The sequence below is a fragment of the Pseudoalteromonas sp. HM-SA03 genome (assembly GCF_002289345.1).
GTDB lineage: Bacteria > Pseudomonadota > Gammaproteobacteria > Enterobacterales > Alteromonadaceae > Pseudoalteromonas.
The window spans coordinates 57,942-115,612 of sequence record NZ_NSDG01000087.1 but is presented as its reverse complement, the minus strand read 5'-3'; the positions used below and the strand labels follow the sequence as shown (position 1 = coordinate 115,612).

Here is a 57,671-nt window from a genome sequence, read left to right as displayed (position 1 = left end):
CACAGCAACAGCCTGAAGTGTTGATTATGATGTCAGGGCATGCTTCTAAGTCAAAAGGAGAGTTATTGCTCTCGCTGGCCGAAGATCAGCCTTTTAAACTGACTAACTTTAGCACTCGTGGCAAATCAGAAGATGAGATCCGAGCCGCTTGGCAAAATGCTAAGCTGATTTTACTGGATGGTATTAACCCTATGCTGTCACAGTATATGTTTGCAGATTACACATCATATTTGACAGATTATCCAGAGGTTCCTGTGATCTCTTTAGGGGATCTTGAAAACATGAAAATGAATCAAGGGTTATCCCCGTCGCAGCATACAACATTGGGCGCATACTACAATAATGCAGGTAGCCAAAACTACCGTAACATGATGTTGTACATATCGGCTAAGGTGTTTGGGTTATCGAGTGAAGTGCCAGATCCGGTAAAGGTAGTACCAAATGTCGGTCTATATCATCCTGATTTTAAATCTAGTGTTACAGCTGATCAAAGCGAATTCTTTAACTGGTTGGATGTTGAAGACAATCAGCCGGTTATCGCGATTGCTATTCACCGCTCTGTAATTGACTACGAGCAACAGCAAGTCGTGGATGCCTTAATCCATGGATTACAAAAGAAAGGAGCAAAGGCGCTCGCCTTTTTCTTTGAAGGTAATGACGAGTCATTGACTTACCCAGAGCTATTAACGGATGAGAATGGGGCGAGAGTTGATTTGCTCATTAATTACCGCTCACTTCACTACGTAGAAAAGCGTCGTGCTGAGTTTGCTCAAATTGGGGTGCCAGTTATTCATGCAATGAATTACACCGAAGGTGATGAAGCTGCTTTTAACCAAGATCATGCTGGCATTTCTCCTTCGTTAACGCCATTTTTCTTAGTAATGCCTGAGGATACAGGGAGTGTAGATCCGAGCATCATCGCTGCGAATGATAAAGGTGTGAAGGTGGTAATGCAGGCGCAGCTTGATGCGCTGGTTGAGCGGGCATTTTATCACGCGAATTTAGCGCATATTAAAAATCGTGAGAAAAAAATCGCGACATTTATCTGGAATTACCCTCCCGGAGAAAAAAATATAGGTGCTGCATTTTTAGATGTTCCAAGCTCAATTGTGAATATTGCCGATGCAATGAAAGCCAAGGGTTACGATGTGAAGCAAGCTCATCCAGAGCAAATTATTGAGCAAGCTGGCAAACTTTTACGTCCTTATTATCGTGGAGAAGATGCTGAAGCACTGGTTGATGTTGGTCTTGCTGATTATATGCCTTTATCCACTTATCAGCGTTGGTTTGACTCTTTGCCACAACACGTTACAGCGCCAATTGTGGAAAAATTTGGCAAGCCAAGCGAAAGTACCATGGTGCGTGAACACAACGGTGAACCTATGTTTGTTATTCCACGGATGGACTTAGGCAACATGATAATTTTGCCTCAAGGGGTTCGCGGCAGTAACGCAAAAGAGCATTCAGCAGCCTATCACAGCACAAAGTCCGTTATTAACCATGGTTATTTGGCAATGTATTTGTATGCTAGAGAGACGTTTGGTGCGGACGCGGTAATTCACTTAGGCACGCACGGCTCACAAGAGTGGTTAAGTGGTAAAGAGCGCGGATTATCTGTGTATGATGCGCCGAATTTGGCAATTGGGAACATTCCGGTGTTCTATCCATATATTATTGATAATGTTGGTGAAGCGATGCAAGCTAAGCGTCGAGGCCGAGCGACTATGATAAGTCATCTTACTCCAGGGTTTGCCAAAGCAGGGCTTTATACGGACGTTGCTGAACTTAGTGAGCTTATTACAAATTATCTGATGCTTGCTGAAGGCTTGACGCGTGAGAATACACGGGCAGAAATCATTACCCTCGCAACTAAGTTGAATATGCTGAAAGACTTAGGACTTGACGAAAAAGCTTTATCTCAAGCGTTCGATGCACATATTAGTAAGTTGCAAGATCATCTTAATACCTTAGCGCAGATGAGCCAACCTTTAGGGATCCATATTTTTGGCGAACTACCGGAAGAGGCGCATCTATACAGCACAATCTTACAAATGCTTGGGGACGACTTTACTCACCTTGCGGGTGAGTATGAACGTGAGCATGGTTTAGCTTTCGCAAAAGAGCAACAAATTGATGAGCGTAACGTTGTAAAGCTTGAAGCACTTGAGGGTTTTCAGTTATTGCAGAGCGTGTTGGGTGGGCAACAACAACTAGAGTTACCTGACACCCTTAAAGGACCAATTGACTTAGCAAAGACCTATTGGGATAACTTCCATCAAATCGCTGAACTAGAGGGCTTACTGAATGGATTATCAGGACAATACATACCTGTAAGTCACGGTGGTGATCCTATTCGCAATCCTGCAGCTGTGCCCACAGGTCGTAATCTGCTTGGTTTTAATCCCGCAAAAGTACCATCAAAAGAAGCCTATGAAGCAGGAGTTAACATGCTAGAGCAAACTGTTGCTGATTATCAGGCAAAACATGGGCGATATCCTCAAAAGCTCGCATTTTCTCTTTGGTCCCTAGAGACTATGCGCCATCAAGGGGCGTTAGAAGCACAAATTTTACACGCGATGGGTATAAAGCCTAAATGGAACCCACAGGGTAATATTATTGGTACGGAAGTGATCCCATATTCTGAATTGGGGCGTCCGCGAATTGATGTGGTGATATCGGCAACAGGCCTTTATCGCGACGCATTTCCTAACGTGATGCTGTGGTTGGCCGAAGCCATTGATAAAGTGGCGAAGATGAAAGAAGAAAACAACTTTGTTTATCGCCACGCTAGCAATTTAAAACAGCAGCTTATAGAGGAAGGAAAATCTGAGGATGATGCTGATTACCTTTCATCGGTACGGATCTTTTCGAATGAAACAGGTGCTTATGGTACTGGCTTGGCGGGAATGAGCCTTGCTTCAGATACGTGGGACGATGACAGTAAGCTTGCAAATCTTTACTTAGACCGGATGGGGTTCGGTTATGGCAAAGATGAATCTCGCTGGAGTGAGAATCTTTCAGAAACAGGACTCTATGCCAAGGTGTTATCGGGTACAGATGGCGTTGTATTTTCTCGTTCGACTAATCTATATGCTTTGATGACTAATGATGATCCATTTCAATATTTTGGTGGAATTGGTTTAGCTGTTCGCAGTCTGGACGGTAAAACTCCAAAGATGTATGTAGCGAACTTACGTCGAAAAGGACATGAGAAAACCCAAACATTAGATCAGTTTGTGAGCAATGAAATGCGCAGTCGGTATTTCCATCCTCGCTGGATACAGGCAATGCAAGACGCGGGGTATGCTGGGGCAACGGCAATACTTGATCGAATGAACAACATGTGGGGTTGGGAAGTGATGACACCCGAAGCGGTCAGGGACGATCAATGGCAAGAGTTTTTCGACGTGTATGTTGATGATAAGTATGACATGAAGATGCGAGAGTTCTTTGATCAGCATAATGCCGAGGCGTTAGCACAGATCCTTGAACGTATGCTTGAAGCGGTTAGAAAAGGGTATTGGAAAGCCTCTCCTGAGACATTGAAAAAGATGCTAGATACTTACACCCAAATTGCAAATCAACATGATGTAGTGACTGATAATAAAAAGTTCACTGAGTATGTTGAACAACAAAATGCGGGGTTTGGTTTAGTACCCTTGATGCCTGGGCAAGCTGTGCCTAACGTTGATATGACAGCAAGTAAAGCCAATATGGAGCAAGTGACTGGTCAAAAGTTAGAACAAGTCGCTCAAGGCAAAGAAGTTGAAACTGATTATACCTTGTGGTGGCTACTGGCAGGAATTTTCTTTGCGGGTATGCTGCAGCCCTTGATTCGACCTATGTTGACTTCTAAAACATACACTTGATAGCGCTACAAATAAGGCAATATTTGTAAACACCAGTAGAAACACAGCAAGCCGAGATGGGCTTGTTGTGTTCTCACTGTACTTTACCTATTTGCAATAAACTTACTTGTTTTGACTGGTATGGTGGGCTATTAAATGTGAATTATTTTCGAATGTAAAAAAATATAAAACCAAATTAAATTTAAAATTATATTAAAAGCAATGTGTTGTGAGTTCCATTCCTCGTTTTTAAATTCTCTTCCGAAAGTTTATTACTATAGTTATAAGAATTAGTTATATTTTATAGCTGATAAAATAATAAAAATCATTATCATTCGCAATCTCGTTGTTTTAAGTGTAAGTGAAAATGATTCGTTTTGTTGTTTCTTTTGTTTCTTCAGTAATTATCTTCCCCGGTTATGCAGCCAATACGGACTCTAAATCCATTGAAGTGATAGAAATTGTTGCAAACAAAGCTGAAAAATCGTTGTTAGAACTTTCCGGTAGTGCGGCTGTACTAAGTGATGATGATATTGAACAGCTTGTAGCAACACAGTTGAGCGATTTGTTTAAAACGGAGCCAGGTGTAGCGATCACAGGTTATAGCGGTCGCCCTCAAAATATTACCATTCGTGGTATGTCAGGTAATCGTGTATTGGTATTGCAAAATGGCAGCAGAGCTGCGGATGGTTATGGCGCAAGTGACATCAACGATCTGGTCGGGCGATTTAATTTTGATTTGGAAGACGTTAAATCTATTGAAGTAGCAAAGGGACCTGCCTCAACGTTTTTTGGGGCAGGTGCACTAGCTGGTGTGGTTAAAGTGAATACCAAACAAGCAAGTGATTATCTAAGAAGTGAAGATAACTATTTAGCAATTAAGAGTTTGTACAACGGTACCAACTCGGAGGTTAAAAACACACTCACTGCTGCAACTGGATTTATTGGGTTACCTGTTTTACTAAAAGTCAGTGACTGGCGTGCTGAAGAGCAGCAAAACTTTCCCGAGTCACGCGCTCCGCTAGACGTTAAAGGTCAAAGCGCAAAATTTAGTAGTCAGTACGAATCAGGTTTGGGCCTTTTTACATATGATTTTAGCTGGCTGACACAGCAGACAGAAAACAAAATTAAACCGGAAACCGTGCCCCAACATGACGGTGCGTGGCAAGTTGAATCTCAAAAACAACGTGAACTCCAACAAACTCATAGCCACAGCGTTAAATGGCAATCTGTGAATTCATCTCTCATCTTTGATGATGCGCTTGGACAAATGTTCTGGCGCAAAACACAACACGAAAACGACACTGAACAACTAATCAGCCGTCAATTTTTTGAGGTTCAGACTCGATATAGGCAGCTGCTTTCGGAAGACCGTTTTTCTCAGACCAGTTTTGGTAGCGTATTAGATTTTGCTAAGTTTTTTAGCAATCATGAGCTGATGTATGGCATTAGTGCAGAACAGGTTGAGCATGAGCGTCCTAAAGTCGATACCGTGATTGAGAATGGTAGACGGAAAGTGACGATTGACGCACCGTTTAATGCAGCTAAAACAGTGATACTTGGTGCTTATGTTGGTGACGACTGGCAGATTAATAGTAATTTTAGAGCGTTAATTGGTTTGCGTTACGACCATAATGCACTATCTGCTGAAGGTGACGAAGACACGAGCTCAAATGAAGTCACAGCTAGCGCACAAATCAGATATGAAAATAGTTATGGTTTTAATGCTTACGGAGCATATGCACAGGGCTACCGAGCTGCACCATACGATAAAGTATATGGCAATATTCCTCATTTATTTGCCTTTCCTCCGTTTGAAATTGTTGCCAATACTCAGTTGAGAGCGGAAACCAGTGATAGCTTGGAACTAGGGTTTTCGCAAACAATTGATAAATTGCATTTTGCCAGCAGTATTTATTACACCCGCTACGACGATTTTATCGATTGGGTGAACATCCGTTTAAGATTAAACGATGGAGTAATGGAGCGCCAGTTTGTCAATATCGATGAAGCGTATACGTTCGGTGCAGAAGCAGAGGTAACTTATCAATTAGAGTCACTAATGTTTGGCGCAAATATTGGCTGGATGAACGGAAAGAATAAAGACAAGCAAGAATACCTAAGAAATCTTATTCCGCTTGAATATACATTTTATGCCAATTATGAGTTCAGTGACTTTTTAATCAATCTGCAATGGTATGGACAAAGTCAGATGACTGACTTACCTACGTGCCTAGACCCATTTTTAAGTGTAGAAATACCTTGTCAGTCAACAGGAAGTTGGCACAGCCTAGACTTATCCGTAAGTTACACACTATCAAAAAATTGGAAATTCAATACCGCGATAAATAATGTGCTAGATAAGCATTATACCCGATATCAAGATGTTGCTGGTCAATCCAATTCCGACTTCGACTATTCACAACCAGGTAGAAACTTTAGAGCATCTATCCAGTATAAATTTTAAAGGGTGACCATCTTGAAAAAACCATTATTACTATTGCTACTGTGGCACCTAGGTGCGACCGCGGCAGAGCTTCAGTTTGTTACTGGTCGTGCTATTAATTCACAACAAGCTGAACAGTTACTTGAAACCAAGTTAGCAAGAAAATATCAATTTTCTTACCGTCGTAAAGGTCAGTTTGGTAATTATTATAGCTTTATGCCTACTTATGACGCTTTGCCAATATTTAATATCGTGGATAGTGTTGCAACGGATCAACAAGGACTAGCATTTCGGTTGTATGTCTCTCATTTTTCGACGTTAAACTTGGATGAGGGCACGGTTTCTGTTGCTCCTTCTATTGAGCAGGTTGGTGCATTAATTGATAAACAAGTTGACCATTTTTCGATAGAAGAAATTAAGCGAGGGTGGTGGCTTGAGCAGCAAGGTTTAAGATTTGTTTGGAACGTATTAGTAAGTGAAACCTTGCAAGGTGAAATCGTTACTCAGCATTATTTTATTGATGCTGATGCCACTAAAATCCTTGGTCAACGCGGCGCTATTCCTGCCTACCAAAGTGAAGTTGAGCCTGAATACTCAGGTCGAATCAAGCAGTCATGGTTATTTGATCCAGACCCAAAAACTAGCTTAATGAGTGAAGACATTGAGCAACAGTTTACACCGCAGACTGAATTTGCGGATGCAGCATTTAGACTTGTTGAGCTTAGAGATTTAACGCTAATTGGCAACCAGCTAGCACTGACGGGGCCTTATGCTCGAGTAACTGACTTTGCAGAACCACACGAAGTTGTGGAAATGTTGCCTGTAGCTGGTGTAGCAAAAAATCATCATAGCTCTGCCAGCTTTTTACAACAAATGGCCTATTTTCACGTCGATTCTGCTCAGCGTCATTTGCAGGAATTGGGTTTTACTGGCGATAAGTTGATCCACTATGCGCCGATCACCATTGATGCACAAGGTTCTTATAATGACCAGTCGGCATATTCATTTCATCAAAAACGGATTTTATTAGGAGTTGGGGGGCATGCTGACGCGCAGGATGCTGATGTAATATGGCATGAATATGGACACAGTGTTACTAACTTCATCAATCCCTATGACGACGGTGCGGATAGCGGTGCAATTGGGGAAGGGTATGCCGATTTTCTCGCCGCAAGTCATAGTTACCGAGATCCGCAAGGCTACGAGTTTGAGCCGGATGTTATGTTTAACTGGGATGCTCGTTTTGGACAACGTAGACCAAGAACGTTAAATGATAGTAAAGCTAGGTATAATCCAAATTATCACTACCCAGCCCATATTCATGTTGCAGGTTCCCTTGGTGATCAGCTTTGGTCCACACCATTATTTCAATCCTTCAAAGAAGCTGAAGCGCATTATGGTGTGAAAGGCATGAATGACATGGAGAAGATTGTTATTGAAGCTATGTTTGGCCTAGGGGCGGGGATCACTATGCCCAATTTAGCGCTGTCTACACTTGATATGGCAAAGCGCTTGTACCCCAATGAACACTATGCTGATATTTTACAACGGCATTTTAGTCATCATAACTTGTTGCCAAAATTATTGGTCATTGAACAAGCCAAGGTCATTGATACTCTCACCTCAGATCCCTCTGTGGTTGTGAATATCAAAAATATCAGCCCTTACTCGCTTAAAGATATCCAGTTCGCGTCGACTGAGGACTCAACAATAAAAATCGCAACTCAACAGGTTGGCGATATTAAGGCTGGAGATTCGATAACACACACTTTTTCCATCACCTTCGATGATGCGTTTGAATTGAGCTGTGGGAAGAGTGCTTCTGTTCCTGTACTGGAGAAATATTCAACAGGGATCCCAGTATTAAATCAAAGCCTACAGCAACTAGAAGTTACCTTAGGCCAGCCAAATCTATTTGTTGTAAAAGGTGAGGGAGGCATACTTAAAGACGCAACCGGAGAGCCTAGTGGAGTTGTGCACAGTAAGGGGATCACCAACTTTTACCTTGATGTAGAGCAGCAATCTCTGCAGGTTAGTGATGACCTTAAATTTGAATTACAGCTTGAACACAATGACTTGAGCCAAGTAAGTATAAAGTTAATTAGCCCTGCGGGTGTTGCCGTAGTCATTTGGGATCAAAGCTACTACCCACATTCAAAATTTGAATTTAGTCTGCCTTCTGATGTTGCAAACGTAGATTTCTCGCTACTTGAAGGTCANACGGCCAGTGGCAGCTTCAGGTTGTAGATCACAAGCCTGATTTCTCCGAACTAATTAATACGCCTACGCTTAAAGCTTGGCAGCTTTCACAAGTTACCGATTATCACTGTCATTCTGCGTCTGACGATAAAGCACATACAGATGACCAAGATAATCATCTAGAAAAAATAAATGACAACACGAGTGGCAGCCTGTATTGGCTAAATATTGGTTTAATTTTAATTGGGCTTAGGCGACTCAAAATACACACTAGGAGTAAACATGACATTTAAATTGAAACCGCTTGCGCTTGCGCTTTCGGTGGTGGGTCTCAGTGCTTGCGGTGGGGGGAGTGGTGACACTAAAGCAAATACTGAAAATGAGACAACGGTAGACCCAATTAGTTATTCGGTTTCGATCAGCGTTGATAACGCAGTAACCGGTACTTTATGCGCAGATAGCAATGAAAACTTAGTGTGTGACAGTGTCGAGGTGCAAACTTCAATTACAGATGGAACCGCAACATTAACAAGTGAAGATGTTGCAATCCTTAACCAGAGCTACATTGTGACAGAAGGCAATGTGATGATACTCAGTGCGCCAGCTGCAGTTGCGAATGACGCTAGTATCGTAATGACACCTGCAACGACTCTGGTTAGCGCGAATATGATACAAGGCATCAGTAGAGAGCAAGCAATTGAGGCTGTTGTTTCTGCACTTAACGATGGCTTATCACTGTCTTTGTCAGCGGATACTTTATTGACAGCGCAAAGCGCAGACTTAGCAAACTTCAATACTGAATTTGTAAAATTGTGGCAGGCTGCGCAACAGCAAAGTGAAAATAAGGGGGCTATTCTTGCGGGCTTTGCGATTCAACTTGCAGATATTATTACCGCGATAAAAAACAATAGTCATTTTAATCAGCTAGATAGTTTTGTTGCGAATGCATTAAATTGGTCTGTAGGGTTCCCTATGACTGACACTGGGGTAACTGCATTCGCTAACCTAGATGGCTTTTACAATACCGCTTCTGTTGCGGACTTTCCAGGTCAAGACGCAGATTATGGTCTTGATCTTACACAAAATAATGATGCGGATGGTGCTGCGGGTTTTAGTTATGTAAAACTCAGTAGTACAGGTGAAATGCTTGCAGCTGATGCTGAACAATGGAGCTGTGTAAAAGACTTACAAACAGGGCTAATTTGGGAAGTAAAAGATGCAAACGCAGGTATTCGCCACAAAGACACGTTGTTTGCATTTAAACCTAGCGACCGCGAATCGATTTTTCCTGCTGAAGTGGCTGAAGCCAGTTGTGATAATGCAGAAGGTGTATGCACAGTATCGCAATATGAAAGTTACATAAACAATCTAAACAACGGTGTCGGGTTGTGTGGACACTCTGGCTGGAAGTTACCTAAATTCAACGAGCTGTATAGCTTAGTGCACTTTGCGAGCACAGATAAGAATGACGGCGATGTTTTACTTGGAGTAGACGTTAATTACTTCCCAGAAACACATGCCGGAGATATATGGACAGCAACGCCATCGATAGAATGGCACACTTCTATGTACTATGCCTCTCACATGTGGGCGCTTGGGTTTAACGGTGATTATATTGGTGCAACGACTTCTTATGCATACTGTGATAGTGCACAAAAATGCGAATATCCAAGTGTATTACCTGTGAGGCTTGTAACTTTAGGAGCAGCAAAATGAGATATTTATTAGTCACTTTGTCTTTATCAATGTGCTTTACTGTACAGGCTATTGAGCAAGCGTGTTCACAAACTATCGAGCGCTCTTCACCTAGCGTAGGTTTTATCGATAATAAAGATGGTACCGTAACTGATAGAGCAACACAGCTTACTTGGATGCGCTGTAGTATTGGGCAAACTTTTAATGCACAAACTTCAAGTTGTGATGGAATGCCAACCGCTATGTACTGGCAAGATGCCCTTAAAACCGCAGAAAAGATCCGGACTTCTCCAAGTCATGCAATTTATCAATACGCGGGTATTAAGAATTGGCGTTTGCCTAATATCAAGGAGCTTAACTCAATCCGTGAAGTTGCCTGTGTCAACCCTGCAGTAAACCAAACGGTTTTTCCTAATATTTTTGCTATCGCTGAAGCAGAAGGTGGGTATGCATATGTTTGGTCAGCTACGCCTTTAGCGTCTGAAGCTGGGGTAATGTATTTGGACTTAAATGGTGGCAGTTTAGCGTCTACCTTTGGCTTGGAAGACTATGAGAGACAAATTTTACTCGTAGCCGACAAAGTGACAGAGTAGACTTCAGTACTTGTCGTTTGGTGTTGTTTGGTTTTTGTTCTTGGAATGTCCTAGTCTCGGTGCTTGGCTTGCTGCGAGTAGGCTAGACGCAAAGGTTGAGCAGCAAAGAGCGACAAGATGAGCTCTTCATTTTCACTATGTTACCGTCATGCTGAGATAGATTAACGAGGCGCAACTGCTAAGTAAACTGGTGCAAAAAGCTTGAAAGAGCAACAGACCTCAATATGATAAACCAATGCGTCAAGAGTACTTATATCTAGGTTGAATAAGACTATTGATGCATTGGTATCAAGCTTAGTGTAGGTTAATACCAATTGAATTAATTCTCTAATCAATTTGAAGGGTGAAATAGCATATTAGCTTCGTTAAAAATTTCTCATTTAGAACAACTAAATAGCAAAATTTTTGCCTTGCCTATATGGATATAGGTACCTTAGCGGTAGCAGGACGCGAGAGCGGTGCTACTAAAGCTATTTCCCCGCTTCAAGATAGATCATTTACTTAATACAACTGGTATAAATCGTTTTAAAACGGTTCAATCATCCACTTTGCGGATAACTGGTCCGGTTCGCCATGGCGATTTAACTCAGGTTGGTTTTGCGCTTGGTTAAACCAAATATATTGCTGCCAAAATTGATTTTTGATATTCCAAACACCACCTTGATAAATCAATGCGTAGAGTGCTTGCTTAGGAGAGTCTACGAGTTTGAGATAGCCTGCGCTGTTACTGCTGTAACTTAAAAACAGTGAAGGGGCCTGAGTGGCTCTAAAATAGTGCTGACCCTGTGTATTGGTTATCTGAATTAAATCGAGAGGCTCAGTTGGGCTAAAGGTAATTCGGCTGTCATTGTTCAGGGAGTGTACTGCTAAATACTGATTATTTACGGGCGATTTTATCGTGATTTGTGTGCCCGTATCTGCACTTAACTGCGGATATGTCCAGCCGCTTGGTGGCGTTTGCCAGGTTAGAGATTTCCAGCGCCAATTGTAGGGAATATCTAAGTGTGGGTCGTTAAGATCGTCAAAACCAGGTTCGGCCTCGATATTAAAAAGACATTGGTTTCGCTCTGCATCTAGCTGTGCAACACGCTCTGTTTGGCTAATTGTGCCTACATTTAGCTCCGTCATACAAGCTTCAAGCGACTTCCCTTTTCCTGACTCATTAGGGGCCAGTACATAAGTATGGTCACGTTTACTTTCGTCCTCATACCAAGCCTGCATAGCGGCCTCGTCAAACGACAACCAGTTTTGTACTAGTCGCTGTGCTTCTTGCTCGGCTACGCTACGTCTTTGTGCTTTTGGTATTGCCATTGTGCGAATAAACGCAGCCCAGAGATCTTTACTGGCCTCCAGCGCGACAATCGCAACTGGTTTCATGCTACTAATACGATAAGACTGCCAGCCAGACTCTAAGCGTGTATTCTCCTGCCAAATCACATCGCCACTGGTGAAGTTAAGCACATCTTTGGTATCGTGCGAATGCTGCTCGGCACCTTCAGAGCAAAGGTAAGCTTTTACTTGCCAAACCTTTTCGTAGTTATCTTGTGGGAGCCTTACCGTATGTTCTGAACTAAATGAGTCTTGAAATAGGTGAACGGCACGGCCAAACAAAAAGTAATTATGATCTACTTCCGTAAGGGCGGCGTGGCCACCACCATCCCATACTTTGAGGCGTTTTTCCTCAGCCATGGCTGCATCAATAAAATGTTGAACAAAACGTTTTTGCGCGCGATAAGCTGCATCTACACCACCTTGGCCTGCAATATCATCATAGCGGCGCATAAAGTGATCTAGCTGAATGTCAGCTGGTTCTTGCGAGACTGCGCTAAAACAGTTTGGGCCGGTAGGATCGGTACTGGCGTTGGTGACGTTAAATCCAGCAATATCAACCCAACGCTCACCGACGATAGCTGAATTGACACTGTCGTATCTTGGTTCATAGAGCGGGTTGTTGTTTAACTGGGATTGGAGTCGAGTAACTTCATCTTGTGCGGTATGTAGTGCGATGTTCTTTGCCAGACCATAGCGCCAAACGTGTCTGGGGTCGTTGGGATCTGGTTCGATAATATGTTCGGCATCCAGCACCTCAAGTGCTGCGGTGCGGGTTAACCATTCATGTCCCATGGGCATGATCCCCTGTCCACCAAATTGGGTGAACGCTTGAACTGTGCTGCTTAATGCAAGTCCTAGTGCAAATGTAAGAGGCTTTATTTTCATATCTACTCCTTGAAAATTAAAAGCAAAAAATAGTGTTTTTACTCAATTGAGGGGCAAGGATTATAGTTTGTAAAATAAATGTTTCAATTGGTTTTTGTTTGTAATTGAAGTGTTTTCTTACTATCAGATTGGCTTTTTGAACGTTAGTTTGCTACCTGCTTTTAAAATAATTTTATTTAATATCAAGTTGTTACTGACTATTTTGTAGATGTTTTATGTTCTATAACGTAGTGAAATATGGATCTTCTCATGCTAGTACTCGGGCTAAATTACTTCGCTTTTATCCATTTTAACGAAAGTGAACGTATGTTTAAAAACCCTTTATTAACAAGTGTGTTGTTTTGTTGTGGAATTAGAACTTGTTTTTAGTCGTGTATGTTTTCAAACTGTCGCAAATATGTGCTGCTCAGTGATCAGCATTAGCAACTGCTTATGAGCAAGTTGTTAATGCTGATTTCATATCGTCTACAGCAAACTTAAAATGTGTTTGGCGTTTTGTCGGGCAAGACAGCCCTTGACGGGATCGGTTGAAAACGTTTTAGCCGATATCTTCATAGGCTTCCCTTCATGAAGTACATCACCGCTATAGACCTTAACTCGACAGGTCGTTTTGTGTTGCTCTTCTGAATAAACAAGCTCCACTTTTTCGGCCTTCATGATTAAGTTTTTGTAGGGGTATCCCGCATCAGTAAATACTTTTTCAGTTTGTACCTGCTCGGATGTTGATGCGAGTGCTGCTAGAGGAAATGCAAGAATAATTGCGTATTTCATGATAAAGACTCCTTCCGTCTCTGATTTCACTGCTAAGTATTGTGTGCATTCATAAAACTGACAAACTAGAAATTCTGACCTATAGTTAAGTTTTAATTAAGTAAGATGGCGAATGAAATCACCTCCACTCAAAGGACTTNCGGCGGCGGAATTAGGCAGTTTTAAGCAGGCGGCGGAAGCCTTATTTGTGACTCAAGCCGCTGTGAGTCAACAGATAAGAACCCTTGAGCAACAGCTTGGTTGTATGTTATTTGAACGACAAACAAGAAAGGTATTGCTAACTCAGCAAGGACAAGACTTGTTGCCGTACTTACACAAAGCCTTTGGGCAAATGGAAATGGGCTTGTCGACGTTAAAATCAGATCCTAACCCAAACACCATTAACCTGTCGGTTTTGCCTTCATTTGCTACTTGTTGGTTGTTGCCAAGGTTGGCGAGCTTCAACAAAGCATTACCAGACTACCAGCTACGTATTGATCCAACCGAGCAACTCGCCGATTTTAACCACGACGATATTGATATTGGGATCCGCTTTGGATTTGGTAACTATCCGGGACTGAAAAGCGAGCTCATCGCGGAGGATGAGTTAGTCCTTGCCTACCGTCCTGGATTAATTGACCCAAATAAACCGTTGCGAGAACAGCTATCTAAACTCAATTTTATCTATGATGAAGGCCGGGATAATGAGCATGCGTGGCTTGAACTAAACAAACAACTGGATTTGAGTGGTCATACATTCAGTAATCTCAAAATTGATAATGCGGCGTTGGTACAGCAAGCAACGGTGGCAGGGCAGGGGTTTTCTTTGTTACGTCGACGTTTAGTGAATCAATCTTTAGCGCTAGGCCAATTAGAAATCTATCCCGACTTTGCATGGTTATGTGAATATCGGTATTACTTGGTCGCACCAGAGCGCCATTTTGAGTGGCCTAAATTAAAGGCGTTTCGAGATTGGATTGTGGCTGAGCTTAGCGCATGTTGAAATAGCGATTTTTTATATGTTCTTGGTTAACTTTAGCTTGGCCCATAAGGCGGCGAGTTGAGTACTGCAAAAAATAAAGCGGATAGGATAAACAGGCCAAGCCACTGTTATATACGCACCAGTGGCTAGGCTGAGTTATAAGCAGCTATTTTAGGTCAAATCGGTCTGCATTCATTACTTTGGTCCATACCTCAACAAAGTCACGGACAAACTTCTCTTTGTTATCATCTTGTGCGTACACTTCAGCGTAAGCGCGCAAAATAGAATTAGAACCAAAGACGAGATCAACGCGAGTCGCGGTCCATTTTACCGTGTCCGTATCACGTGTTTTTATCTCATATAGGTTCTCTCCACTTGGCTCCCAGCGATATGCCATATCGGTCAAGTTGACGAAAAAGTCATTACTCAAAGTGCCAACGTTATCGGTAAATACGCCATGCGATGTTTGCCCGTGATTGGTGCCTAGCACGCGCATTCCGCCGATCAGTATGGTCATTTCCTTGGCTGTGAGTCCCATCAGTTGGGCTCTATCAAGTAGCATTTCTTCTGGTTTTACGCTGTAGTGCTGTTTTTGCCAATTACGAAAACCGTCATGTACAGGCTCTAATACATCAAATGACTCAATGTCGGTTTGCTCGTCTGTGGCGTCACCTCGCCCAGCGATAAAAGGCACTTGGATTGATACACCAGCATTTTTAGCTGCTTGTTCAACGGCAGCGCAGCCACCCAATACGATTAGATCAGCCATGCTTACGGAAGGCGTAAAATTACTTTGCACGGTTTCTAATGCGGCGAGTACTTTCGCTAAACGCTCTGGCTCATTTCCAAGCCAACCTTTTTGCGGGGCTAGTCGGATCCTCGCACCATTTGCCCCCCCTCTAAAATCGGAATATCTAAACGTTCTTGCACTATCCCACGCGGTGGCTACTAATTCTGAAAGCGTCACATTGGTTGCTAGAATTTGTTGCTTGAGGGCGCTAATTTCACTGTCGTTTAGGGTGTAGTTAACGCTGGGGACGGGGTCTTGCCAAAGTAGATCTTCGTTAGGGACTTCAGGGCCAAGATAACGACTTTTAGGGCCAAGGTCACGGTGGGTGAGTTTAAACCACGCTCTTGCAAAAACATCGTTAAAATAGTCAGGATCGGCATAAAACTTCTCTGAAATTTTGCGATAAGCAGGGTCCATTTTCAGCGCCATATCGGCATCTGTCATCATCGGCATGCAGCGTTTGGATGCGTCTTCAGCATCAACCGGCTTATCTTCTTCTTTTATATTAATAGGCTGCCATTGCCATGCACCCGCAGGACTTTTAGTTTGCTCCCATTCGTACGTGAACAGCAAGTAGAAGTAGCCATTGTCCCATTGAGCTGGGTTAGTCGTCCAAGCGCCTTCAATACCACTGGTTACTGCATCAGAACCAATGCCTCGCGAGCTGTGATTCATCCAGCCAAAACCTTGTTCATGCAAGTCCGCGCCTTCGGGCTCTGGGCCTAACTCGTCGGCATTACCATTTCCGTGCGCTTTACCCACAGTGTGTCCACCTGCGGTTAGCGCAACCGTTTCTTCATCGTTCATTGCCATTCGAGCAAAGGTAACACGCATATCTTCAGCTGTTTTTAACGGATCTGGATTACCATCTACGCCCTCAGGATTAACGTAGATAAGACCCATCATCACAGCGGCAAGCGGGTTTTCTAAATCGCGTTCACCGCTATAGCGGCTGTTTGAATTATTGGAGGGAGCCAGCCACTCTTTTTCGCTGCCCCAGTAGGTGTCTTTTTCTGGATGCCAGATATCTTCTCGGCCACCGGCAAAGCCAAAGGTTTTGAATCCCATTGACTCATAAGCAATGTTGCCCGCCAGCACGATTAAATCGGCCCACGAAATACGATTGCCATATTTCTTTTTAATAGGCCAAAGTAAACGCCGCGCTTTATCTAAGTTTCCGTTGTCCGGCCAACTGTTTAGCGGAGCAAAGCGCTGATTACCCGTGTTTGCGCCACCGCGACCATCCGCAACACGATAACTGCCTGCAGCATGCCATGCCATTCTGATCATTAACCCTCCATAGTGTCCCCAATCTGCGGGCCACCATGGCTGTGAGTCTGTCATAAGTTGCTCGAGATCTTTCTTCAGGGCGGGGTAATCGAGGCTGTTAAATGCGCTTTTGTAATCAAAATTGGCATCCATCGGATCGGTCTTCGTATCGTGCTGATGCAATATGTCTAAGTTCAGGCTATTTGGCCACCACTGGTGCTCGCTATGCTCTGACGACGTATTTGCACCATGTGCAAAAGGACAAATCGACGGTGTGTTTTGCTTCTTATCCATGGGAGATCCTTGTTTGTTCGATGACGGAAGATTGCTAGGGCCTGTTTATCTTTTAAGTTTGTTTTTGCAGCAGTTTGATTGATATGTACATCGGGCAAGTTGTACGCCGTGAGCAAAACACGCTCTGAGGAACAAAAATCAAACAGTAAAGGTCAACAGGCCCTAGATAAAGGTAGTCCCGATAAGTGCTTTTTACCAGATTTCGGTGGCCTTAAAGGCCAATATTGAATACCAAGAGAGTGGTGACATTTGTGACTCTCAGGGTAGTGAACACGCCAAATCTGACTGATTACATGATTTTTAATTAGATGCTTGAATATTCAATAAAAGTAAATAAATATTGCGTAAATCGTCTGGAATTGTTTGTTGGAACGGTTTAATTGTGTTATCAGTATAAAAAGGCGCAATAAATAACCTATTTCATTCCCTGTAGTGATAATAAGAAACTTTCTATCGTCAGCGTCTACTTATAATTTGGAACGTTACAAAGGAAACCGTTATGACAATAACAAAACAAAAAACGACTTTGGCGTTGGCAATCGCCAGCTTGTGTGGTTCGGGCGCTATGGTGTGGACGGCCCCAGTGTTTGCCGAGGAAGCTGCGTCGGAACCCGTTGAAAAGATTATGGTGACGGGGTCGCGTATCGCGAGGGCAAACCTAAGTAAACCCGGTGCGGTAACCACAATATCGAGAGCGGATATCGAGCAAACCGGGTTTAAAAATATTGGTGATATGCTGCAAAATCTAACAGTTTCTGCCAGTGCTCCTAATGCTTCCCAAAATGAAAATACGTCGGGTGTGACAAACTTTGACTTGCGTGGTTTAGGCGCACAGCGCACGTTGGTTTTGCTAAATGGCCGCCGCTTACCAAACGGGGGAAATGGCGCGGATGCTGCAGTTGATCTGAGTGCTATCCCTACTGCGATTATTGAACGTGTTGAAATTTTATTGGACGGTGCGTCTTCTATTTACGGCTCTGATGCGGTGTCTGGTGTCGTCAACATTATTACTCGCCAAACGAGCGATATTTTTGAGGTCAGTGGCTCCATTGGCCAATCTGCTGAAGGCGATGCTGATACAACCTCTTTGGAACTCGTAACAGGCATTGTTGGTGATAAAGGGCGCTTTATGGTGAGTGCCAGCTACGATGAAAAACAAGAAGTGTATGCCGGTGACAGAGATTTTAGTCGTTATGATTTAACCCTCAATCCCGATGGCAGTTACGGTCAAGGCGGTAGCTCCGCAATGCCTTGGAGTAACCTGAAAGTCACGGATGAGAACGGCAAGGAAATATTTGTTACCCGAGGCCCTGAATATGGCGAGTGGCGTGAAACTATCTCCGATGCGTCACTTGCGCAAAATGACTTATATAACTACCAAGAACCAAGCTTGCTGCAAACGCCTTTTGAACGCTATAGCATGAGTGCGTTTGGGGAATATGATCTTGGCAATTTGAAGTTTTCGGATGACGTGGTATTCAATTTCGAGGCGCTTTATTCACATCGAAAATCCACAACCAATGGTGCGCCTCAGCCACTCGTTCCAGTTTGGGGTGGGTATTTAGATTTTACCTACTCTCCTGATAACTACTACAACCAGCAATTCGGTCCGAAAGACAAAGATGGTAATCCTTATGCCATCAATGATTGGCGTCGAAGAATGGTAGAAACCAATGGCCGTATGAACCATGTAGAAAACAGCCAGTACCGTATTGTGATGGCGCTCTCTGGTGATTTTAATGCAGATTGGAGCTGGGAGTTGGCCTACAATTTTGGTCGCAACTCAAACAAACGACTAAAAACTGGCATATTCAATTGGCCTGCGGCTAAAAATGCGGTTGGGCCTACTCACTTTGATGATCAGGGCGTGCTGCGTTGTGGTGCAACACCGGATGCGCTAATTGAGGGTTGTGTGCCGCTTAATATCTTTGGTCAACCTGGTACCGACTCCGAAATTTCCGAGGACATGCTAAATTACCTCTCTGGTGATTGGCCGGGGATCCAACAAGGTCATAACCAGATTAAAATCGCCAGCGCGAATGTAAGTGGCGTAGTGGCGAGTTTGCCTGCGGGCGACCTTGGTGTGTCTTTTGGCATCGAAAATCAAAAGGTTGAGGCGCGCAATCAAACAGATGCCGTTTCAATTAATGTTTTAGTCACGGATGGGTTAGGTAGACCAACTGGCGGCGAATACTCGCTCAATGAAGCCTACCTTGAAGCCGTTGTACCGCTATTATCAGATCATGATTGGGCGGAGAGTCTAGAATTAAACCTCGCGACTCGATATTCAGACTTTGATACGTTTGGCTCGACCACCAATTCAAAAGTCGGCGTATTTTGGGCGTTGAATGAGCAGTTGAGTTTTAGAGGGACTTGGTCACAAGCATTTAGAGCGCCTAATGTGGTGGAACTTTATAAAGGAAGTTTACCTGGTTTTGAAAATGGCGACGATCCTTGTGCCGTAGCAAATCCAAACCAAAACTGTGTTAGCACAGGCGTTCCCGCTGATGGTAGTTACCGAGAAACGATCGGACAGATCAGAACCAATACTGGCGGTAACACCGAACTTGACCCAGAAACCGCGACGAGCAAAACACTTGGGGTGATTTATCAGCCGAGCTGGCTTACTAACGGTTCAATCACCTTAGATTTTTATGACATCCAATTAAAAGATGCCATTGGCAACATTAGCGCGGTGACTAAATTGAGTGAATGTATGAATAATGGTTTGTACTGCGACTCTGTACATCGTGTTCAATCTGGAGAGTTTCAGGGGGTGATCACCGGCATCGATGTATTTAATGAAAACCTCAATGCGTTAAACCGTCAGGGGGTAGACGCGGAAGTTCGCTTTGACATCGGGCAGTTTTCACTTGGTGATTTGAGTACCGCGTTAAACTGGTCATTTGTGAGTAAACATGAAGTCATTGAACCGGGCCTTGCAACCAAAGATAGAGCCGGACAGCGCGTTAATGGCCAGATGGCGGTGCCTGAGCACAGAGTTAACTTTGCACTTAATTGGCAGCATGACGACTTTAGCGCAAGTTGGCAAAGTTACTACATCGGTTCGATGTTAGAAGAAGTATCGGTTAAACAAGGCGACCAAATCGTTAACTTTACCAATACGGTTGATAGCACGCTGACACATAATGCTCAAGTAACCTACCATTTTGATTCTGTTGATACTCAAATTACGCTGGGCGTTAACAACCTATTGGATGAAGCGCCACCTTTTGCGACGGGTAATGGAAATAACGCAGATCCCATTCATTCGTCTTTATATCTGGGTCGTGAGTACTACCTAAGATTTAAGACTGAGTTTTAACTTCACATTGTTTCCCTGTGAGAGTAAGGCAAAGCGGGCTATGTAAGCCCGCTTTTTTAGTTCGCAGTTTGGTGCGAAGTTTGTTCTGGCGAAGTTGCACTTGTGGTTTGCACAGCGGCGTTTATCCGTGACACTGCCTTCCAACAGATCAAGGCCATTAGTGCTATTAGTCCAATCACAATCGCGAAGTCTACTTTAGTTTGTAGCGGCAATAAACTGTATTGGTTACCGAAGTAGACCAAGTTCATCACTAAACTTAAACAATAGCAAATCCCACTTAGTCCTAATAACACCTTGCTAAAGGACAAAATATCTTTGGCAAATTGGCTACTTATCAGGGCGAAGAAAAAGGCTATAAACATAGAAGACTTGACGGTTTCTAATTTGTCGGCATGCGTCGCAGGAAGCAAAGTGGTTAATGTAAAGCCAACAGCAACGGCCAAAATTACTCCAATAAAGCTGCCGCTAGTCAGTCTTTTGACAAACATTAGGCTTTTAGGGCTTTGCTTTTTCTGCTTGGCTCGTTTGTCAATCCACATCAAATTGCCAGTAACAATTAAGTAGGCGGTTGCAAGACCAAGGCATAAAAACGCCAGTCGCATGCCATATCCTGCAAAATCACCAAAGTGGAGGCTTGCAATGGTAGATAGTCCCGCTCGTACCGCATTATCATAGTTGTTTTCTGTGAGGTAAATTTGCGAACTGTCACTTAGCTTATATTGAACTTCTTTAATATTTGAGAACGCATCGTTGCTTTTTGCTGTAAAGCCTACCACGGCATTCTTGTCTCCAAAATGGCTAATTTTAACCATAGTGAAGGTTACATCTCCAAGTTTAGCCTGTGCTTGAGCTCTTAGTTGATCGATGCCTTGCATCGACTGTGCTTCGTTTATTGCCTCAATTTTTGGCTCGTTAAATCCAGCCGCTTGCAGTAATGCAGTTTGGTTACCGCCATAGAGCAGCACGGCGTATGAAATTTGATAAATAATAACGAGGTTGAAAACAAGCCCTGTAAAGGCATACATAATGTGAAAAGGCAGACCCATTGTGCCAATCAGGTTATGAGCATCTAACCATTTGTCTTTTTTACCTTCGGCGCGATATTGAAAGAAGTTTTTAGCAATTTTGCGCCAATGGATCACAACACCACTTAGTATAGCAACGAAGAAAAATAACGTAATGACACCAACGAAGTAGAGCCCAGGCCTGCCTAGCCCTAAATCGAAGTGAAGTTCAAAAAGCAAAGTCGAAAACTCGAATGTGTCAGCATTGACGAGCACCTCACCAGATTGTGGTGAGACCAACAGGTGTTGATCTTGGTGATCTTCTCCGGTGATCGGGTGGGGCTGGTCTAAGTGGGTTGCGAAATATACTTCAATAAACGGGTTATGCGGCGTAGGCTCTCGCATAAAAAAACCATGATCGGTATCAACATCATATTGTTGTTGAATAGAGTTTATGGCTTTATCATAGGAAATTGTAGTTATTGACTCGCTTGATTGTACAGCCAGAGGTGCACGTTCCCAGCCCCGAATATTATCTCTAAATAAGCTAAGCGAGCCTGTGATAAAAACGATGAATAATATCGTTGAAATAATGAGTCCAATCCAGGCATGTGCTTCGGTTAATGATTTTAGTGTTTGATTTTTCATTATTTATCTCATTAACAGTAATGCTGTATTTAATAGCAGTGAAGGGATAAAAATGGCAAATAGTGGCTTGCAAGCGGCTTTGGCACTTGGAAATCCGTAGCCCCAAACGATAATGCCCGCCCAAATAGGAAAGGCCAAGATCAGACCCAGCATGAGTTTTGCCGATTCAGAAAATGGTAATAGCAAATTGAGATTTAGCACCAAAGAAATAGACAGCAATAATCCCAACGAAAACCCAAGTAAGGTTTTAGGCCACATAACTTATTCCCCCTACAAATAGAGATAACAAGAAGACCAATGTTGAAATGAGATAGAAGCGTTTAATTGGATATCCACTTAACAAAGTCACTGAAACTAAGCTAAACATCAAGATAACAAGTGCTGCTAACATTGCAGAGACCAAAGGGTACTGCAATGTTAAAATAACAAGGCCTGACAAATTTAGTAGAATGGCTACAGGGTATGCCGCGAGTTTACTAATAGGTGTAGCCAAAAATCGTTGTTTTGGACTTGCCAAATAGAGCAATACGGCGGCAAACCAAAACGGTATAATTGAGAAAAAGCTCATGATGGTGATAATCATTATTGTTTGCAATTGATTGTAATGATTATAGGGATATTCTTCAAGGCTTGAGTAATAATTGTCTCAAATTAGAGAAGTGAGTGACACGGTATTAGCAGGGTTACACTGCGAAACTGTAGAAATTCGCGGTTTATTCCCTGCTATTAAATATTTTCAGCTAAGTGTAAACGTACCTTGCATAATCGCGAAATGGCCCGGGAAAGAGCAGAAGAATTTGTAACTTTCACCTTGCTTTAACTGCTCGGTAGAGAAGGTCACTGTGGTTTGCTCGCCACCGCCAATCACCTTTGATACGGCTAAAACGCGGCTGTCGTTTGGTTTTATATAGCTATTATTTGCACCTGCCGACATACCATCGGTCGCAACAGCTTGAACATCTGCAGCTTTGCTTAACACCCAGTTGTGGCCCATGGTAGTGGCTGGCAATTTGCCCGTATGCTTTAACGTGACTGAAATTTCTTTACAGCTAGATGACGCACTGAGTGATTTTTTAGAAAACTGCATCATGTCGTTGGCTTCGATACTGAGTTCACATTCATTTGCTAATGCGGCATGAGAAAAAAGAAAGGCACCGAGGCTAAGCAATGTGAAGGAAAGAGAGGTTTTCATATTAACTCCTTAATTAAAAATCATTCTCATTATTATCTTTGCGGACGTGAATGTAAATGGATGCAGATCAATAAAACGGGTCTATGCTTGAGATGACTCTAATTAAAAAGTGATTTCAAAGATGAAAAAATACTGGCTGCTGCCATTGTTGTTTGCTCCACTATTTGTCAATGCGGCGACATCTTCTACCGTCACATTGGCTTCCGATTATTTATTTAACGGCGTAAGTCAAACTAAGGAAGACGAAGCGCTGCAAGTCAGTTTAGATTGGTTTGGAAAAAGTGGTTGGTATGCTGGAGGCTGGGTGTCTCAAGTAGATTTTGGTGATGGTACGGATTTAGAAGGAGATCTGTATGGTGGCTACAAATTTACGCTAACTGAAAAATTAAAGCTTGATGTTGGCCTCTCCCAATATACCTATCATGGTGATGATGTGAGTGCTGATTACAATTATGCAGAAGCCTTTGCAAAGTTTAATTATGGCCAGACAAATTTAGACTTTTGGTATGCATGGGATTACTTTGGAACAGGGGCTGCTCACGGGATAGTGATGCTCACGCATAGTATCCCAATTACAGATCGGTGGTTACTGACGCTCGGGGTTGATCATTCAATGAGCTTTGATAGTGATAAATACGAATGGGAGTCGGGTGATGATGACTATACCCACTGGCATCTAACTGGAACTTACTCGATTAGTACTTGGTCTTTTTCATTGGGTTATGAAAGCAATGACATTGATTCTTATGCAGATTCTACATTTGTGGCGTCAATCTCAAAAACATTTAACTTCTAAATTTACCTTTTATTAACTTTTGTGTTGATTTTAGTTGCGAATTGTACTTTTATATAGCTATATGATTGATGCTCCATAACTTTTTATAGGAGTAAGCAATTGATGAGGTAATAGTGATAAAAGCTATGGAGTCGCAATGATGAAGGGTACGATAAAACTAACAGCACTCTCTTTGGCGGTATTTTCTCGGTTTAGCTTTTCAAGCCCGCTAGAATTTGCCGGTGGTGCAGACATGTCTAAGTTAGTCGAGGCAGAGCACATATTGCCAAATCTCAATGACTATACAACAAACCTTGTGACCGTAAAAGGAGTGGTCACTCATGTTTGCAGAAAGTTAGGTTGCTGGATGACGCTGCGAGTAGCAAATGGCCTAGACGTAAATATCGAAGTTGAGCAAGGCGATATGGTATTTCCACTTGCTGCGATTGGCCGTGAAGCCCATGTGACCGGGCGCTTCGAAGCGCTAAACCAGCGCGCTTTGGCTTGCGTGAGTAAAGCAGACGATGAAACGGCACTTATGCGTTTGGGATTTAATCCAACGGCCGTAACCATTTCGCATTTAGTACAGCAGATAAAACACAGCTAGGCTCCCAAACGTGGTGACATAGAGGTTCTTAAAGCGAAACGCCAGTATTACCGCGACCGTTGCGGCGACCAAATAGGGATTGCTTGGCGTGATGGCAAGTTGCTTGTCCTGAATAAATACAATGGGTACCCAAATGGCAGTCAGTACGCAAGGGGCGCTAAAACTTAAAAAGCGTTGTAGTTTAGGGCCGATAGTAAAAGGCAGTTGTTTTGCCAAAAATAAATACCGAGTTGCAAACGTGACACAAGCCATGGCTAAAATAGTGGTGATCATACACGCTCCTTTTTACTTTGTAGCACATATCCTACCGACATTCCGAGCAGTGCTGAGGCGATTAAACCAAATTCAAAATGGATCAGTTTGAACACTAAGATAGTTACGGCCGACGTTAAACAAGCGCATAACACGGGTAATGCGTTAATGCTCGGGACCACTAAAGCAATAAATATTGCCGCAATCGCGAAGTCTAAGCCAAGGTTGGTCAAGTCAGGTAAAAACTGACCTGCGACAATACCAATGAGCGTCCACAGATTCCATGCAACATAAAAGCTACCACCTGCGACGAGCGCATACACGAGCCGAAGTTTGCCTTGATAGGCACGGTGGTGATGGGAAAACGCAAACAATTCGTCAGTGAGAAAAAACGCAATGGGGCCACGCCATTTAAGGGGCTTATCTATCATTTTGTTGCGGATCGCAAGGCCATAGAGTAAATGTCTCGCGCTAATAATAAAGGTAGTCGCAAGCAAGGTGATAAGCGCGGTGTCTTTGGCAATAAGCTCTATCGCCACTAACTGCGCCGAGCCTGCAAAAACTAATAACGACATTAACTGTGCTTCGAGCGGTGTAAAGCCATTTTGCACGGCAAGGGAACCACACAATATTCCCCAAGGAAGTACGGCGAGATTTAATGGCAACATATCCCAAAAGCCTTTGCATACTGCGACTTTCATATTAACAAGCCTTGCTATATTGACTGGGAGTGATCCCCATATTCTTTTTAAAATGACGGTTGAAATGGCTTTGGTCATAAAAGCCTACACTTAATGCTGCATGGGAAACACTTTTGCCACTACGCAGTAATGCCTTGGCATGATTAAGCCGGTGTTGTATTTGAAAGGCATGGGGAGTGAGGCCGGTGTGGGCCTTAAACACACGAATAAAGTAAAAGGGACTCATGCCGACAAGGCTCGCTAAGGAGTCGAGTGATACATCTTCAAATAAATTATCCAAAAGAAAATGGCGTGCAGTGGTAATTCGTTGCTTCACCGAAGGGGTTTTTGTATCGAATGTGACTTTGCCTTGCTTATTGCTTAAATAAGATAGCAGAGTAATAAGCTGAGACTGCTTTTCAAGCACGCTGGTATCACATTCTAAGACGTTAAAAGTGGTGTCCATGAGTGCCGCAAGCGCTCGGTCGTGTACCACTGCATCATGGAAAAAAGGAGCTATTGCCTTGCCATCACCAAGAAACTGATTAAATAGTTCAGGCGTTGGGTAGAGTGAACGGTATGAAGACTTATCTTTTGACGCCTTTCTGCAATCGTGCACCTGCTCTGCATTAATCAAAATGACACTATGCTGACTAGCTAAGTGTTCACCGCCGCTGCGGTAGAATCGCTGTGCACCACTATCCACTAAGGCAAGCGTATAGCCGCTGTGGCTATGTCTACCAAAGTCTTCCTGCTTATCAATGTTGTGTAGTACTTCTAGGCCACCGAGTTCACGATGAAAACTAAACTTTGAGTGTTGCATAATTCTCTCCCCCATTGATGAAAAGCGTATCTGTCTTCACTCAAAAAGTCTTGTACAAAATTGCACAATGCCACAAACAATAACCGGGTTAACAACGCCTAATGCCAAGTTTCTTTTTTAAGCACGTTAACAAGGCGGTGATTGATTAAGCATTGGCCATCGATTACTTTAAGCTCGTCTTCATACACACCGTTAAATACGGTGATTGGGGCATCTGATTGAGATTTTGGCTGCTGATAAAGAACAAAGTAGCTTTTAGCACTAAACTTATTTGCCTCGATAGGTTGAATATCGGCACTGGTTATCATGTGCATACTTTTTGTTGTTTTTATGGCTTGTTGCTGCCTTATTGTTATTTCTTCAGCACCAGTAATATTGATATTGAGTGCTGGGATACTAAATGTTGCATCCTGTGTAAAAACACTTTTGTATGCTTGCGTTGAACCCGAATCTCGATATTTTATGTAATTGTGTAGTGTCGCTTCACAGAGGCGCTGGTTACTGCTTGGCTTGGTGGTCATGCAACCACTCATAACACCTGCCGCTGCAACTAAAAGGAAATATGATTTCATAACGTGACCCTAATTTTTTCTCAACCTGAGGTTTGGATAAGGAATGAGCTGATTCATTGTTTTTAACTCACGTAAAATTATTCCCGTGTCTAGCCAGAGAGTTTTGGGGATAACACCGCTTCCGCGTCCTGCTCTCGCTAAGGTACCTACATCCTGTAGGCAAGACGAATTTACGCACCAATAGCTGGCTATTGGAAGTGAATTCAACGCAGTTAGCGCTAAAACTGGCTGCTAGAAAGGCATTAATTATCCGAAGCTCAGGTTCGATAATCTCAGTGAATTTAACCGTATTGTCAACCAAGCTAAAGCGTATGATTTATCTTGACGTAACGATTGCGTAAACATGTAAAGCCCCTTTACAGCTTTTTCTGCTGCGGTTTTATTAGATGCTACTGATCTGTTAAGTGTGTATTTATAGCATGCAGATTTTCACCTTATGACAATTTAATATTGACGAATAAATTAACTTAGTTTACTTTTGTGAAAGCGCTTACATTTTGCGTGTGTTTTTTTAACTCCATTTGTAAGCGCTTACATTTGTTGCTAGGAACGCGCTGAGTAGTCTTCCAGCGTATAGCTAAATAACCTGCTCTGAGAAACGATAAGTTAATCGACAGCTTATCTAAGCCTCAGGTTAAATAATAAAGTTCTTAGCATTCAACCATTTGACAACGACGTTTTGCATCGGGGTAACTGATGAAAATTGCAGCAAGAAAATTAACAAGGCTATGTACCGCAATCTCTGTGGCTATCATAGCGGGATGTGGCGGAAGCGCCGAGACAGAAACTAATTATAAATCCGTTGATACCACAGCGCCGGTTTCAGACTGGATGCTAGTGTGGAGCGATGAATTTGATAGCGATGCGATAGATACATCTAAGTGGACGCACGAGGTAAATTGCGACGGCGGTGGCAACAATGAAAAACAGTGTTACACCGACAGTGAACAGAACGCGTTTATTGCCGATGGCATGCTGAATATTGTCGTTACCCCTGCGCAAGCAGGCGCACAACTGCCGTATACCTCAGCAAGATTGAACACCAAATATAAAGCTGACTTTAAGTATGGCAGATTCGAAATGCGGGCCAAGCTACCAAGCGGGCAAGGCAGTTGGCCCGCGTTTTGGATGTTGCCTACGGATGAGGTTTACGGTGGCTGGCCCAAGTCTGGCGAAATAGACATTATGGAAGCGTTAAACCTCAAGGTCGCTAGTGAAGATGGCTCGGTTGAATCTAACGTGCATGGCACGCTTCATTACGGCCGTGATTGGCCTAATAATGTTCACACCGGTAAAGCATACGCCATACCTGATGGTGTAAATCCAGCCGATGACTTCCATACCTATGTTGTGGAGTGGCAAGAGGGAGAGATTCGTTGGTACGTTGATGGTTATCTCTATGCCACGCAACGTCAATCGGAGGTTCGTTACAACTCAAAGCAAGAAGCGGTTGGTTTAAAACACCGTGGATGGTTTGCTGAATACTACGAGCAAGGCTCTGGCGAGCTGGTTACTCATTGGGATAGTGCGCCTTTTGATCAACAGTTTCACCTTATCTTAAATCTTGCCGTTGGCGGTGATTGGCCTGAAAACGTTAATAATAAAGGTATCGACTCGGACGCCTTTGTGAACGGACAATCGTTTGTGGTTGACTATGTCAGAGTGTATGAATGCGGCTCTAACCCTGAAACGGGCAAAGGATGTGAAACGGTGCGCCCAGGCTACGACGACCTTGAGAATGCGTTAGTCGAAGGCGAAGCACCTATTCCGTCGCCACCTTCTTCGGGTACCGCTAAAAACCTAACCATCTTTGATGATAATTTTAACGTTAACTGGCCAGCTTGGGATTGTTGTGGTGGCTCTACGCCTGCATTGGTTGCAGACGAAAGCCGTGGCAATGTTGTTGAGTTTGTGGTCGGTGAGACGCCAACCGTAAATGGCTTTACCAGTCGTGCCGAATTTATCACAGATCCAAGCGGTAAAGCCTCGCCATTTGATGCAACGAGTATGCTAGAAGCGGGCTATATTCGGTTCGATATGCAAGTGACGCAAATGCCTTCAGACCCAAGCGCAGCATGGAAATTTAAAGTTGAAAGCCAAGGTGCTTCTAGCGCTGCTGAACTCGATCTTTTTGCAAGCGTTGAAGGACAATCACCAGCCGCAGGCTCGTGGCAAACTTATACCTTCCCACTACAGCAGTTGGCTGATGCAGGACTTGATGTGTCAGCTATTGATGTAGTGATGCTCTTCCCTGCATGGGGAGCTGGTAATGGTGCTATCTATCGTGTTGATAAGGTTGAGATTGCACAGGATACAAACTTACCTTCGTTGACCTTATTTGAAAATGCCATTAACGCTGAGTGGCCGCTTTGGGATTGTTGTGGTGGCTCGACACCGACTGAAGTCTCTGACGATGCGACGCATGGTATTGTTGCTGAATTCACGATTGGTGACACACCAACGGTAATGGGGTTTTCGTCTCGAACAGAAGTGGGCGGAGCTGGAAAGCCGTTTGATGCAACTGCAATTTTAGCAGGTGGCGTAGTACAGTTTGAGATGAAAGTTATGAGCTTACCGTCAACGCCTGATGTCCCTTGGCTACTTAAAATTGAGTCTGATAACGCCGCGAGTGCGGTTGAGCTACCACTGTCTGAATCACAAGAGGGTGTAGCGCCACAGGCCGGTGAATGGCAAACCTATACTTTCTCAATTGAAGCTTTGGCTCAGGCTGGTCTTGACCCAAGTGCAATTGATGTGGTGATGATTTTCCCAGCTTGGGGCTCAGGTAGCGGTGCGGTTTATCGTGTTGATAACGCAAAAATCTTTCATCCTGACGGTGACAAGGCGAGTGGCGGTCTAAGCTTATTCAAAGATCAAGCTGCTGAGCAGTGGTCAATTTGGGATTGCTGTGGTGGCTCTACACCCACAATAGAAGTAGACGAAGATGCAGCCCATGGTCAAGTTGCGCAATTTGTTATTGGTGCAACTCCAACTGTGATGGGGTTTTTAGCGGATGACGATGTCTATTATGATGCTTCCCATTTACTAGAAACTGGCGTAGTTAAGTTTGATATGAAGGTGACTTCAGCACCTGCAAATATCGACGCTCAATGGCTGTTTAAAATTGAGTCAAATGATGCTAGTGCGGCGGTAGAGCTTGCTCTAAACCAAAGCGCTGAAGGTCAAGCTCCAGAAGTTGGCAAATGGCAAACGTATACGTTTCCACTTCAAGCTTTGTACGATGCAGGACTCGATATTAGTGCCATTGATGTCTTGATGGTATTCCCCAGTTGGGGAATGGGCGAAGGTGCCGTTTACCGCATAGACAATGTTGAAATCATCAGTCAATAAGCCAGTGTGGATCGCCAATAGTGCTTTGAACTCGGTGATCCAGCAGCAAGAATAAAATCGCAGGGCAGTCATGAAGAACAAACAATTCAATAAAAGTAAGCTTGCCGTTCAGTTGTCGCTGGCAATAGCGATGAATGCGGGTATGGTCAGCATAGCTCAAGCAGAAGAGCAACAAACAGCCGAAAAAGTCGAAGTGATCGAAGTGAAAGGGATCCGCGGAAGTTTGATCCGTTCAATGGATTTAAAGCGCTCCGCATCGGGGGTTATGGATGCCATTTCGGCAGAGGAAATGGGGAAATTTCCAGACACCAACTTAGCCGAGTCTTTACAACGGATCACCGGTGTTTCGGTCAGCCGCACCAACGGTGAAGGCAGCCAAATTACCGTACGTGGTTTTGGGCCTGATTTTAACTTGGTGACATTAAATGGTCGCCAAATGCCGGGCACTGGTAATACTCGTTCGTATAACTTGGAAAACCTAGCCGCAGAAGGCGTGAGTGCGCTTGAGGTATATAAAACCGGACGTGCTGATGTACCAAGTGGCGGTTTAGGGGCTTTGGTCAACATTGTCACGGCTAAGCCACTACAACGCCCAGGGCAACACTTTAGCGCAACAGCAAAAGCGATTGTTGATACCTCTAACGAAGCGGGAGATGATGTTACACCTGAGGTTTCCGCGGTTTATAGTAATACCTTTGCCGATGAAACCTTTGGTTTTGGATTTTCCTTCTCCCATCAGCAACGTGATTTTCAAAAGCAGCAAGCCAATATTCAAGGCTGGCAGGCCAATGTTGATCTACCTGATTTAGACCCATCTAAAATCATTGATGGCCGTGCTGAAGATGCCGAGGGTAATAAAGTCGGAAATTACTTTTTTCCAAAAGACATGAACTACGGCATTGAAGATCTAGAGCGAGAAAGAACGAACGGTCAAGTTACCTTTCAATATGCACCGACTAACGGTTTTGTTGCCACCTTAGATTATACGGCAAGCCTTGCCGTAACTGGCTCTAATACGGTGGGTTGGGGTATTTGGAATGAGTTTGGCGGTAATATAAATGCCTATGAGTTAGATGCCAATGGCACCGCGGTTTATGCCGATATTGGCGGTAATGATGCGTCGTTCACTGCAAATAGAAATACCACGGAAGTCGAGGCGCGTTCACTTGGATTAAATCTGGACTGGCAAATTAACGATAATTGGCATGTAGAGCTTGATTATCACGACTCGAAAAACGAAACCGATAATGGCGCAGATAAAGGTTTGGGTAGTGATGGTCAAATCATCTTAGGCTCAGATCAGTTGCTCACTAAGATTTATGATTATCGGCAGGGCGAAGTGCCACATGCAAATGTGCTTTGGAAAAATGGCACGAATGAACTCATGGCAAGTGAAATTGATTCTAACTTTAGCCAATTTATTCATTCTCCCGGAGAGGCGACAGTCGAGCAGTTACAACTTGATGCCATTTGGTTTAACGACAGTTTTGATATTGGCCTAGTGAGTGTGCAGTTTGGTGCAGCTCGTACTGAACAGTCAACTGGGGGATATGAAGCGTGGAGTGGTCTACGAGGAGGACCGGGCTTTAACCCTTCGTTTAGAGAAATTTTCCCAGATAGCATGTTTACGCGCCATGAAACTGGCGATTTGCTAGACCAATTCGCTGGTGGTGGCAGTGACCTACAGCCGGGGTATTACTATACCTATGACTTTGATGAAGCTATTGCAAGGCAGCTTACGTATCTTACAGAAGATGTGATCGGTGCTGACTACTACTCGGCGGATGCCTATTTTGATGGCATAGACAGCCAAAGTCGAGTTGATGAAACCACTGACAGCATCTACTTGCAATCCAAATGGGAGTTTGAATTTTCTGACTACTTTATGCAAATCAACGCAGGCCTACGCTATGAACAAACGGATGTGACAAGTGTGGTGCGTCAGCGTGTGGAAACGCAAGTGAATTGGGACAGTCCATCTGAATGGATTATGCAATACGCTGCAGGCGGTGATGACAATTTCTTAACGCAGCAAGGGGATTACGACATTCTATTACCGATGATCGATGTGCGTTTTGATATCACCGAAGATTTAATTGCACGAGCGTCTTGGGGCAAAACAATGTCGCGTGCGCCGCTTAGCAATCTTGCGGGTGGCAGAAGTTTGTCAGGCAGCCCAAAACCGGGAGCAAGAACTGGCTCTCGAGGCAATACAAATCTATTACCGTTTGAGTCGACCAACCTAGATTTTTCACTTGAATATTATTACAACGAAGGAAGTTACGCGTCACTTGGCTACTTCAAAAAAGAGGTCGATAACTTTATTCAAACCACAATCACGCAAACCACCATTGAAGGTCTTTACGATATTTACAATGGTCCAAGGTATAAACAAGCGATTGCAGACATTGAAGCCCGTGGAGAGCAGGCAACCAGTGATGCCATTTTTGCGCAAATGATCGCCAATGGTCACGGTAATGCCGATGGCAAAATTGAACCAAGCAGTGACGATCCATTGATGGTATGGAACATCAGTCAGCCACAAAATACCGATAGCAAATCGGTTGATGGTTTTGAAGTGGCGGTACAGCACTTATTTGGTGAAACGGGTTTTGGTCTTGGTGTTAACGCAACTTTTGTTGATGGCGATGTTGAGTTTGATAGTGAAAGCTTAGTGCAGCAAGCACCGCTGACGGGGTTGAGTGACTCGGCTAACTTCCAAGCATTTTACGAAAAAGACGGGTTATCGGTGAAGTTAACCTACGCATGGCGTGACGCTTATCTTATCGGGGTAGGTCAAGCGCAGGGCTCGGCAGATGCACCACCGCAATATGCCAAGTCTTACGGTCAATGGGACGTGAGTGTGAATTACGATATTGATGAGCAGTTTACGGTGTTCTTTGAAGGTATTAACTTAAACAATGAAACCGAGCAAGGATATGGTCGTTATGAAGCGCAATTCTTATTTGCTCGTCAATACGGTCCGAGATACTCGGTTGGTGTGAGGTATACTTTTGAGTGATCTTTTTCGCATCCGTTCACTAGGGCCTGTTGACCTTTGCTGTTTGATTTTTGTTCTCCTGAGTGTGTTTTGATCGCGACGCTCGACTTGCCGCCTAGTAATCTAAGCAAAAGTTGAGCAACAATGAACAAAGCGCACTCAGGGGAACCCAAAGGGCAGCGCTTGATTGGCATTTCTACTGTGTTATCGCCTAACTTACATAGAATAACTATGCTACGCAGGCTCTGCCTTGTATAAATACCAATCAAACTGCTGCAAAAACAAACTTGAAAGATCAACAGGCCCTAATACCAATTTCACTTAATTAAGCAAATTGACATAATACCAATTGAATTAATTCTCTAATCAATTTGAAGGGTGAAATAGCATATTAGCTTCGTTAAAAATTTCTCATTTAGAACAACTAAATAGCAAAATTTTTGCCTTGCTACTAAAGCTATTTCCCCGCTTCAAGATAGATCATTTACTTAATACAACTGGTATAAAAATGCAGACCGATGAGTCTGCATTTTTTTTGGCTCTAAACTACTTACTTTAGTAGGGGCGACTTTATGTCGCGCTCATCCAAGCGCATATTGCATAGGGAAATGATAAGGCTGAGTTCGAAGAAGGTTTTTTTGATAAACTCAGTACGTAGCTCCCACCTATCGCATATTACTTTGTAAATTCATGATTTAGTGTGATGATGCAGTGAGTGTGAATCGGACATGTTTGCGGGGTTGATGTTTTGGACAATTATTTGCTGTTTGTAGGTGTCGCTTTGGCGACAATTTTGTTACCAGGGCCTGCGGTGATGCTGACTATCAATAACTCAATTCAAAGAGGCTTTGCCAAGTCTTTAGCTGGTATTTGTGGTGTCGCGCTCGGGATTTTGATTGTCGCTGCGGTATCGGCATCAAGTTTAGGTGTGATCTTAGCCAGTTCGGTGTTGGCATTTACGGTCGTTAAATTTATTGGCGCTGCATATCTTTTCTATTTAGGCTACAAAATGTGGCGAACTAAAGGTGAAAGTAAAATAGGCAAGTCTATTGCTGCAAGTACGATGAAAAAGTGCTTTTTAGAAGGCTTTTTTGTTTCGATCACCAATCCTAAGGCTGTTATCTTCTTTATGTCTATCTTTCCGCAATTTATCAATGTGGAAAATGCCTTTATGCCGCAATTTATGTTGCTGGTTTTTACCTTTAGCCTGCTGGTGTTTATGGTGCATATTTCTTATGCGGTGTTTTCTGGCCTTGCTAAGACTAAATTGTCATCACCGAAGAGCATGACGATGATGAACAAAGTGAGCGGTGGCGTGTTTTTTGGGTTTGGCGCCGGTTTGGTTGCCGCCGGTAAGTAGTTTGAGTGGCTTGAAAATGTAAGCATACTCCCTTTTCCCGCGAGTAGTTAAAGGGAGCAAAGCTTGGATTCGGCATCGCTTAGCTCCGCACTGCAGCAGGCTTACTCGCCTTAGTGCGACTGGTTGGGCTATTTAGATTTGAATAAGCGCTTGAAGCACTCATTAAGCCAAAACAACCCAAAGTTGTTAATATGCCAATGACGACGTAAATAATAAAATCGATTACCATGATGTTGCTCATATTTAGTTCCTCTCCGTTGGTACAATGTGCATTAAATTTTGTGGGTATCTACGTGTGATTCGACGACACGGAAACTCTGTGGGACCTCAAACTGAGGCATTAAGTTAAAAACAATCGCTGGGTACTTAAACTTTCTGTTTCTTGATGCGCTTGTAGGGCTTAAACAAGTGATATAAAGCGGCTCGCCATCCAAATTAAAATGAAAATTATTGCTGCAATCTGACGATTGAGAATGCGGCCCTCTAGGCGTGCTCTGCGAAACTAGGTTTTGCAATTCCTGCAGTTTACGCCAAACAGACTTATTAAAGTCGCTGTCATCTAAGTGTTGGCTCTGCTCNCCCGCCACAAACGCGGCACTTTTCATGCTGTCAAAATCTACCTTTTCGACAAAAGAATAGAGGCTCGTTATCAAACTAAAGTTGTTGTGTCTTGAGGTGAGATCGCCAAAACCTAAAACCTCAACATGGTTAAACGCTAATTCGGCTCTATTACCACCACAAATGCATGGAAATTGCTGCTTGTTCACGAAATCAATAAAACTATCTTGCAGCTCGGGTTGTGGTGTCATGTTTTATGCTCCTAATGTTGTTATTTGCGCTAGTTGGTTTTGGTGGTTTCCAATGCTGAATGGCGAAATGCATCTACATTGTTTATCTATCACTATGTAAGCAAGGCTCGAACCACAAATTCAAATATTTAAGTTGCTGAATTTAATTGGTTTTTAATCTTCTCGTTTTAATGGGGTAATTTTTTCACGTTTTATTCAGGTAAGAAGTACACGGTTGTAAAAATTGGTAACGGTGGGTTTTTCGCTTCGGGCAAGGTTTACCCAGATTGGTTGTTATTGTCCGAGTAAAGGTAAGTTTTTGAGGTTTTTATAGTCCATTGCAATGGCGATACAGCGGTAGAGTAGCGCGGCTGGCATGTCTTCTTCCAGTTTAAGGACTATCGCTCGGTTTCCTTCAAACTGTAACTCGTCGGAAAATAGTACTCTAAATGTATCAACTAGCTTCGTTTGACAGTGAAAATAAAGGTGATAGTTGGTAGGCGTTTTGGCTTTCCAAGCCATACGGAAAGGACTACCCGATTTAACATTAAAGCTTAACTCTCCCCACTTTATTGCCTCAATCACTGCGCCAAAGTTTTGCTCACTGGCAACCTGCATAACGAGGCTACGCAGTGCCCTGATTTTTGCTTGTGCAGCAGGTGGATAGGTACTAATCACTTGTTCGGTTATGTTTGACACTCTGGCTCTTCCTTGGTGTTAGCTCATTTAGCTCATAAAGTAGAGTATTAAATTGAGCAGGTGAGGGCAAGTGTGCTCTTGGTGTGACTTTTTAAATCGCTTGTTTGTGCCCTGTAAAAAGAATAAACGAGCGCATCAGACAATTGGCTTACCTTAGATCTTTTAAATTCTAGTCCACATTAAAGTTGCTTCATTAGACACTAAAAAAACGATGTGAACACAGCCTCGTGCCCACATCGTGTTAAGGGGACTAATTGCAGCTTAGTGTCGGTGATGCTTCTGAAGAGATCTGTATCTCAGACAGCGTTACCTCTAGTATTCCAGCGGTTGAAAGCTCGAAAGGGACAACGGTTTTAGTGAAGTCCATCCCTTGGGCTGTAAAGCAATTTAGGTCAATGCTTAGTGATTGCCACTTGGCTAAAGGCATCGCTTGAAGTTGCTTAGCAATATCGACTTTTGCGGTGCATGAGCCGTTTGCGTCCGCTTCGCCTTCACAGCTCATCGCTACCCAAACCGGTTTATCTGGCGCTGCATCAACTTGTACTTTAAAAGTAAGGGCGCTGTCAGTTGGAACACTTGGGCTTATGTCTTCTCTAAAGTAGCTTTCACTAGCGAGTCTAAAGCCGCTGCGTCGACTACCGTCAAAAAGTAGCTGAATGGCATCTTCTTGTATTTCTTTGTCCGTTGTGCGGTAGCTAATACCACCGAGCGTATGGGTGTTGGCATTTATCAGTTGATTTTCGGCACTGCTGTATAAATGGCCTTGCCAAGGTTTATTGATTGATCTTACCAGCAAGTCTACACCGCCGGCGAGATTTGCCTGAGTTTGTATTTGCTCTGGTAAATTATCTGCTAGTACATTTTGGTCTGAATAACGTAAGCCAAAACCATAAGGTAAAAGCGGGTCGTAATTTTTATCTTGGTAATTTACGATTTGTGTCGGCGTTTTTGGCCAAGAGTAGCTAAGCTTGCCAGTAAAGTCATACTTAACTTGGCCGTTTTTGTCGGCAAGTAATACGTCACTGATACCAATTCCCTCAGATCCCGGTAACCATGCCGCCACAAATGCATCGGATGCGTTGAGTTCAGGGTTTACCCACATTGGGCGACCACTGATAAACACCGCCACTGTAGGAATTCCAGCTTGTTTAAAGCGTTTGAGTAATGCGAGATCAGATTTATCAGACGGCTTGTATTCAAGTGTTGCTCTATCACCGTGGCCTTCTGCATAGGGATCTTCGCCAAATACCACAATGGCAACGTCAGGCTTATCTTCAAAATCACCGCTAGTACTTAATGTGACGGTGCCACCAGCCGCTTCTGCTTGCTGCTTTATACCATCATAAATAGAAGTAGCGCCCGGGAAGTCGGCATTGGTGTTGTTGGTACCTTGCCAAGTAATGCTCCATCCGCCCGATTGTTTGCCGATATTGTCGGTACCATCGCCGGCTAACAAAATATGTTGGTTTGGTTTAAGTGGTAATAGTTGATCTTTGTTTTTGAGTAAAACCAGTGACTCACGTACGGCTTGGCGCGCAACTTTACGGTGCGATTCTGCGCCAATGATTTCTGAGTTGCCAGCCAATGGACGATTTGCAGGACTTGGTTTTTCAAAAAGTCCCGCACGGAGTTTAACTCTTAAAATACGACTTACTGCATCATCAATGCGAGACTGCGCGATAGCGCCGCTTTTTGCTTGCGCTAGCGTATTGTTGTACAAGGCTTTCCAGTCGTTCGGGGCCATGACAATATCAATGCCGGCATTAATGGCCTCTGCGCAGCTGTCGTTCGTACAGCCTTTTATTTGGCCGTGACCATTCCAATCGCTCACCACAAAACCATCAAAATTCATTCGCTCTTTGAGCACTTGGGTAAGCAAATAATGACTGCCATGCACTTTTTCGCCATGCCAACTGTTAAACGACGCCATCACCGATTGTGCTCCGGCTTCAAGTCCGCCTACGTAGCCTTGAGCGTGAAGTGCAATTAATGCTTTTTCAGAGGCGATGTTGTCGCCTTGGTCGTCACCATCAACTGTGCCACCATCGCCGACAAAATGCTTCACCGTGCTGATCACGCGGTTCTTACCAAGAAAGTCCGCTTTAGGATCGCCCTGTAAGCCTTTAACAATAGCGCTGGAATACGCTTTTACGATGTCGGGATGCTCCGAGTATCCTTCATAGGTGCGTCCCCAGCGATCATCACGTACCACCGCGACCGTCGGGGCAAAGATCCAATCAATCCCGGTGGCTAACACTTCTTTTGCGGTAATCTGGGCGATTTTCTCGATGAGATCTGGGTTATTTGCCGCGCCAAGGCCAATGTTATGTGGAAATAGCGTAGCGCCAATGACGTTATTGTGGCCATGAACCGCATCCGTTCCCCACATGGTAGGAATAGTGCTGCCATCTAGGCTATCGTCAATCGATGCCTGATAAAGCGCTTCGGCAAGTTTGACCCAATCAGCAGGCGTTGCATGTTTGTTGTTGTAAGGAAATGCGCCGCCGCCATTGAGATATGAGCCGAATCCGTATTCTCGCATTTCTGCGACGGTAATATTTCGAATCTCAGGCTGGATCATCTGCGCAATTTTTTGCTCCAGGGTCATCTTAGCGAGTATCGACCGAATTCTTTCTTCTAGATTGCTATCGGTTTGAATAGCTGGAGTCAGCGCTGGCCAGTTTTTCACTTGGCGAGCTGCATCTACACTGGTTTTATTTGGGCTTTCGCTACATCCTGTTAAGGTTGCGATAGCCATTGCAAGACTTAGCATGGTTATTTTCGTTTTCATGTCTTAATTACTCTTGAAACGCTGAGGAGTTGCGCCTTTTAATCCAAAGTAGGCGATGTAGATATAGCATAAAGCTGGCAGTAAGAATGATAGCTGCAGATTGATTCCGTCTGCTAGCATCCCTTGAAATAGCGGGATAACTGCACCGCCAACAATAGCAAGACAGAGAATACCAGAGCCTTGTGCCGTTTGTTTTCCAAGCCCATTCAACGATAAGCTAAAGATAGTCGGGAACATCACGGAGTTACAAAGCCCGACCGCCAAAATGCTCCAAAGGGCGAGCTGACCGCTGCTAAATACTGCGATAAGTACTAATGCAAATGCACAGGCTGCATTAAAGGCAAGCACGGTTCTACCCGATATTTTCTGCATGACTAACGCGCCAATAAAGCGTCCGACCATGGCTCCACCCCAATAATATGCGATGAGCTTTGCGGCTTGGGCTTCGGTCATGTTGCCAATGTCCGGTTGATGTAAGAAGCTAACGAGTGTTGAGCCAATCGCCACTTCCGCCCCAACATAAACGAAAATACCGATTGCACCAAGCACCAAATGTTTATGCTGCCATGCTTTGATTTCACCTGTGGTGACTTCCTCAGTAGTACTACTTAGCTGGGGAAGTTTGATAAAGGCAAAGATCAAAGCCAATGACGCGAGCATGGCTGCCAACATTAAGTAAGGCAGTTGGGTTGCGCTGGCATTGCCCACCTCAACTGTGCTTCCCTCACTGAAGATGAGCATGGCGCCAAAAAATGGGGCGACAGTCGTACCAAGAGAGTTAAAGGCTTGGGTCATGGTGAGTCGTGCAGGGGCAGTTTCGGGAGAGCCAAGTACACTAACAAACGGGTTAGCAGCAACTTGTAGCACTGTGATCCCTGCCGCTAGTACAAATAGCGCGAATAAAAACACGCCGTAGATACCACTTTCAGCCGCTGGGTAAAAAAGCACACAACCAACGCCTGCGGTAAGTAATCCAGTTACAATGCCTTTTTGATAGCCGATTTTTCCAACCAATTTGCCAGCTGGCACCGAAACAACAAAATAGGCACTAAAAAAGCAAAATTGGATGAGCATCGCTTGAGTGTAATTAAGCTCAAACGCGCCTTTGAGGTACGGAATTAAAATATCATTCAAGCAAGTAATGAAACCCCACATAAAAAATAGTGAGGTGAGGGCCCCCAAAGCAAATCGGTACTGACCAGTATGGCCCGTGGCGATTGCTGCTGAAACCTGTGGTTGAGACGGTACGCTCACGACAAACTCCTAGTTGATTTTTTTTGGTAAAGCGCTTACATTTATAAAAATGAAAGCGCTTACATTTTTAATGATGATTGCAGAAAGCGAACACGAATTCAAATAAAAAATGTTTTTGCCTTGCACTGTGACTAACACAACACGCTCGTACCTTGGCGTGAACACATAACTTGGAACGATTAACCATGAATAAAATTATCCTGCCAACACACTCGGCCATGTTGAAGGCAGACTATATTTTCGGCGTTGCGACTTCGTCATTTCAAATCGAAGGTGAGCGGCGTGGGCGTTGTGAGTCAATTTGGGATAGGTTTTGTGAACATGATGGCGCGATAAAGGATAGTAGTAATGGTGATAGTGCCTGTGAGCATATATCTAGGTGGCAGCAAGATGTTGAACTTATAACCAGTTTGGGGGTTGACGCCTATCGCCTTTCTATTTCTTGGCCACGAGTAATGAATGATGATGGCACGGTTAACGATGCAGGACTTTCATTTTACCAACAATTGGTCGATGCGTTGGTTGTTAAAGGCTTAAAAGTGTTTATCACGCTATATCACTGGGACTTACCACAAGCGCTTGAGGATAAGGGCGGATGGCTGAATCGAGAAACGGCTGTGGCGTTTGCACGATATACCGAGGTGGTATGTAAAGCGCTTGGCGATAAAGTGTATGCGTACACCACGTTAAATGAACCATTTTGTAGTGCACATTTGGGGTATGAATTAGGTATTCATGCACCAGGCTTGCGCTCCCAAGCGGCGGGAAGACAAGCTGCTCATCACCTGCTTCTTGCTCATGGTTTAGCGATGCAAGTGTTAAGAGCGCACTGCCCAAATAGCCTCCATGGAGTCGTGTTGAATTTTGCCAATGCGGATCCTGTGTCTACAGCGCATTGTGACGTGGAAGCGGCAAAAATCGCGGATGATTACTGTAATCACTGGTATATCAAGCCAATTCTTGAAGGGCAGTACCCAGATTTATTTGCCCAGCTCCCCAAAGACGTACAACCAGATATGCTAGCTGGAGATTTAGAGATTATTGCTGCCCCCATTGATTATCTTGGCGTGAACTATTACACCCGAAATATTTATCAATCTGATGGTAATGGATGGTATGAACAAGTTGAGCCTAGTGCCGAAACGCTCACTACAATGGGCTGGGAAGTCGTGCCAGACTCATTTTGTGCATTGCTTCGGGAGTTACATGCTGAGTACCAGTTGCCACCACTTTTTATCACAGAAAATGGTGCAGCCTTTGACGACAAAATGGAAAATGGCGAAGTATTAGACGTGCAAAGGCTGGCGTACTTCCAATCTCATCTGCTTGCGGTTAATCAAGCTATGGAGTTGGGCGTTGATATTCGTGGCTACTTTGCATGGAGTTTAATGGATAATTTCGAATGGGCAGAGGGGTATACGCAACGCTTTGGTATTGTGCACGTTGATTATCATACGCAGCAAAGAACCTTAAAGGCGAGTGCAAAAGCCTACCAAACGATGCTGTTTGAGCGTAAATCAAGTGTCTAAAACTATGCGCATTTTTAGCCAAAATTGGTATAGTGCGCAGATACAACTGATGGAATAAAAGTAATAGATATGGCAACGATTTACGAAGTCTCAAAAGCTGCAGGGGTATCATTAGCCACGGTGTCACGGGTGATGAATGGCAATGCAAAGGTGAGTGACAAAACCAAAGAGAAGGTGCTCGCGGCAATGTCAGAGTTAGGTTATAAACCTAACGCCATCGCGCAATCTTTGGCTTCTAACCGCAGTAACAGTGTGGGGCTTATGGTATCTGAGCTACACGGCTCTTTCTTTGGTGACATGATGAGCACCATAGAGAGTACGCTAAGAACGGCGGGTAAACATGCCATTATTGCTGCGGGCCACAGTGATGAAGAAAAGGAACAACAAGCCATCGAATTTTTATTGGATAGGCGCTGCGATGCCTTAATTGTGCATGCAGAAGCAGTCAGTGATGAATATCTCATTGAGCTTGCGGGACGAGATGTAGAACTGGTGCTAGTGAACCGCCACATTCCAGAGTTAGCAGAGCGCTGCTTTTATACTGACAACGAACTGGGTGGATACTTAGCGACTGAGGCGCTATTGCAGCGCGGACATCGAGATATCGCGTATATCAGTGGACCGTTATTTAAGCTTGACGCCAAAGCGCGTTTGGCTGGTCATCAAAAAGCCTTAGCTGAATACAATGTGTCATTTGATCCTAAGCTCTCATTTGAAGGCGGTTATCATGAAACCGATGGCATCGCGGGATTTAATCATTTAATGCAAACAGGGCAGCGCTTTAGTGCCTTGGTTTGCGCAAACGATGAGATGGCATCAGGTGCGATGACTGCGGCTAGAGAAGCTGGACTTGATGTCCCATCAGCGCTTTCCGTTGTAGGCTTTGACGATGTGTTGTTTACCAAATACCTTTACCCAAAACTCACCACCATAGATAACCCTATTCGTAAAATGGGCAATGCGGCCGCGCGTTGGGTACTTAAGCATGTGTATAAAGAGAAGCACCAACCCGATGTCGAAAATCTCTACCCACCAAGCTTAATCTTGCGCGATTCTATCGCCGTAAAAACAGAGTAATAAGCGATGACCAGCCTGTCGATATCTAATGCATTGAAGTACACCTTAATTGTATCGTTAGGCGGGTTTATTTTTGGCTTTGATGCGTCGGTGATTTCGGGTGCAATTGGCTTTATCAGTGAGGCCTTTAAGCTTACCCCATGGCAGCAAGGGATAGTCGTGAGTGCGCCTACCTTAGGTGGGGTGGTCGCAACACTTATCGCAGGACCGGTGGCCGATGCCATTGGCCGTAAGCAAACATTGCTGATGACCGCGTGTTTGTATTTTGTCTCCGCGATTGGCTCGGCTTTTGCAACTTCGTTTGAAGCATTGGTGGTTGCGCGTTTTATTGGCGGTATGGCATTTTGTTCCTTGATGGTAGCGCCCATGTATATTGCTGAGATCAGCTTAGCGGATCAGCGAGGGCGTTTGGTATCGGTTAATCAGCTCAATATTGTCGTTGGCCTATTTATCTCCTATTTCACTAATTATTTCTTACTTCAGCTCAGTCATAGCAATGCAATGTGGGTGTCTGATTGGCAAATAGATAGTCAAACATGGCGTTGGATGCTTGGTGTTGAGGTGCTGCCAGCACTGGCGTGGATTTTGTTGTTACTGTTATTGCCGCGAAGTCCTCGGTGGTTATTGATGAAGGATCAGCAGCAAGAGGCTAAACGCACATTAACGCGATTGTTTGGTAGCAACAATGCACAACAGCAACTTGATGCTATTCAAGCGGCGTTACCTAAACTGCAACTGAGTAGTTTGTCGCTCGCGCGCAAAATGGGCAGTTTGTTTAGTAAGCGACTTCGTGTCCCTTTGATGGTAGGGGTTGTGCTTGCCATCGCGCAGCAAGTCACCGGGATTAATGTGGTGTTTTTTTATGCCCCGACCATTTTTGAACAAAGTGGTATTGGTACTGATGCTGCATTTATGCAAGCGATTTGGATTGGTCTTATCAATGTGGTTTTTACCATCGTTGCGCTATTGACCATAGATAAACTCGGACGACGGCCATTGTTGCTTATTGGATTAACGGGCATTTGCTTTAGTATGGCGCTGTGTAGCTGGGGCTTTAAGCAAGCAAGTTATCAGCTAAATACAGCGCATATTGCTGAAATTAAGACAGAAGTAGCCGATTTTCCTGCGCATGCATTAGCGCCAATATTAGGCCAGACTTTCACCTCCGATGTTGCATTTAATGACGCGATAAAGCAGCGTTTAACTGCAGATCAGTACCGGCAATACAAGTCAGTGATTTTCGCACACAGCATTAATATGCCTGCAAAACTGGTTCTGCTTGGGATTTCCCTTTTTGTTGCGTCGTTCGCGATGTCGCTTGGGCCAGTCATGTGGGTAATGTTTTCGGAGATATTTCCAAATGCAATTCGAGCCGTTGCGATTTCCGTTGTCGGTGTGATTAATAATGCCGCCAGTTTTACTGTACAACTAGTGTTTCCGTGGGAGCTTGAATCTTTAGGGGCAAGCACCACCTTTTTATTGTATAGCCTGCTTTCATTGCTTTCGTTTGCGCTGGTATTTTTGTTTGTGGAAGAAACCAAAGGTAAGAGCTTGGAGCAGCTAAGCGAAAGTTTGGAAGCGAGAGCTGGCTATACCAATTAGTCTTAATACTTGCTCAATTTGAAGGAGTAAATCTGACGCTAACTGTGTTAAAAATTTCTCATTTAGAACAACTAAATAGCAAAATTTTCTCCTTGCCTACATGGATGTAGGTACCTTGGCGTGAGTAGGATGCGGAAGCGGTGTTATCGACAAGATTTTCTCGCCTCGAAATAGATCACTTAATTAAGTAAATTGGTATTAGCAAAACCCGCGATAAAATACTTTTCCATGTGATTTTTTTGTAAATGAATCTTCATGTTTGGGATTTATTATCTTTTTTGGACTAGTCCAGAAATTCACATTTAAAGGAAAGATAATGAAATTACCCGTGCTGATTTCTTCTTAGCTGATGGGTCGCTATCCAAGATAGAGCATTACTTTTGGCAAAGTGGATGCGGGTCATCCCAAAGCCATTGATAACGGTGCTTGGCCAGGATTGCAGTAAACCTTGCAAAAGTAACTACTCCCTTTTTCATCTTGTTTTACACTTCAATGCGCGTTTTTCAGTTATACCAGTTGTATTAAGTAAATGATCTATCTTGAAGCGGGGAAATAGCTTTAGTAGCACCGCTCTCGCGTCCTGCTACCGCTAAGGTACCTATATCCATATAGGCAAGGCAAAAATTTTGATATTTAGTTGTTCTAAATGAGAAATTTTTAACGAAGCTAATATGCTATTTCACCCTTCAAATTGATTAGAGAATTAATTCAATTGGTATTATGCTGTGCGTTCCTCTTTTGACAAGGATAAGATTGATGGATTTTAGATCTGACACGGTTACGCAACCGACCCCCACCATGAAACAAAGTATGTTTGACGCGCCGCTTGGTGATGACGTTTATGGTGATGATCCGACAGTGAATGCACTTGAACAGTTTGCGGCTGAGCGTCATGGTTTTGAGGCAGCGCTGTTTACCAGCTCAGGCACGCAAGCAAACCTACTTGCATTGATGAGCCATTGTGAAAGAGGGGATGAATATCTGTGCGGCCAACAGGCGCATAATTATAAATTTGAGGCCGGTGGAGCCGCTGTACTTGGCTCTATTCAGCCGCAACCATTAGAAAATGAGGCCGATGGCAGTATTTGTTTAGAAAGAATTAAACAAGCGATTAAACCTGACGATTTTCATTTTGCGAAAACTAAGCTGCTTAGTTTAGAGAACACCATCGGTGGTAAAGTACTGAGCCTAGAATATATCGCACAAGCCAGAGTGCTGTGTGACGAGCGAGGCTTAAAGCTTCATCTTGACGGTGCAAGAGTGTACAACGCTGCAGTCGCGTTAAAGGTTGATATCACAGAAATCGTAAAGCACTTTGATTCATTTACTATCTGTTTATCTAAAGGGCTTGGTGCGCCGATCGGCTCTTTATTACTTGGTGATAAAGCGTTGATAGAAAAGGCGAGAAGGCTTAGAAAAATGCTTGGTGGCGGTATGCGTCAGGCGGGCATGCTCGCGGCGGCTGGTCTTTATGCTTTGCAACATAATGTAGAGCGTCTCGAGGAAGATCATCAAAACGCGCAATATTTAGCTGATAAACTTGAGCAACTGCCAGGGTTTAAGCCATGTAAGCATTTAGTACAGACAAATATTATCTTCGCTGAAGTGGAAGCTGGCATTGATCTTTTTGCGATAGCAAAGCAGTTAAAGGCAAAGGGCATTAATATCACTCCGGGATATCAAGGCATGCGATTTGTGACGCATATGGGAGTGAGCCGCTCCGATGTGGATGAGCTAATAACAGAGCTCACTAATTTGTTGATGTGATAGGTATTACACTTTCTTACATTTAATGTATTCTATTTGGGAACTGTTACTGCTAGTTTTGTGCGAAAGTTATATAAGGAAAATTCAATGTTCTCTTCGTTGATAAAGGCTACGTTTGGTATTTCAGCTATGCTAATCAGCACTACAAGCGTTGCCAATTCGGTCGATTTCTCTGTAGGTACTGGCTATCCATTTTTTGGTCAAATCGAACTTTCTCTTCCACAAGCCGATAGTAATAGTCGGTGGTATGGGAACTATCTCCTCGGTTTAGATGATGGGTTTTCTGTAGGTTATGAAAAAGCGATATCCGAAAACAACAAACATGCATTAGGTGTGGTGCTTGGCGCATTAGGGGCGAGAGATGCAGGTCCAGTATGTAAAGAAGAAGGCACTGTATGTGACATTTTCGAGCCACTTATCGATCTCTTTGATAGTGAAACGACAAATGGTATCGGTGTAAGTTATAGCTACTATTTTACCAGCATCAATCAACCAGGTTGGCGGCTTAAATTGGTTGCAGGTTATGGTGAAAGTGATGGATATAACGCCGAGCGTGCTGATGGCAGTTTAATTGTTAGCTATCAGTTTTAAGTCATCGCCCTATGACCATTAGTTTCGGTTCTAGGGCGATTCCTTTTTTATAATCTAGTCGTTAAAACTTGTACTTCACGTTAGCACTGATAGTTCTGCGCTGTCCGTAGAAACAGTCTCCGCGGTACAGGCAGCTGGTGATAACCGTTTTATCGCTGACATTATCAACTTGCAAACTGAATTGATATTGTTCAATGTCATATCCAATCATCATATCAATAAGCGTAAAATTGTCGGTCACTAATTGCTGATGTAGTGTTTGACCGTTTAGTTCAACTGTACGACTGCCATCGTAGGTTTCTCCCACATGTCTGATCCCGGCACCAAACTTCAGTCCAGGAAGCCATTCGTCCGCGCGGTACGTCGCCCAAATTGAAGCTAAGTGTTTAGGTGTTGCTGAGAGCTGAGCATCATCTGTGATTAACGTAACTAAATCTTGTGCTGCATAGAGTTCTGTGGACGATAGCGGAGAAACGTCTTGCTCTGTATCTAAATAAGAATAAGCGGCATAGATATCAAGGTGCTGCCATTCAAGCTGGGCTTCAAGCTCGAATCCTGTCACCGCAATTTCACCGTCTTGTACTTCAAATTCAGGGGAAACTTTTCGTATTTGATTTTTGTCTTTAATTTCAAAGATAGATGCAGTAATAAGGTGCTCAGTACCCGTTGGCTGATATTTCAAGCCAAGTTCAACTTGTTCGCCCTCCAGCGGTTTATATGCGCCACCTTGTGGTTTTTGTCCAAATACAGCCTTAAACGATTCTGAATAGCTAGCATAGGGCGCTATGCCATTCTCAAATTGGTAAAGTACACCGATCCGACCTGTTGTGGCATTCTGACTATTCTTGATTGCACCCGCCGTTTGCACTTGATTTGAAACGTCATCATAGCGAAGTGCTGCATTGAGTACCCAGCTATTTACTTCAGCAGTAACTTGCGCATAAGCACCAAGCTGTTTGTTGTTAAGCGTATTCTCAGGGTTATCGACAACTGCTGTTGGTAACTCAGTGCTTTGTCCATACACTGGGTTATATAAGTCTAGTGGTGCAGCAACACCGCGGCCGCGATCAGAATCAGTATCCGCATTTTGGTAATCTACACCCGAAACCATAGTTAATTTCACCGTATCTAGTTCCAAATATTTATGGAATTGAAGATCCATCGTCACACTACGTGCACTAGAATCGGTGAGGCTGGCGATACGCTTAACAGTACGTTTGTCGGCTTCAAATTTTGGTGGCCAAGAATAAATGGTACGGTACTCGGATGAACTATCGCTGTAGCGACCAGAAAATTTAACATGCGTGTCTAAATCAAAGCTGTGCTCAACAATAGCGGTGATCGCTTGTTGCTCAGTATCGTATTTATCCCAGCCTGGCTCGCTGACGAAACGCTCACTGGGAATTTGGCCATATTTTGCAGGTCGAATAGTGCCTTCATGCGGGAAGAATTGCGTTGAAGAGCCTGATTCATTTCTCTGAAGGTTGGCAAGTAAGGTAATTTTAGTTTCATCTGAAGCAAGCCAGCTAAAGCTTGGTGCAAGCATCAGGGTGTTGTCATCAACATAATCGGTCTGCGTGCCGCTGTCTCGATACATGGCAACAGCACGTGCTTGATACTCCTGCTGTTCACCAAATGTGGTGTTGTAATCAAGTGCTAGTTGCTTACGGTCGTAGTTGCCTACTTGCGCCCAGATCTCACCTTCAGTGTCTGCTTTTGGTAATTTTGATACTGCGTTGACGATACCACCAGTAGATCCTTGGCCGTAAAGCACCGATGACGGGCCTTTTAAGATCTCTACGCTTTCGAGTGCATAAGGGTTAGTACGGGTATTGTTGTAATTGCCAAACAATTTTTGCAGGCCGTCAACATAGAGTAAGGGGTCGACGCCACGAATTTTAGACCAGTCGCCTCGAGTATCAACACCATATGGCCCATTATAAACACCCGCAACATACCCGATCGCATCTTGCAGCGTCTCTGCACCTAAATCAGAAATACGTTGCGCTGTTAATACCGAAACTGAAACGGGCGTTTTGACGATTGGAATCGCCGTTTTTGATGCAGTAGCACTAACGTATGAAATCAGGCCTCTTGGACTAACTTCGATGATTTCAATGTCGTCTTTATCTTGCTTGGTTTGTTCTTGTGCAATTGCAGAGCAAGATAACGCCAATGCAACACTGGCAATTAGAGTTGGATATTTGTATTTAAATGAGCGCATGATTAATACCTATGATCTAAGTTTGCGCAAATGATATTGTAGATGAGAGTGATTATCAATGCTATTGTTCTGTAATTTGCAAATATTACAAAGTTTTATTGTAGTTACAATATTCGCTACGTATTGTTGTACCTTATATTGGGGCGGTCATAGACGCAGTGCTTTGAACAGTATTTAACGTTATCCCAGTCTCTTTGCCATTTTTCCGCCAAGAAAACGGGCGTTCGCAAATAGGGCATACTTTATATTGTAGGTTTGATTTCTTATGAGCCATTTAGGGTTGGTACCAATTAGTCTTAATACTTGCTCAATTTGAAGGAGCCAATCTGACGCTAACTGCGTTAAAAATTTCTCATTTAGAACAACTAAATAACCTGAGCTGCGGATAATTAATGCCTTTCTAGCAGCCAGTTTTAGCGCTAACTGCGTTGAATTCACTTCCAATAGCCAGCTATTGGTGCGTAAATTCGCCTTGCCTACAGGATGTAGGTACCTTAGCGAGAGCAGGACGCGGAAGCGGTGTTTTCCCTAAAACTCTCTGGCTAGACAAGGAAAAAACTAAGTTGTGCTTTAGCAACAATGAGTTGGAACATTCCTTATCCAAACCTCAGGTTAAATAGCAAAATTTTCGTCTTGCCTACACGGATGTAGGTACCTTGGCGATAGCAGGACGCGGTAGCGGGGTTATCGACAAGATTTTCTCGCCTCAAAATAGATCACTTAATTAAGCCAATTGGTATTAGTCATTTTTAGTATTCATACGGTAGTGATGAAAAGTGAGATCAAAAAAGCCCCATAGCAAGTGCTGTAGGGACTTTAGAAAGGAAATAGGGCAGGTTATGCAGATGGAATGAGTGCATACCCTCCTTTTAAATGTCCGATATTATTAAAGCCAAGTCTTGCTAGCGCTTGAGCGGCAACTTGTGAACGGCTGCCGCTACGACACACCAACACCAACTCTTTCGACTTGTCTTGGCTATGTTTGCAAATAAAGTCTGTAAGGCGGGTTAAGGGCACATTTTGATCAAACGCTCTGTCGTGGTTTAGGGCATATTCATGCGGTTCACGTATATCAATTAATAACAAACCTTTGTTGTTAGCGATGTGTGTATTGAGTTCTTTTGTGGTGTACTCGTGCAGTGCAAATTGGTTTTTATTGCAAACCGTTGCGCCACACATGATCTCACTGCCAGCCTCATCAATAATGTTTTTATCTATTTGTGCCTTTTTCTCGACAAATATATCAACAGTAATGTCATGTTGAAGCACACTATTTAATAGCAAATTACGATTACACTCTGCTACTAGGGTGGTTGCAAACTCATTGTTGTAGTCGTGGCTTGGGCATAACAAAGTATCGGTTTCGATAAGCTGAGCAAGTAACTGAATACTATGCAACATCGCTTTTGATGAGCTGGTGGAGAAGTTAGTTCTTCCTAGTGCGCCCATCAGGATAAGGTCACCACAAAAAACGTATCTGATGGTGTACTTATCTTGTTGTTGCTCCAAAAGTATAAAGGTGACGCTATCTTCCGTATGTCCTGGGGTGGCTAATTTTGCAAGACGGTAGTGACCAATCGCTAGCGCCTCGAGTGACTGGCCTTTAAATTCAATGTGTGTAGTTTGAGTTGGCCAGCCCAAATGATCGCATGTTTGCTTTGGTAAATTCAGGGCGGTTCGACTCGATGCGTGATCAGCGTGCCCATGAGTATCAAGCGCGGCGAGTAGTGTCAGCTGTTGGCATTCCAATATCGTATTAAGACGTTCTACCAGCGCAGGAAGTGGATCGATAATAATCGCTGTTTTTGACTGCTTATCTGCAAACAACCAACAGCATGCACCACCCACTTTGAATTGCACTAGACCGTCAAGCGCTTCTTTATTGTTAACGCCATTCGCTGCCTGCATGAGACAGCTGTGACCGAGTGCCTGAGCGCAATGGAGAATGCGCTCACATGCCGCGTCTATTTCAGTTTGAGTTGTAGCAGGACCAAAAGACAGTCGAATAGCCGATTCGCTTTGCCATGCAGGGAGCCCCATAGCATCTAGCACAAAACTGCGCGTAACCTTTGAGCTGCAGGCTGAGCCTGAGCTGACACGGATGTTTGCTGCGTCGAACAAATCCATGATTTCTTTTGAGCTAAATCCAGGAATTGCAAAGTTTAGTGTAGTTGGAACGCTATTACTGAATTGATTATTAAATACAATAGTCGGGAATGCATCTCTGAGCGTTTGCGCCAGTTGATTTCGAAAATTGTGTAGCTTATCTACGCTTGCAAATTGGCTGTCATTTTCTTTTAGCAGTTCATCAAAAATCACATTCAGTGCGGCAAGGCCTGGCAAATTTTCTGTTCCTGAGCGTAAACCGCTCTCTTGACCGCCGCCTGCAATAAATGGTGTAAACGGCGCAGTTTCTCGAATATAAACAAAACCAATACCTTTTGGTGCATAGAGCTTGTGACCACTAAAAGGTGCGTAGTCAACTGTTGTTCTCGCTAGGTTTAAACTGCGTTTGCCCAGCGCCTGTACACAGTCAACCATCCAAAAAATATCTGAATTATGCTTTCTTATTACGTCTTCTAGTTTGTTAAGGTCTTGATATACACCGGTTTCATTATTGACAGCCATAGTGCAGATCATTAACGCATTAGGCACTTCATTGGCGATAAACGCTAAATCTAGATTACCTGCACCATCAACTGGAATGGCTTTGACATCGGCATTAATTTCTAAAATTTGATTCCAATGTTTGAGTGATTCTGGTACTGCTTTGTGTTCAGTTGCGCCATAAAGTAGGGTATATTTTTTGTTTGGCTGTATCTTCTTTTTTGCTTCACAAATGGCTGATAATATGCCTGTCTGGATACCTTCGGTTGCGCCACTGGTGAAGATCACTCGACCATGACCAGAACCTAAAACAGCACGTGCTTTTTGACGAGTGTGCTCCATCAGCTGTTTCGCTTGAAGTCCAGTAATATGGCTGCTGCTGGGGTTGCCAAACATGGTTTTCATTGTAACCAACGCTGCGTCTGCTGCTTGCTCTAATACAGGGGTTGTTGCATTAGCATCTAGATATATTTGAGGTAACACCGTTTCTACTGTCATGACTGTGCCTTTAGGTATAAGCAAATTACCGATATAACAAAAAGTAATAAGTAATTATTTATAGTTATAATAAGGGAGATAGGCGTACGTTTCAACTATTGGGGATGTGTTTCTTGCAGACTAGGTAGAGTGATGTTTAATGTAAATTTAATTTGAAAAAAATGTGTTAATCATGTTTAATTGCGTTCGCTCAAAGGCAATACGGGCAAGGTAATTGTAATGGTAAGGAAAGGCTCTTAGAGTAATGGATGAATGATGTTGCAACGAATAACAAAACCGACAATGTGGCCGTTATTTTTCACACTGGGTGTGTACGCTACGTTGATCTGGGTACAAGGCTTCTATCAGGCGCTTGGCCAAATTATCAGTGAATCCCATATTGCGCTTACCATGGCGTTGGGATCGTTTGTGGCAGGTGGAACGGCATTGGGTGGTGGTGCCGTTGCTTTTCCTGTGATGACTAAATTATTAGACATAGATCCAGCTACTGCCAAGGTATTTTCTCTCGCGATACAAAGCTTTGGTATGACTGCGGCGACCATCACTATTTTTTGTCGCCGCATTCCAGTATATAAAAACGTTATTTTAATGGCGTTGCCAATGGCTGCGCTTGGCGTAACGCTAAGCCTATTGTATATCGCACCTCTAACACCAAGGCTCCTCGTTAAGTCTATTTTTAGTTTTTTGCTACTCTGCTTTGCGTTAACGCTGATTTTGAGGTGGTGGCGTAAGGCACATCATCAACCTAGCAGTGAGTTTATCCAACCTAAAATGCTACGCTTTATGGCTGTTGCGTTAATTGGAGGTATAGCGAGTGGATTGGTAGGATCAGGGGCTGATATTGCACTCTTTGCCTTGTTGGTGATTGCTTACAATGCAGATGTGAAAAAGGCAACTGCAACCTCTGTTGTGGTGATGACGTTTACCTCATTGATTGGAAGTAGCATCAATGCTTGGTATCTCGATACGATCACCAGTGAAATAAATGGCTATTTGCTAGCGGCAATACCGATTGTGGTCGTTGGTGCCCCGCTAGGCGCTTATGTTTGTTCAAAAGTAAAAGTAGGGCATCTGGTCAGTTTTCTTTTAGTCTTGATTGGGCTTGAAGTGAGCTTTACCTGTTATGAACTATATCCAACGCTGCTAGGGTTGTTTTAATCTAATGCGGTTTACAAAAGTGTGTAAGCCGCTAAGCGATAACGAAGTTAGATTACTCTCGCCAAAAACAAAACCCATTCTTTACATTTTATTATCATGTTTGCGATTATTGCAAAAAACATTACAAATATAAAATGTAAATGATAGTTGTTATCATTACTATTGTTTTGCTAAACTTCGCCCCCTCTCTGATAAATTATTTTCTGAAATAGGTATCTGTGGCTATTTCAGAAAGATCCAATTGCGTAGTTTGGAGTTAAAAAATGCAATACTCTCGCTCTTCTGTTCTTTCCGCCTCATGCGTTGCGGTTAAGCTAGCTTTACTAGGTGCAAGCACAACGGCTTTCGCTTCTGAAGACATAGAAAAAATCAGTGTCTATGGCAAACATAATAAAATTATTTTGCAATCTGGGACTGCAACTAAGTCTAATATGGATCTTATGCAGACTCCTGCGGCGGTTGTTGTTGTTGACAAAGAGCTACTAGATTCGCAAAGCGCAGCGACTTTACAAGAAGCATTACGCAACGTTAGTGGTTTATCTCAGGCAGGTAATAACTACGGCATTGGTGATTCACTCATGGTTCGAGGCCTAGGTGTAAACTACACCTATGATGGTATGTATGGTGGTGCGGATTTAGGAAACAGCTTTAACCCAACACGCTCTTTAACCAACATTGAAAGTATTGAAGTGTTAAAAGGCCCTGCTACAGGTCTTTATGGTATTGGTGCAGCAGGTGGTGTAGTTAACTTAGTCGAGAAAAAGCCACAATTTGAACAAGCGCTTGCAATTAACGGTAAAGTGGGCGCATGGAATACTTATGGCTTGGGCGTTGATTTTACAGATGCAATTACTGACAAGCTTGCCTACCGTGTTGTTGCAAACCATGAGCGAAGCGACGGCTATCGAGATCTAGAATCAAATAGAGACGAAATCTATGCAAGTTTGCGCTTTGAGCCAACTAGTGAACATGCTTTGCTATTTTCAACAGCTTATATCGATGACTCGCAACAAGTAGATTCAATCGGCGATCCTGTACGGATTATTAACTGGGATAGCATTACTGGGCAACCTGGACAGGTTACAGCCGATCGCTTGCCAAATGACCCACAATATGACGTCGAGAAAGGTAAGTGGTTAGGTGTACAACTGAATGATGAACAGCGCGCGCAACTTGCAGAGTCAATCCGTATTGGCGATGGCTTAAAACCTTTCAATCTTGGCGATGGGAATCTTATTTCTCCTTTATCTCGCCCTAATGAAGGTGAAGAGTTACGGGTAAAGCTTCGTCACGATTGGTATCTAAATCGCAGCTCAAAGCTGACTCAACAGCTGTTATGGCGTAGTTACGATTCGGATTTTGTACGCCAAACAGGTGCTTACAATTATGTTTATTGGGAGCGCAATGGTGTGATTAATGCAAACCCAAGAGCCCCACTTGTGATTGATGATGTGTTATATCCTTATGCGGCTCGCCGTCAAGAGTATCGCCGCCAAGTTGCCAGCGAAAAAACTTGGCAGTACTTTGCTGATTTACAGTTAACTTGGGATATGGCCTCTTTGAGCGGTGAGCATTTAGTCAGCGTTAATTATGAAAATCGTGATATGCGCTTAAAAAGTTGGTCTGCATATGATGCCGATGGTAAAGGCTCAATTCCATTTATCTTAGATATTCGCAACCCAAACTGGCCGACAGGCGAATTCGAGGATTATAACCCATCGCTACGCAGTAACTACGATAAAACGCTTACAGCTTATGGTATTAGTGCTCAAGAAGTGGTGTACATCACTGATGCACTAACTGCTCGTGCTGGTCTTGCATATACTAGCGTTGAACAAAAGTATCAGCATTTAGGCACTGATCGTTCACCTGAAGAGAGTGAAGAGCTGGACACAGATGATGCTGGTATGACGTATAATATTGGCTTGAATTATCAAGTGACTCCTCAGCTTTCTGCTTTTGTAAATATGGCAAAAGGTCGTACTGCATACAGTGTATTGGGTAGCCTAGAAAATGAAGCTGATGCAAATCGTAAAAACAGACCTGACTCTGAATCTGAAACGTTAGATATAGGCGTGCGTTTTACTGCCTTTGACGAAGATTTATTGGGCTCATTAGTGTGGTTCGAAACTAAACGTACCAACCTCATGTACAACAATCCTGAGTATAACGAGCAGCCAGGCGACGACTACAATGTGAGTGTTCCACGCTATTTCTTCGATGATGAAGATGAGTCAAAAGGTGTAGAGCTTGACTTAAATTTAGCATTGAACGACCAAATCAGTGTGAATATGAACGCAACTTATCAAGATGCTGTTGAGATCCGTTCGAATGAACGCTCAGGTCAAATGAAAGGGGTACCGAAAAAGTTTGCCAGTACGTGGGTGAAGTATACTCAACCCGTGGATTGGTTTGGAGGGGCGCTAGAATACAGTCTCGGTATTAACTATGAGAGTGAAAGAACAATTAACTCAGTGTCTTTCGGTCTGCCTACTGCAACCATTGATGGTTATACCCGCTGGGATGCTGCAATTAAGTTCGATGCTGAGCAGTTCGATATTCAGCTAAACCTAGAAAACTTAACTGACGAGCGTTATTACAGTAAAGCATTGTTCTTGGGTGGCACGCCTGGCAACGAGCGTAATGCTAAGTTGAGCTTTAACTATAGATTCTAATTGGTTAGCAAATAAATTAAGGAGGGAAGTCCCTCCTTTTTATTTCTAAGCAGTCAATGCTTAGTCGCGTTTAGATTAGTTAATCACTTAACTGGACACAAGGTCTGTTATTTAATGTAACAAGTGATACGAGTGAGAAGCTCGTGTGGTGGTGTATCTCTAACATCATTTAAGTATTCTTCGATGACAGGAACATCGGCAGGTTCAAATTCACTGTTAGGTAACCATTGTCCAAACAGATATTCATACGGCGTTTCCAAAGATGCGTAGTCACCTTGGTAGAGTAGGTTCGCTGTTTTGCCTTGTGGAATGGTGAATTCACAAAACTCCTCGAGGAGGGCTGCTGTTGTCTTCGGTACTAAAATTGTTGCCATTGATTTTAGTTTGCTTTCCTCGACGGTTTTTGGGTCGTCAAAATACACACCAAAGAAACGCGTATCCGCACCTAGTAAGCCTTGTTGCTGCGCCAGTACGTTTAATTTTTCAAATGCTTGACCGATTTGCATGTAATCGCCATGGTGCTCAAGTCCGATTAACGTCATTTGCTCATTACTGCCTATTTCTACATTAAACATATTCGAATCCTCATCTACCTTAATGATATAAAACTCGGCCGCACAGCCTTTTGCCTTGGCTTGTTCACGTTGACGGAATAAGCTAGGTGGTTGCTTATATCGTTGAGAAAATGCGCGGCTAAACGCTTCAATACTTGCGTAGCCGGTCTGCTCAGCCACCTTTGCAATGGAGTCTTGGGTGCGAATTAACATACCTGCGGCAACATGTAGTCTCATTCTTCTCACGGTTGCATTGATGGTTTCCCCAGCGATTGAGCGATAAACACGGTGAAAGTGATAAGTCGACATATGGCATTGATCAGCAAGCGTGATCACATCAAGTTCGCGATTAATATTGTTATAGATGTAATCAATAACAATATTTAAGCGAGTAGTGTAATGGCTCAGGGTCGTTGCTTTTCTAGTCATCGTTCACTTCACTGTTGGTTTATGCGGCCATTTACAACTCAGTAACTAACGTCAGAGCTGATATGGCTTATCATGGCAGAACTCGATTTGATAATGTTTGCTGATTTGTACTTTACGCAACTTATTGGTTTTCCGTAAGTGCTTTTTCCACAGCTTTTAGAATAGATGATTTGGTAGACGGTTTGGTGATGTACCCAGTGAGCCCCAAAGATGCCCACTTTCTGATTATATCTTTGTTTTTATTGCTGGTTAGCGCAATGATAGGAAGTTTTTTACAATGTGAAATATTGCGAATATTTTTGGTTGTATTGTAGCCATCAAGCTCTGGCATAAATAAATCCATAAATACCATGGTGAATTTATGCTTTCTCAATGTTTTTATAGCGCCTAACCCACTGGTTTCACAGTCTACTTTATACCCCTCATCACGTAGGATCTTGGCTATCATTTCTCGATAAATTTCGTTGTCTTCTACCACCATTATTTTTATTTCTTCTTGCTTGGTTTCAAGCACCTTTGGCTCACTAATGTTGACTTCGCCAGTCTCACTAACTGGCAATACATTTTGCGCTAATTGCGCGCATTTTGAGTTGTCTTTTTCGCTCAGCAACGCAGTAAGCTCTGCGACAGAGAATTGTTTGTCTTTTAGCCTTCTAGTTAGTTCATGAATGCTATCGGCCAATTGGTGCTCCAGCTCATCCAACAGTGGCGATAAGTGTTTTTGTTTCAATTCATTTAATAAATCATCTTGAACT

37 protein-coding genes and 1 pseudogene (2 of these 38 cut by a window edge) are annotated in these 57,671 nt (G+C 43.5%); 18 read left to right on the top strand and 20 right to left on the bottom strand.

Annotated elements, in window-relative coordinates:
• From cobN to CKO50_RS17695, 4 genes are all read left to right on the top strand, one after another.
• A protein-coding gene (gene cobN / locus CKO50_RS17715; RefSeq protein WP_095729244.1) for a cobaltochelatase subunit CobN crosses the window boundary here: on the top strand, nt 1–3,869 show its 3' portion. The gene continues 55 nt to the left of window position 1, outside the view; only the last 3,869 of its 3,924 coding nucleotides appear in the window; its start codon lies off the left edge, out of view; it ends in the stop codon at nt 3,867–3,869.
• Nucleotides 3,870–4,215: 346 nt separating this feature from the next.
• Nucleotides 4,216–6,315, top strand: coding sequence for a TonB-dependent receptor (locus CKO50_RS17710; protein WP_095729243.1), 2,100 nt, complete (start codon nt 4,216–4,218; stop codon nt 6,313–6,315).
• A 2,460-nt stretch (nt 6,316–8,775) separates the two neighbouring features.
• Complete coding sequence (locus CKO50_RS17700; protein WP_095729241.1) at nt 8,776–10,209, top strand: DUF1566 domain-containing protein; 1,434 nt, start codon at nt 8,776–8,778, stop codon at nt 10,207–10,209.
• Complete coding sequence (locus CKO50_RS17695) at nt 10,206–10,781, top strand: DUF1566 domain-containing protein (RefSeq protein ID WP_095729240.1); 576 nt, start codon at nt 10,206–10,208, stop codon at nt 10,779–10,781. The genes CKO50_RS17700 and CKO50_RS17695 overlap by 4 nt, the downstream gene beginning before the upstream one ends.
• A gap of 525 nt (nt 10,782–11,306) precedes the next feature.
• Here the strand turns inward: CKO50_RS17695 and CKO50_RS17690 are convergent.
• Together CKO50_RS17690 and CKO50_RS17685 are read right to left on the bottom strand one after the other, a co-directional pair.
• Nucleotides 11,307–12,998: a hemolysin D gene (locus CKO50_RS17690; protein WP_095729239.1), complete on the bottom strand. Its 1,692-nt coding sequence runs from the start codon at nt 12,996–12,998 to the stop codon at nt 11,307–11,309.
• 465 nt (nt 12,999–13,463) lie between these two features.
• Entirely contained in the window at nt 13,464–13,769 is a 306-nt protein-coding gene (locus tag CKO50_RS17685) for a hypothetical protein (RefSeq protein ID WP_095729238.1), read from the bottom strand.
• Nucleotides 13,770–13,881: 112 nt separating this feature from the next.
• On the opposite strand from CKO50_RS17685, the gene CKO50_RS17680 reads away from it, so the two are divergent.
• Nucleotides 13,882–14,751, top strand: coding sequence for a LysR substrate-binding domain-containing protein (locus tag CKO50_RS17680; RefSeq protein ID WP_095729237.1), 870 nt, complete (start codon nt 13,882–13,884; stop codon nt 14,749–14,751).
• Between the two features lie 145 nt (nt 14,752–14,896).
• Here CKO50_RS17680 and katG read toward each other — a convergent pair whose 3' ends face one another.
• Nucleotides 14,897–17,083 carry a catalase/peroxidase HPI gene (katG, locus tag CKO50_RS17675; protein ID WP_095729236.1) on the bottom strand — a complete coding sequence of 729 codons (2,187 nt, stop codon included), beginning with the start codon at nt 17,081–17,083 and terminating at the stop codon, nt 14,897–14,899.
• 499 nt (nt 17,084–17,582) lie between these two features.
• Here katG and CKO50_RS17670 point away from each other — a divergent pair, with 499 nt between their 5' ends.
• Entirely contained in the window at nt 17,583–20,408 is a 2,826-nt protein-coding gene (locus tag CKO50_RS17670) for a TonB-dependent siderophore receptor (protein ID WP_095729235.1), read from the top strand.
• A gap of 56 nt (nt 20,409–20,464) precedes the next feature.
• Here the strand turns inward: CKO50_RS17670 and CKO50_RS17665 are convergent, their stop codons facing one another.
• From CKO50_RS17665 to azu, 4 genes are all read right to left on the bottom strand, one after another.
• Complete coding sequence (locus tag CKO50_RS17665) at nt 20,465–22,060, bottom strand: PepSY domain-containing protein (RefSeq protein WP_095729234.1); 1,596 nt, start codon at nt 22,058–22,060, stop codon at nt 20,465–20,467.
• Nucleotides 22,061–22,063: 3 nt separating this feature from the next.
• Nucleotides 22,064–22,318: a hypothetical protein gene (locus CKO50_RS17660; RefSeq protein ID WP_095729233.1), complete on the bottom strand. Its 255-nt coding sequence runs from the start codon at nt 22,316–22,318 to the stop codon at nt 22,064–22,066.
• On the bottom strand, nt 22,308–22,643 hold the full coding sequence (locus CKO50_RS17655; RefSeq protein WP_095729232.1) for a hypothetical protein: 336 nt from the start codon (nt 22,641–22,643) through the stop codon (nt 22,308–22,310). Before CKO50_RS17655 ends, CKO50_RS17660 begins: the two co-directional genes overlap by 11 nt.
• Before the next feature lie 153 nt (nt 22,644–22,796).
• The gene (gene azu, locus CKO50_RS17650; protein WP_095729231.1) at nt 22,797–23,252 is read right to left on the bottom strand and encodes an azurin; all 456 of its coding nucleotides are present in this window, start codon (nt 23,250–23,252) and stop codon (nt 22,797–22,799) included.
• A gap of 121 nt (nt 23,253–23,373) precedes the next feature.
• Between azu and CKO50_RS17645 the strand changes: the two genes are divergently transcribed.
• Both CKO50_RS17645 and CKO50_RS17640 read left to right on the top strand, forming a co-directional pair.
• A complete protein-coding gene (locus CKO50_RS17645) occupies nt 23,374–24,048 on the top strand; it encodes a TorF family putative porin (protein WP_095729230.1) in 675 nt (224 codons plus the stop codon).
• 136 nt (nt 24,049–24,184) lie between these two features.
• Complete coding sequence (locus CKO50_RS17640) at nt 24,185–24,634, top strand: DUF4920 domain-containing protein (protein WP_095729229.1); 450 nt, start codon at nt 24,185–24,187, stop codon at nt 24,632–24,634.
• Here the strand turns inward: CKO50_RS17640 and CKO50_RS17635 are convergent.
• The 4 genes from CKO50_RS17635 to CKO50_RS17620 form a co-directional block, all read right to left on the bottom strand.
• Nucleotides 24,608–24,907, bottom strand: coding sequence for an AzlD domain-containing protein (locus CKO50_RS17635; protein WP_039491726.1), 300 nt, complete (start codon nt 24,905–24,907; stop codon nt 24,608–24,610). The genes CKO50_RS17640 and CKO50_RS17635 overlap by 27 nt on opposite strands.
• On the bottom strand, nt 24,904–25,587 hold the full coding sequence (locus tag CKO50_RS17630) for an AzlC family ABC transporter permease (RefSeq protein ID WP_095729228.1): 684 nt from the start codon (nt 25,585–25,587) through the stop codon (nt 24,904–24,906). The genes CKO50_RS17635 and CKO50_RS17630 overlap by 4 nt, the downstream gene beginning before the upstream one ends.
• 1 nt (nt 25,588) lies before the next feature.
• Nucleotides 25,589–26,389, bottom strand: coding sequence for an AraC family transcriptional regulator (locus CKO50_RS17625; protein WP_010607478.1), 801 nt, complete (start codon nt 26,387–26,389; stop codon nt 25,589–25,591).
• A gap of 98 nt (nt 26,390–26,487) precedes the next feature.
• Nucleotides 26,488–26,961, bottom strand: coding sequence for a nuclear transport factor 2 family protein (locus CKO50_RS17620; protein ID WP_095729227.1), 474 nt, complete (start codon nt 26,959–26,961; stop codon nt 26,488–26,490).
• A 696-nt stretch (nt 26,962–27,657) separates the two neighbouring features.
• Here CKO50_RS17620 and CKO50_RS17615 point away from each other — a divergent pair.
• The 3 genes from CKO50_RS17615 (at nt 27,658) to CKO50_RS17600 (ending at nt 34,673) form a co-directional block, all read left to right on the top strand.
• Entirely contained in the window at nt 27,658–30,312 is a 2,655-nt protein-coding gene (locus tag CKO50_RS17615) for a glycoside hydrolase family 16 protein (RefSeq protein WP_095729226.1), read from the top strand.
• 70 nt (nt 30,313–30,382) lie between these two features.
• The gene (locus CKO50_RS17610; protein ID WP_095729225.1) at nt 30,383–33,334 is read left to right on the top strand and encodes a TonB-dependent receptor; all 2,952 of its coding nucleotides are present in this window, start codon (nt 30,383–30,385) and stop codon (nt 33,332–33,334) included.
• Nucleotides 33,335–34,094: 760 nt separating this feature from the next.
• Complete coding sequence (locus CKO50_RS17600) at nt 34,095–34,673, top strand: LysE family translocator (RefSeq protein WP_237116970.1); 579 nt, start codon at nt 34,095–34,097, stop codon at nt 34,671–34,673.
• A 272-nt stretch (nt 34,674–34,945) separates the two neighbouring features.
• On the opposite strand, the gene CKO50_RS17595 is transcribed toward CKO50_RS17600, so the two are convergent.
• From CKO50_RS17595 to CKO50_RS17580, 4 genes are all read right to left on the bottom strand, one after another.
• Complete coding sequence (locus CKO50_RS17595) at nt 34,946–35,482, bottom strand: YqcI/YcgG family protein (RefSeq protein ID WP_095729222.1); 537 nt, start codon at nt 35,480–35,482, stop codon at nt 34,946–34,948.
• Between the two features lie 273 nt (nt 35,483–35,755).
• Nucleotides 35,756–36,160 (bottom strand): DUF1801 domain-containing protein, encoded by a 405-nt coding sequence (locus tag CKO50_RS17590; protein WP_095729221.1) that lies wholly within the window; start codon nt 36,158–36,160, stop codon nt 35,756–35,758.
• Between the two features lie 250 nt (nt 36,161–36,410).
• The gene (locus CKO50_RS17585; protein WP_095729220.1) at nt 36,411–38,951 is read right to left on the bottom strand and encodes an exo 1,3/1,4-beta-D-glucan glucohydrolase; all 2,541 of its coding nucleotides are present in this window, start codon (nt 38,949–38,951) and stop codon (nt 36,411–36,413) included.
• Nucleotides 38,952–38,954: 3 nt separating this feature from the next.
• Nucleotides 38,955–40,205: a sugar MFS transporter gene (locus CKO50_RS17580; RefSeq protein ID WP_095729219.1), complete on the bottom strand. Its 1,251-nt coding sequence runs from the start codon at nt 40,203–40,205 to the stop codon at nt 38,955–38,957.
• A 185-nt stretch (nt 40,206–40,390) separates the two neighbouring features.
• Here CKO50_RS17580 and CKO50_RS17575 point away from each other — a divergent pair, with 185 nt between their 5' ends.
• The 5 genes from CKO50_RS17575 (at nt 40,391) to CKO50_RS17555 (ending at nt 46,771) form a co-directional block, all read left to right on the top strand.
• Nucleotides 40,391–41,734: a GH1 family beta-glucosidase gene (locus tag CKO50_RS17575; RefSeq protein ID WP_095729218.1), complete on the top strand. Its 1,344-nt coding sequence runs from the start codon at nt 40,391–40,393 to the stop codon at nt 41,732–41,734.
• Nucleotides 41,735–41,803: 69 nt separating this feature from the next.
• Entirely contained in the window at nt 41,804–42,811 is a 1,008-nt protein-coding gene (locus CKO50_RS17570) for a LacI family DNA-binding transcriptional regulator (protein WP_095729217.1), read from the top strand.
• 6 nt (nt 42,812–42,817) lie between these two features.
• Nucleotides 42,818–44,413 (top strand): sugar porter family MFS transporter, encoded by a 1,596-nt coding sequence (locus CKO50_RS17565; protein ID WP_095729216.1) that lies wholly within the window; start codon nt 42,818–42,820, stop codon nt 44,411–44,413.
• Nucleotides 44,414–45,169: 756 nt separating this feature from the next.
• The gene (gene ltaE, locus CKO50_RS17560) at nt 45,170–46,180 is read left to right on the top strand and encodes a low-specificity L-threonine aldolase (protein WP_095729215.1); all 1,011 of its coding nucleotides are present in this window, start codon (nt 45,170–45,172) and stop codon (nt 46,178–46,180) included.
• 87 nt (nt 46,181–46,267) lie between these two features.
• The gene (locus CKO50_RS17555; RefSeq protein ID WP_095729214.1) at nt 46,268–46,771 is read left to right on the top strand and encodes a hypothetical protein; all 504 of its coding nucleotides are present in this window, start codon (nt 46,268–46,270) and stop codon (nt 46,769–46,771) included.
• 61 nt (nt 46,772–46,832) lie between these two features.
• Here the strand turns inward: CKO50_RS17555 and CKO50_RS17550 are convergent, their stop codons facing one another.
• The 3 genes and pseudogenes from CKO50_RS17550 to CKO50_RS17540 all read right to left on the bottom strand — a co-directional run bounded on the left by CKO50_RS17550 (nt 46,833) and on the right by CKO50_RS17540 (nt 52,100).
• Nucleotides 46,833–48,995, bottom strand: a complete 2,163-nt coding sequence (locus CKO50_RS17550; RefSeq protein WP_095729213.1) for a TonB-dependent siderophore receptor — start codon at nt 48,993–48,995, stop codon at nt 46,833–46,835.
• A gap of 116 nt (nt 48,996–49,111) precedes the next feature.
• Nucleotides 49,112–49,269 (bottom strand): annotated as a pseudogene (locus tag CKO50_RS17545) (DUF2256 domain-containing protein).
• Between the two features lie 563 nt (nt 49,270–49,832).
• Nucleotides 49,833–52,100, bottom strand: a complete 2,268-nt coding sequence (locus CKO50_RS17540) for an aminotransferase class V-fold PLP-dependent enzyme (RefSeq protein ID WP_095729212.1) — start codon at nt 52,098–52,100, stop codon at nt 49,833–49,835.
• Nucleotides 52,101–52,352: 252 nt separating this feature from the next.
• On the opposite strand from CKO50_RS17540, the gene CKO50_RS17535 reads away from it, so the two are divergent.
• Complete coding sequence (locus CKO50_RS17535) at nt 52,353–53,258, top strand: sulfite exporter TauE/SafE family protein (protein ID WP_255230338.1); 906 nt, start codon at nt 52,353–52,355, stop codon at nt 53,256–53,258.
• 263 nt (nt 53,259–53,521) lie between these two features.
• Entirely contained in the window at nt 53,522–55,933 is a 2,412-nt protein-coding gene (locus CKO50_RS17530) for a TonB-dependent siderophore receptor (RefSeq protein WP_095729210.1), read from the top strand.
• Nucleotides 55,934–56,040: 107 nt separating this feature from the next.
• Here CKO50_RS17530 and CKO50_RS17525 read toward each other — a convergent pair whose 3' ends face one another.
• Together CKO50_RS17525 and CKO50_RS17520 are read right to left on the bottom strand one after the other, a co-directional pair.
• Nucleotides 56,041–56,916 (bottom strand): GyrI-like domain-containing protein, encoded by an 876-nt coding sequence (locus CKO50_RS17525; protein ID WP_095729209.1) that lies wholly within the window; start codon nt 56,914–56,916, stop codon nt 56,041–56,043.
• 121 nt (nt 56,917–57,037) lie between these two features.
• Nucleotides 57,038–57,671 carry the 3' portion of a response regulator gene (locus CKO50_RS17520; protein ID WP_095729208.1) on the bottom strand. It continues 569 nt past the right edge of the window, so only the last 634 of its 1,203 coding nucleotides appear in the window; the start codon falls outside the window, past its right edge; it ends in the stop codon at nt 57,038–57,040.

Coding starts and splice junctions, on each gene's coding strand:
- CKO50_RS17645 (WP_095729230.1), top strand. CDS start 23,374: ATGAAAAAATACTGGCTGCTGCCATTGTTGTTTGCTCCACTATTTGTC.
- CKO50_RS17695 (WP_095729240.1), top strand. CDS start 10,206: ATGAGATATTTATTAGTCACTTTGTCTTTATCAATGTGCTTTACTGTA.
- CKO50_RS17655 (WP_095729232.1), bottom strand. CDS start 22,643: ATGATTATCACCATCATGAGCTTTTTCTCAATTATACCGTTTTGGTTT.
- CKO50_RS17525 (WP_095729209.1), bottom strand. CDS start 56,916: ATGACTAGAAAAGCAACGACCCTGAGCCATTACACTACTCGCTTAAAT.
- CKO50_RS17540 (WP_095729212.1), bottom strand. CDS start 52,100: ATGACAGTAGAAACGGTGTTACCTCAAATATATCTAGATGCTAATGCA.
- CKO50_RS17625 (WP_010607478.1), bottom strand. CDS start 26,389: ATGCAACACTCAAAGTTTAGTTTTCATCGTGAACTCGGTGGCCTAGAA.
- CKO50_RS17565 (WP_095729216.1), top strand. CDS start 42,818: ATGACCAGCCTGTCGATATCTAATGCATTGAAGTACACCTTAATTGTA.
- CKO50_RS17610 (WP_095729225.1), top strand. CDS start 30,383: ATGAAGAACAAACAATTCAATAAAAGTAAGCTTGCCGTTCAGTTGTCG.
- CKO50_RS17615 (WP_095729226.1), top strand. CDS start 27,658: ATGAAAATTGCAGCAAGAAAATTAACAAGGCTATGTACCGCAATCTCT.
- CKO50_RS17550 (WP_095729213.1), bottom strand. CDS start 48,995: ATGCGCTCATTTAAATACAAATATCCAACTCTAATTGCCAGTGTTGCA.
- CKO50_RS17530 (WP_095729210.1), top strand. CDS start 53,522: ATGCAATACTCTCGCTCTTCTGTTCTTTCCGCCTCATGCGTTGCGGTT.
- CKO50_RS17670 (WP_095729235.1), top strand. CDS start 17,583: ATGACAATAACAAAACAAAAAACGACTTTGGCGTTGGCAATCGCCAGC.
- ltaE (WP_095729215.1), top strand. CDS start 45,170: ATGGATTTTAGATCTGACACGGTTACGCAACCGACCCCCACCATGAAA.
- CKO50_RS17635 (WP_039491726.1), bottom strand. CDS start 24,907: ATGATCACCACTATTTTAGCCATGGCTTGTGTCACGTTTGCAACTCGG.
- CKO50_RS17690 (WP_095729239.1), bottom strand. CDS start 12,998: ATGAAAATAAAGCCTCTTACATTTGCACTAGGACTTGCATTAAGCAGC.
- CKO50_RS17685 (WP_095729238.1), bottom strand. CDS start 13,769: ATGAAATACGCAATTATTCTTGCATTTCCTCTAGCAGCACTCGCATCA.
- CKO50_RS17710 (WP_095729243.1), top strand. CDS start 4,216: ATGATTCGTTTTGTTGTTTCTTTTGTTTCTTCAGTAATTATCTTCCCC.
- CKO50_RS17660 (WP_095729233.1), bottom strand. CDS start 22,318: ATGTGGCCTAAAACCTTACTTGGGTTTTCGTTGGGATTATTGCTGTCT.
- CKO50_RS17630 (WP_095729228.1), bottom strand. CDS start 25,587: ATGAAAGTCGCAGTATGCAAAGGCTTTTGGGATATGTTGCCATTAAAT.
- CKO50_RS17665 (WP_095729234.1), bottom strand. CDS start 22,060: ATGAAAAATCAAACACTAAAATCATTAACCGAAGCACATGCCTGGATT.
- katG (WP_095729236.1), bottom strand. CDS start 17,083: ATGGATAAGAAGCAAAACACACCGTCGATTTGTCCTTTTGCACATGGT.
- CKO50_RS17640 (WP_095729229.1), top strand. CDS start 24,185: ATGATGAAGGGTACGATAAAACTAACAGCACTCTCTTTGGCGGTATTT.
- CKO50_RS17620 (WP_095729227.1), bottom strand. CDS start 26,961: ATGAAATCATATTTCCTTTTAGTTGCAGCGGCAGGTGTTATGAGTGGT.
- azu (WP_095729231.1), bottom strand. CDS start 23,252: ATGAAAACCTCTCTTTCCTTCACATTGCTTAGCCTCGGTGCCTTTCTT.
- CKO50_RS17700 (WP_095729241.1), top strand. CDS start 8,776: ATGACATTTAAATTGAAACCGCTTGCGCTTGCGCTTTCGGTGGTGGGT.
- CKO50_RS17535 (WP_255230338.1), top strand. CDS start 52,353: ATGATGTTGCAACGAATAACAAAACCGACAATGTGGCCGTTATTTTTC.
- CKO50_RS17575 (WP_095729218.1), top strand. CDS start 40,391: ATGAATAAAATTATCCTGCCAACACACTCGGCCATGTTGAAGGCAGAC.
- CKO50_RS17585 (WP_095729220.1), bottom strand. CDS start 38,951: ATGAAAACGAAAATAACCATGCTAAGTCTTGCAATGGCTATCGCAACC.
- CKO50_RS17570 (WP_095729217.1), top strand. CDS start 41,804: ATGGCAACGATTTACGAAGTCTCAAAAGCTGCAGGGGTATCATTAGCC.
- CKO50_RS17555 (WP_095729214.1), top strand. CDS start 46,268: ATGTTCTCTTCGTTGATAAAGGCTACGTTTGGTATTTCAGCTATGCTA.